The 56051-nt window shown below is 65.5% G+C and carries 53 protein-coding genes, 1 pseudogene and 1 riboswitch (1 of these 55 running past the window's edge); of the genes and pseudogenes, 22 read left to right on the top strand and 32 right to left on the bottom strand.

Translation table 11 applies throughout. From position 1 onward, the window contains the following. From B2P87_RS00920 to B2P87_RS00890, 7 genes are all read right to left on the bottom strand, one after another. On the bottom strand, positions 1-768 hold the beginning of the coding sequence (locus B2P87_RS00920) for a bifunctional salicylyl-CoA 5-hydroxylase/oxidoreductase (RefSeq protein WP_141890770.1). 1527 nt of this gene lie to the left of the window's left edge; only the first 768 of its 2295 coding nucleotides appear in the window; its start codon is at positions 766-768; the stop codon falls past the left edge of the window. Between the two features lie 206 nt (positions 769-974). Continuing rightward, positions 975-3215 (bottom strand): phosphoenolpyruvate--protein phosphotransferase, encoded by a 2241-nt coding sequence (gene ptsP / locus B2P87_RS00915; protein ID WP_058285862.1) that lies wholly within the window; start codon positions 3213-3215, stop codon positions 975-977. Positions 3216-3485: 270 nt separating this feature from the next. Then, positions 3486-4724: an aspartate kinase gene (locus B2P87_RS00910; RefSeq protein ID WP_141890771.1), complete on the bottom strand. Its 1239-nt coding sequence runs from the start codon at positions 4722-4724 to the stop codon at positions 3486-3488. Positions 4725-4902: 178 nt separating this feature from the next. Next, positions 4903-6351 (bottom strand): TrkH family potassium uptake protein, encoded by a 1449-nt coding sequence (locus B2P87_RS00905; protein ID WP_141890772.1) that lies wholly within the window; start codon positions 6349-6351, stop codon positions 4903-4905. A 47-nt stretch (positions 6352-6398) separates the two neighbouring features. Continuing rightward, the gene (locus B2P87_RS00900; RefSeq protein WP_141890773.1) at positions 6399-7352 is read right to left on the bottom strand and encodes a hypothetical protein; all 954 of its coding nucleotides are present in this window, start codon (positions 7350-7352) and stop codon (positions 6399-6401) included. A 303-nt stretch (positions 7353-7655) separates the two neighbouring features. After that, a complete protein-coding gene (folE2, locus tag B2P87_RS00895) occupies positions 7656-8759 on the bottom strand; it encodes a GTP cyclohydrolase FolE2 (RefSeq protein WP_141890774.1) in 1104 nt (367 codons plus the stop codon). Between the two features lie 111 nt (positions 8760-8870). Continuing rightward, the gene (locus tag B2P87_RS00890; RefSeq protein WP_141890775.1) at positions 8871-9725 is read right to left on the bottom strand and encodes a LysR substrate-binding domain-containing protein; all 855 of its coding nucleotides are present in this window, start codon (positions 9723-9725) and stop codon (positions 8871-8873) included. A 110-nt stretch (positions 9726-9835) separates the two neighbouring features. Here B2P87_RS00890 and B2P87_RS00885 point away from each other — a divergent pair, with 110 nt between their 5' ends. Beyond that, positions 9836-10624, top strand: coding sequence for a HalD/BesD family halogenase (locus B2P87_RS00885; RefSeq protein ID WP_141890776.1), 789 nt, complete (start codon positions 9836-9838; stop codon positions 10622-10624). A gap of 105 nt (positions 10625-10729) precedes the next feature. On the opposite strand, the gene metZ is transcribed toward B2P87_RS00885, so the two are convergent. Further along, positions 10730-11920 (bottom strand): O-succinylhomoserine sulfhydrylase, encoded by a 1191-nt coding sequence (metZ, locus tag B2P87_RS00880; RefSeq protein ID WP_141890777.1) that lies wholly within the window; start codon positions 11918-11920, stop codon positions 10730-10732. Positions 11921-11979: 59 nt separating this feature from the next. Continuing rightward, a riboswitch (SAM riboswitch) is annotated at positions 11980-12058 on the bottom strand. A 148-nt stretch (positions 12059-12206) separates the two neighbouring features. Here metZ and B2P87_RS00875 point away from each other — a divergent pair. Continuing rightward, complete coding sequence (locus B2P87_RS00875) at positions 12207-12896, top strand: glutathione S-transferase N-terminal domain-containing protein (RefSeq protein WP_141890778.1); 690 nt, start codon at positions 12207-12209, stop codon at positions 12894-12896. 105 nt (positions 12897-13001) lie between these two features. On the opposite strand, the gene B2P87_RS00870 is transcribed toward B2P87_RS00875, so the two are convergent. The 4 genes from B2P87_RS00870 to B2P87_RS00855 form a co-directional block, all read right to left on the bottom strand. Beyond that, entirely contained in the window at positions 13002-13613 is a 612-nt protein-coding gene (locus tag B2P87_RS00870; protein ID WP_141890779.1) for an inner membrane-spanning protein YciB, read from the bottom strand. Positions 13614-13642: 29 nt separating this feature from the next. Then, positions 13643-14545 carry a DMT family transporter gene (locus tag B2P87_RS00865; protein WP_141890780.1) on the bottom strand — a complete coding sequence of 301 codons (903 nt, stop codon included), beginning with the start codon at positions 14543-14545 and terminating at the stop codon, positions 13643-13645. An 83-nt stretch (positions 14546-14628) separates the two neighbouring features. Next, entirely contained in the window at positions 14629-15804 is a 1176-nt protein-coding gene (gene ftsY, locus B2P87_RS00860; protein WP_141890781.1) for a signal recognition particle-docking protein FtsY, read from the bottom strand. A gap of 77 nt (positions 15805-15881) precedes the next feature. After that, positions 15882-16523: a lysoplasmalogenase family protein gene (locus B2P87_RS00855; RefSeq protein ID WP_141890782.1), complete on the bottom strand. Its 642-nt coding sequence runs from the start codon at positions 16521-16523 to the stop codon at positions 15882-15884. A gap of 131 nt (positions 16524-16654) precedes the next feature. On the opposite strand from B2P87_RS00855, the gene B2P87_RS00850 reads away from it, so the two are divergent. Further along, entirely contained in the window at positions 16655-17050 is a 396-nt protein-coding gene (locus B2P87_RS00850) for a hypothetical protein (RefSeq protein WP_141890783.1), read from the top strand. A 19-nt stretch (positions 17051-17069) separates the two neighbouring features. Here B2P87_RS00850 and xseA read toward each other — a convergent pair whose 3' ends face one another. Continuing rightward, the gene (xseA, locus tag B2P87_RS00845; protein ID WP_141890784.1) at positions 17070-18566 is read right to left on the bottom strand and encodes an exodeoxyribonuclease VII large subunit; all 1497 of its coding nucleotides are present in this window, start codon (positions 18564-18566) and stop codon (positions 17070-17072) included. A gap of 136 nt (positions 18567-18702) precedes the next feature. On the opposite strand from xseA, the gene purD reads away from it, so the two are divergent. Next, complete coding sequence (purD, locus tag B2P87_RS00840; protein WP_141890785.1) at positions 18703-19968, top strand: phosphoribosylamine--glycine ligase; 1266 nt, start codon at positions 18703-18705, stop codon at positions 19966-19968. 721 nt (positions 19969-20689) lie between these two features. Here purD and B2P87_RS00835 read toward each other — a convergent pair. The 4 genes from B2P87_RS00835 to B2P87_RS00825 all read right to left on the bottom strand — a co-directional run bounded on the left by B2P87_RS00835 (position 20690) and on the right by B2P87_RS00825 (position 23716). After that, positions 20690-22414, bottom strand: coding sequence for a DUF1217 domain-containing protein (locus B2P87_RS00835; protein ID WP_141890786.1), 1725 nt, complete (start codon positions 22412-22414; stop codon positions 20690-20692). Between the two features lie 134 nt (positions 22415-22548). Next, entirely contained in the window at positions 22549-22674 is a 126-nt protein-coding gene (locus B2P87_RS20020) for a hypothetical protein (protein WP_333869275.1), read from the bottom strand. 95 nt (positions 22675-22769) lie between these two features. After that, positions 22770-23300: a VCBS repeat-containing protein gene (locus B2P87_RS20015; protein ID WP_333869273.1), complete on the bottom strand. Its 531-nt coding sequence runs from the start codon at positions 23298-23300 to the stop codon at positions 22770-22772. A gap of 92 nt (positions 23301-23392) precedes the next feature. Beyond that, positions 23393-23716 (bottom strand): 2Fe-2S iron-sulfur cluster-binding protein, encoded by a 324-nt coding sequence (locus tag B2P87_RS00825; protein ID WP_141890787.1) that lies wholly within the window; start codon positions 23714-23716, stop codon positions 23393-23395. A 166-nt stretch (positions 23717-23882) separates the two neighbouring features. Here B2P87_RS00825 and B2P87_RS00820 point away from each other — a divergent pair, with 166 nt between their 5' ends. From B2P87_RS00820 to B2P87_RS00805, 4 genes are all read left to right on the top strand, one after another. After that, positions 23883-24344 carry an OB-fold nucleic acid binding domain-containing protein gene (locus B2P87_RS00820; RefSeq protein ID WP_141890788.1) on the top strand — a complete coding sequence of 154 codons (462 nt, stop codon included), beginning with the start codon at positions 23883-23885 and terminating at the stop codon, positions 24342-24344. 74 nt (positions 24345-24418) lie between these two features. Further along, positions 24419-24949: a peptidoglycan-binding domain-containing protein gene (locus B2P87_RS00815; protein WP_058285882.1), complete on the top strand. Its 531-nt coding sequence runs from the start codon at positions 24419-24421 to the stop codon at positions 24947-24949. An 88-nt stretch (positions 24950-25037) separates the two neighbouring features. Beyond that, complete coding sequence (locus B2P87_RS00810) at positions 25038-25706, top strand: Crp/Fnr family transcriptional regulator (RefSeq protein WP_141890789.1); 669 nt, start codon at positions 25038-25040, stop codon at positions 25704-25706. Positions 25707-26054: 348 nt separating this feature from the next. Continuing rightward, entirely contained in the window at positions 26055-26567 is a 513-nt protein-coding gene (locus B2P87_RS00805; RefSeq protein WP_141890790.1) for a class I SAM-dependent methyltransferase, read from the top strand. A gap of 73 nt (positions 26568-26640) precedes the next feature. On the opposite strand, the gene B2P87_RS00800 is transcribed toward B2P87_RS00805, so the two are convergent. From B2P87_RS00800 to rpiA, 6 genes are all read right to left on the bottom strand, one after another. Next, the gene (locus tag B2P87_RS00800; RefSeq protein ID WP_244940722.1) at positions 26641-28080 is read right to left on the bottom strand and encodes a Do family serine endopeptidase; all 1440 of its coding nucleotides are present in this window, start codon (positions 28078-28080) and stop codon (positions 26641-26643) included. A gap of 291 nt (positions 28081-28371) precedes the next feature. Then, positions 28372-28566 carry a DUF2065 domain-containing protein gene (locus B2P87_RS00795; RefSeq protein WP_008553688.1) on the bottom strand — a complete coding sequence of 65 codons (195 nt, stop codon included), beginning with the start codon at positions 28564-28566 and terminating at the stop codon, positions 28372-28374. Further along, positions 28566-29447: a protease modulator HflC gene (hflC, locus tag B2P87_RS00790; RefSeq protein WP_141890792.1), complete on the bottom strand. Its 882-nt coding sequence runs from the start codon at positions 29445-29447 to the stop codon at positions 28566-28568. The genes B2P87_RS00795 and hflC overlap by 1 nt, the downstream gene beginning before the upstream one ends. Beyond that, a complete protein-coding gene (gene hflK, locus B2P87_RS00785; protein WP_058285888.1) occupies positions 29447-30595 on the bottom strand; it encodes an FtsH protease activity modulator HflK in 1149 nt (382 codons plus the stop codon). The genes hflC and hflK overlap by 1 nt, the downstream gene beginning before the upstream one ends. Positions 30596-30675: 80 nt before the next feature. Further along, a complete protein-coding gene (gene gor, locus B2P87_RS00780) occupies positions 30676-32031 on the bottom strand; it encodes a glutathione-disulfide reductase (protein ID WP_141890793.1) in 1356 nt (451 codons plus the stop codon). 281 nt (positions 32032-32312) lie between these two features. Further along, a complete protein-coding gene (gene rpiA, locus B2P87_RS00775) occupies positions 32313-33101 on the bottom strand; it encodes a ribose-5-phosphate isomerase RpiA (protein ID WP_141890794.1) in 789 nt (262 codons plus the stop codon). 139 nt (positions 33102-33240) lie between these two features. Here rpiA and B2P87_RS00770 point away from each other — a divergent pair, with 139 nt between their 5' ends. The 5 genes from B2P87_RS00770 to B2P87_RS00750 all read left to right on the top strand — a co-directional run bounded on the left by B2P87_RS00770 (position 33241) and on the right by B2P87_RS00750 (position 37273). Continuing rightward, entirely contained in the window at positions 33241-34017 is a 777-nt protein-coding gene (locus B2P87_RS00770; RefSeq protein WP_141890795.1) for a methyltransferase domain-containing protein, read from the top strand. A 511-nt stretch (positions 34018-34528) separates the two neighbouring features. Further along, positions 34529-35701 (top strand): IS5 family transposase, encoded by a 1173-nt coding sequence (locus tag B2P87_RS00765; protein WP_141890796.1) that lies wholly within the window; start codon positions 34529-34531, stop codon positions 35699-35701. Positions 35702-35830: 129 nt separating this feature from the next. Further along, on the top strand, positions 35831-36253 hold the full coding sequence (locus tag B2P87_RS00760) for a MoaF-related domain-containing protein (protein WP_141890797.1): 423 nt from the start codon (positions 35831-35833) through the stop codon (positions 36251-36253). Between the two features lie 18 nt (positions 36254-36271). Further along, positions 36272-36892 carry an alpha/beta hydrolase gene (locus B2P87_RS00755; RefSeq protein ID WP_141890798.1) on the top strand — a complete coding sequence of 207 codons (621 nt, stop codon included), beginning with the start codon at positions 36272-36274 and terminating at the stop codon, positions 36890-36892. 27 nt (positions 36893-36919) lie between these two features. Beyond that, positions 36920-37273 carry a hypothetical protein gene (locus B2P87_RS00750; protein ID WP_141890799.1) on the top strand — a complete coding sequence of 118 codons (354 nt, stop codon included), beginning with the start codon at positions 36920-36922 and terminating at the stop codon, positions 37271-37273. A gap of 557 nt (positions 37274-37830) precedes the next feature. Here B2P87_RS00750 and B2P87_RS00745 read toward each other — a convergent pair. Both B2P87_RS00745 and B2P87_RS00740 read right to left on the bottom strand, forming a co-directional pair. Next, positions 37831-38865 carry an IS110 family transposase gene (locus B2P87_RS00745; RefSeq protein WP_141890800.1) on the bottom strand — a complete coding sequence of 345 codons (1035 nt, stop codon included), beginning with the start codon at positions 38863-38865 and terminating at the stop codon, positions 37831-37833. A gap of 287 nt (positions 38866-39152) precedes the next feature. Beyond that, positions 39153-40337, bottom strand: a pseudogene (locus tag B2P87_RS00740) (transposase). A 233-nt stretch (positions 40338-40570) separates the two neighbouring features. Between B2P87_RS00740 and B2P87_RS00735 the strand changes: the two are divergent. From B2P87_RS00735 to B2P87_RS00725, 3 genes are all read left to right on the top strand, one after another. Beyond that, complete coding sequence (locus B2P87_RS00735) at positions 40571-41278, top strand: glutathione S-transferase family protein (protein ID WP_141890801.1); 708 nt, start codon at positions 40571-40573, stop codon at positions 41276-41278. After that, on the top strand, positions 41278-42651 hold the full coding sequence (locus B2P87_RS00730; protein ID WP_141890802.1) for an L-serine ammonia-lyase: 1374 nt from the start codon (positions 41278-41280) through the stop codon (positions 42649-42651). Before B2P87_RS00735 ends, B2P87_RS00730 begins: the two co-directional genes overlap by 1 nt. Positions 42652-42848: 197 nt before the next feature. Further along, entirely contained in the window at positions 42849-43763 is a 915-nt protein-coding gene (locus B2P87_RS00725; protein ID WP_141890803.1) for a DMT family transporter, read from the top strand. On the opposite strand, the gene B2P87_RS00720 is transcribed toward B2P87_RS00725, so the two are convergent. After that, positions 43750-44436, bottom strand: a complete 687-nt coding sequence (locus tag B2P87_RS00720; protein ID WP_141890804.1) for a thiamine diphosphokinase — start codon at positions 44434-44436, stop codon at positions 43750-43752. The two genes, B2P87_RS00725 and B2P87_RS00720, sit on opposite strands and share 14 nt — an antisense overlap. Before the next feature lie 140 nt (positions 44437-44576). Between B2P87_RS00720 and B2P87_RS00715 the strand changes: the two genes are divergently transcribed. Next, positions 44577-46628, top strand: coding sequence for a chemotaxis protein CheA (locus B2P87_RS00715; RefSeq protein WP_141890805.1), 2052 nt, complete (start codon positions 44577-44579; stop codon positions 46626-46628). 197 nt (positions 46629-46825) lie between these two features. On the opposite strand, the gene B2P87_RS00710 is transcribed toward B2P87_RS00715, so the two are convergent. From B2P87_RS00710 to nthA, 5 genes are all read right to left on the bottom strand, one after another. After that, complete coding sequence (locus tag B2P87_RS00710; protein ID WP_058285901.1) at positions 46826-47062, bottom strand: DUF2842 domain-containing protein; 237 nt, start codon at positions 47060-47062, stop codon at positions 46826-46828. Continuing rightward, positions 47062-48375 carry an adenylosuccinate synthase gene (locus B2P87_RS00705; RefSeq protein WP_058285902.1) on the bottom strand — a complete coding sequence of 438 codons (1314 nt, stop codon included), beginning with the start codon at positions 48373-48375 and terminating at the stop codon, positions 47062-47064. Before B2P87_RS00705 ends, B2P87_RS00710 begins: the two co-directional genes overlap by 1 nt. Before the next feature lie 728 nt (positions 48376-49103). Then, entirely contained in the window at positions 49104-49436 is a 333-nt protein-coding gene (locus tag B2P87_RS00700; RefSeq protein ID WP_141890806.1) for a nitrile hydratase accessory protein, read from the bottom strand. After that, positions 49433-50110, bottom strand: a complete 678-nt coding sequence (gene nthB, locus B2P87_RS00695; RefSeq protein WP_141890807.1) for a nitrile hydratase subunit beta — start codon at positions 50108-50110, stop codon at positions 49433-49435. Before nthB ends, B2P87_RS00700 begins: the two co-directional genes overlap by 4 nt. Continuing rightward, positions 50107-50736: a nitrile hydratase subunit alpha gene (nthA, locus tag B2P87_RS00690; protein WP_141890808.1), complete on the bottom strand. Its 630-nt coding sequence runs from the start codon at positions 50734-50736 to the stop codon at positions 50107-50109. The genes nthB and nthA overlap by 4 nt, the downstream gene beginning before the upstream one ends. A gap of 172 nt (positions 50737-50908) precedes the next feature. Here nthA and secG point away from each other — a divergent pair, with 172 nt between their 5' ends. Together secG and B2P87_RS00680 are read left to right on the top strand one after the other, a co-directional pair. After that, positions 50909-51274: a preprotein translocase subunit SecG gene (secG, locus tag B2P87_RS00685; RefSeq protein WP_141890809.1), complete on the top strand. Its 366-nt coding sequence runs from the start codon at positions 50909-50911 to the stop codon at positions 51272-51274. Positions 51275-51446: 172 nt separating this feature from the next. Beyond that, a complete protein-coding gene (locus B2P87_RS00680) occupies positions 51447-53090 on the top strand; it encodes a CTP synthase (RefSeq protein ID WP_141890810.1) in 1644 nt (547 codons plus the stop codon). Positions 53091-53252: 162 nt separating this feature from the next. Here the strand turns inward: B2P87_RS00680 and B2P87_RS00675 are convergent, their stop codons facing one another. Next, complete coding sequence (locus tag B2P87_RS00675) at positions 53253-53633, bottom strand: DUF983 domain-containing protein (RefSeq protein WP_008553423.1); 381 nt, start codon at positions 53631-53633, stop codon at positions 53253-53255. Between the two features lie 146 nt (positions 53634-53779). On the opposite strand from B2P87_RS00675, the gene B2P87_RS00670 reads away from it, so the two are divergent. The 3 genes from B2P87_RS00670 to B2P87_RS00660 all read left to right on the top strand — a co-directional run. Beyond that, positions 53780-55150: a PLP-dependent aminotransferase family protein gene (locus tag B2P87_RS00670; protein WP_141890811.1), complete on the top strand. Its 1371-nt coding sequence runs from the start codon at positions 53780-53782 to the stop codon at positions 55148-55150. A gap of 44 nt (positions 55151-55194) precedes the next feature. Further along, complete coding sequence (locus tag B2P87_RS00665) at positions 55195-55527, top strand: DUF1992 domain-containing protein (protein WP_141890812.1); 333 nt, start codon at positions 55195-55197, stop codon at positions 55525-55527. A gap of 82 nt (positions 55528-55609) precedes the next feature. Further along, a partial coding sequence (locus B2P87_RS00660) for a class I fructose-bisphosphate aldolase (RefSeq protein ID WP_286851395.1) occupies positions 55610-56051 on the top strand: 442 nt, incomplete at its 3' end.

Here is a 56051-nt window from a genome sequence, read left to right as displayed (position 1 = left end):
GAAGTTGATCCACACCGCCGCCCCGCGCAGATGCGCCGCGTTCGACATCAGCGCGTGACCGTCCAGATGATCGGCAAAGATCTCCTCGCAGGTGCGGACGATCTCCTCCTTGCTCATGCCCTCAAACCCCCAGGCTTCCCAGGTCTCGGCAGAGCATTCGACGATCACCGTGGCGGTATCGGCGTCGAACTGATAGGCGTGGATCCACATCCAGCCGTGCTTGGTCTTCTCGAAGATGAAGGTGAAGGCATCATCGAATTTCTGATGCGTGCCCAGCCAGATGAACTTGCAAGGCCGCACATCGATTTCCGGTTTAAAATGCTCCGCGAACTCATTGCGAACACTGGAATTCAAGCCGTCGCAGGCGACGACCAGATCGTATTCTTTCTGATATTCGGCCGCGGTCTTGGCAACGGTTTCAAACTGCAGGTTCACGCCCAGTTCCCGCGCCCGGTCCTGCAGCAGCAGAAGCATCTTCTTGCGCCCGATCCCGGCAAAGCCGTGGCCGCCCGACACCGTGCGGGTGCCGTCATGGACAACCGCAATGTCGTCCCAATAGGCAAAGCTCTCCCGGATTGCCGCTGCGCTTTTGGGGTCGTTTGCACTCAGGTTCTCCAGCGCGTCATCCGACAGCACCACGCCCCAGCCAAAGGTGTCATCCGCCTTGTTGCGCTCGACCACCGTGACCTCCGCCTCCGGCTGGCGCAGTTTCATCGAGATCGCAAAGTAGAGGCCGGCAGGCCCTCCCCCCAGACAGACGACTTTCATGACCATCCCCTCCCGCTCAGCGCTGTTTACGGCGATCAGGATAAGGGGGTCCGGAAAAACTTCAAGCCTAAAGTTTTAAGCTTGAAGCAAATCGCCGCAAGAAGCTCCTGCGCCCCGGATGCCAGGCCGCTCCAAGAAAGCTAAGCGCAATGGCACTTCGTCCGGGCGGTACGGCCAGACCGGCCCGCCACACAGCCCGGCGCGGATCACAGCCCCCGCAGGTACTCCATCACCGCCGGGCGCACCGCCTGGTCGCCGCGGTGGCGGGCGTCAGCGATGATCTTGCGCAACTCGCCCAGATCCACCCGCAGCAGCAGCGATTTCACGGGCCCGATCGAGGCCGGGCGCATCGACAGCGTGCGGATGCCCATCGCAGCCAGGCAGACCGCCTCCACCGGGCGCCCCGCATCCTCGCCGCAGAAGCTCAGCGGCGTGCCTGAGATGGCGCAGCGTTCGACAATCCGCTCAATGAAGCTCAGGAAGCTGACGTTCAGCGTGTCATAGCGGCGGCGCACCCGTTCATTCTCGCGGTCGGCCGCAAAGAAGAACTGCTTCAGATCGTTGCCGCCGATCGAGATAAACGCCACCTCGTCAAAGAACTTCTGCGGCGCATAGGCCAGCGACGGCGTCTCCAGCATCGCGCCCACTTCCAGATCGGAAGGCAGAACGTGGCCCAGAATACGCTCGCGCTCGATGGTCTTTTCGACCTCGGCCTTGGCGGCGCGGTATTCCTCGAATTGCGCCACAAAGGGGAACATGACCGACAGCGGCCGCCCTTCGGCGGCGCGCAGCAGCGCCTGCAGCTGCATCCGCATTACCCCGGGCTTGTCCAGCCCGACCCGGATCGCCCGCCAGCCCAGCGCCGGATTCGGCTCATCCGTGGGCTTCATGTAAGGCAGCACCTTGTCCGACCCGATATCCAGCGTGCGGAACACCACCGGCTTGCCGTGCGCCGCATCCAGCACCCGCTTGTACAAGGCTTTCAGCTCCGACCGCTTGGGCATCTGGTTGCGCACCAGGAACTGCAGCTCCGTGCGGAACAGCCCCACCCCCTCGGCGCCGGAGCCGTCCAGCGACGGCAGATCCGCCATCAGGCCCGCATTCATCATCATGTTGATGCGCTGCCCGTCGGTGGTAACCGCGGGCTTGTTGCGGATCGAGGCATAACGCTCCTGCGCCTGAGTGTGCATCGCGATCTTGTCGCGGAAGGCGCCGACGACGGTTTCATCTGGACGCAGATGCACAACGCCCTGGTCGCCGTCCACCATGATGTGGTCGCCATTCAGCGCCTCGGTGGTGATGCGCTTGGCATTCACCACCAGCGGAATCGCCAGCGCCCGCGCGACAATGGCCGCGTGAGAGCCGACGGAGCCCTCCTCCAGCACGATCCCGCGCAGGCCGCGGCCGTATTCCAGCAGGTCGCCCGGGCCGATGTTGCGGGCAATCAGGATCGGGTTCTCCGGCAGCTCCGCGCCCGTATCGGCCCCCTGGCCGGTCAGGATGCGCAGCAGCCGGTTCGACAGGTCGTCCAGATCGCTGAGCCGTTCGCGCAAATAGGCGTCCTGCACTTGGCTCATCCGGGCGCGGGCCTGGGACTGCTCCTTCTCCACCGCCGCCTCGGCGCTCAGGCCGCGGGCGATGTCCTCTTCCATCCGCCGCATCCAGCCCTTGGAATTGGCGAACATCCTATAGGCTTCAAGAACCTGCAGCTGCTCCTTGTCGCCGTTGCGCGACACCTCCAGCATCTTGTCGACACCGACCCGCAGCTCCTCCACCGCATCGTGCAGCCGCTCCAGCTCGCGCTGCGGATCATCGGCAATCGGATTGGTGACAATCACCCGCGGCTCGTGCAGCCAGACATTGCCTTCCGCCGCGCCCTCCTGGGCGGAGGTGCCGTGGATCAGCACCGCCTGCTGGTGCAGCGGCGACAGCGCCGCGCCCTCGCCGACAAAGGCGCCCAGTTCGGTCATCTCGGCGATCACCATCGCCACCACTTCCAGCGCATAAACCGCATCCGAGGAAAACTCGCGCGCTTCCTTGGACTGCACCACCAGCACACCCAGCATCTCGCCCAGCCGCTGAACCGGCACGCCCAGGAAGGAGGAATACCGCTCCTCCCCGGTTTCCGGCATGTAGCGGAAGCCTTTGGCATTGGGCGCGTCCGGCGTGTTCACCACCTTGCCAAAGCGCGCCACCCGGCCCACCAGGCCCTCGCCGATGCGCATCCGGGTCTGGTGCACCGATTCGATGTTCAGGCCCTGGGTCGCGCACAGCTCCAGCGTCTCGTCATCGCGGAACAGGTAGACCGAGCACACCTCGGTCCCCATGCTGTCGGCGATCAGATGGGTGATCTTGTCGAGCCGCGCCTGACCGGCATCATCACTCGCCATCGCCTCGCGCAATCGGCCCAGAAGCTTCCTGCTTTCGGATTCCGTACTATCGGCCATTCTCACCCTCTCCCGAGGTCGTTTCCCCGCACGCTGCCGTCCGACTGCTGTTCCGGAACGGATACCGCCCAGAGTAGTACGCCAGCGCTCTCTCCTCCACCTACTTGTCCCACCCTGAACTGAAAAGTCCAAGTGTTTTTACTGCATTGCCTGCAATCAGAGCAGCGCCTGCCGGGGCTGCGCAGAATACAGCGCGGTGCAGCCCAGACACAACAAAGGCGCCGGAAGGGCGCCCTTGCAGTGAGTCGGTTCTCAGGTCAGGATCAGCGCTCAGCCGGTTTTATGCAGCTCAAACGCATCATGCAGCGCCTGCACGGCCAGCTCCATGTACTTGCGGTCGATCAGCACCGAAATCTTGATTTCCGAGGTGGTGATCACCTTGATGTTGATGCCCTCGTCCGACAGCACCTTGAACATCTTCGCCGCCACGCCGGACTGCGAACGCATACCGATGCCGACCACCGACACCTTGGCCACATTCCGGTCGGCCAGCAGCTCGGCATAGTTCAGCTCGCCCTTTTCCTTGATCGCCAGCAGCGCCTGCTCGGCGCGGGCAACCTGATCGGTCGGGCAGGAGAAGGTCATGTCGGTGCGGCCCTCTTCGGAGATATCCTGCACGATCATGTCCACGTTCACGCCCGCGTCGCTCAGCGTGGTAAAGATGGTGGCCGCGATGCCGGGGCGGTCGGCCACCGACTGCACGGTCAGCTTGGCTTCGTCACGGGAATAGGCCACACCGGCCACAACATTGGATTCCATGATTTCCTCCTCGTCGCAGACCAGGGTTCCGGCCTCGTCGGACTGTTCCTCAAAGCTCGACAGAACGCGCAGCTTCACCTTGTAGCGCATTGCCAGTTCGACCGAGCGGGTTTGCAGCACCTTGGCCCCCAGCGAGGCCAGCTCCAGCATCTCTTCAAAGGCGATTTTATCCAGTTTGCGCGCCTTGTCGCAAATCCGCGGGTCGGTGGTATAGACCCCGTCCACGTCGGTGTAGATATCGCAGCGCTCAGCCTCGAACGCGGCGGCAAACGCCACTGCCGTGGTGTCCGAGCCGCCCCGGCCCAGGGTGGTGATCCGCCCCTCGGGGCTGATGCCCTGGAACCCGGCGACGACGGCCACCTTCATGCCTTCGGCAAACTTGGCGCGGATGTTTTCCGGCGGGATCTCCTCGATCCGGGCCTGGCTGTGCGCCGAATTGGTCTTGAGCGGCACCTGCCAGCCCTGCCAGCTGCGCGCCGGAACATCCATCTCTTGCAGCGTCAGCGCCATCAGGCCCGCGGTCACGTTCTCGCCCGAGGACACCACGGCGTCATATTCGCGCGCGTCATACAGCGGCGAGGTCTCGTCAACCCAGCCCACCAGCTCATTGGTCTTGCCGGACATGGCAGAGACGATGACGATCACGTCATAGCCCTTGGCCACTTCAACGCCGACGCGTTTGGCGGCGCGGCGGATGCGGTCCAGGTTGGCGACAGAAGTGCCGCCGAATTTCATCACAAGTACGGGCATATGGAACGGGTCTCCCTGCGCTTGCGGGTTTCGGTCCCGAGCCTCATATGCGAGCGGCCCTGCAAGGGCAAGAGCGCGCAGGCCCATCCGGCAAGGAAGCTGCGGCTGAACCGCCCCCTCCGGCGCGGCAAAGCGCCACAACCGCCGGTTTGCGCAATTTCTGCCAATCCGCAGGCCTTCAGCCGCGCCAGAACCGCACCGTCAGAATGGCATAGACCGCCATCAGCTCCAGCCGCCCGATCAGCATTGCCGCGCTCAGGATCCATTTCGCCGGGTCGTTGAGGGTCGAGAAGTTCCCGGCAGGCCCGATGGTATCGCCGAGACCCGGGCCGATGTTGGCCACCGCAGTGGCCGCCCCCGACACCGCGGTGACGAAGTCCAGCCCCGTCAGCGCCAGCGCCCAGGCCACCACGCCCAATGTGACCACGAAGAACATGAAGAAGGAGATCACCGAGCTCAGCACTTCAGCGTCCACCGGGCGCCCGTCATAGCGGGTGATGAACACCCCGTGCGGCGACCGGATGCGCTGGATCTGGTTGCGGATCGAGGCAAACAGCAGCTGATAGCGGAAGATCTTGACCGAACAGGCGGTGGACCCCGCGCAGCCGCCGATCAGCCCGGTGAAAAAGAAGATCATCACCAGAAAGCTGCCCCATTGCATGTAATCGGCACTGGCATAGCCGGTGCCGGACATGATCGAGGTGATGTTGAACAGGGCCGAGCGCAGCGCTTCCTCGCCGCCGTGCGGGCGCGCGTAATACAGCACCCCCGCGGCGATCGCGACCAGCAGCCCCAGCGTCATCATGAAGCCGCGGATCTGGCTATCGAGCAGCATCGGCGTGCCATGGCCGTTGATCAGCTGCACATAGCGCACGAACGGCAGCGCCGCGAGGATCATGAAGACGGACGCGGCATATTCCACCGGCCCGGCAAAGGCGCCGAAGGACGCATCGTAATTGGCAAAGCCGCCGGTGGCGATGGTGGTCATCGAATGCACCAGCGCATCGAACGGCCCCATGCCCATCACCATGTAGACCAGCATGCAGACCAGCGTCAGCGACACGTAGATCAGCGAGATCTGCTTGGCGATCGCCTGCGCGCGCGGCAGGATTTTGCCAAAGGTGTCAAAGCTTTCGGATTTAAAGATCTGCATCCCCCCGACCCGCAGCTCGGGCAAGAACACCATCGCAACCACAATGATGCCGATACCGCCCAGCCACTGCAGGATACCGCGCCACAAAAGCAGCCCGCGCGGCAGATCATCCAGCCCCGAAATCACCGTCGATCCGGTGGTGGTCAGCCCCGACATCGCCTCAAAAAAGGCATCGACAAACCGCAGCTCGGTGGCTCCCAGCATCAGCGGCACCGCCCCGAACAACGGCAGCGCCAGCCAGACCGTCGTGGTCAGAAGGAAGGTCTGGCGGATGCTCAGCCCCTCCTTCACCCCGTTGGCGCAGCTCAGCGCCAGCAGGCCGCCCACCAGGATGGTGAACACTGCGCTTTCGAGAAACACATGCCATTCGCCGCGGCCGTCCAGCAGGTCGACCAGCAGCGGGAACACCATCATGGCTCCCAAGATGACGACCAGCAGGCCGATGACATACCCTACCGGGCGGAGATCCAACATGCGGCGCAGCGTTGGCCCCCCGCGCGGTAAGTGTCAAGTGTGCGGCGCTATTCGCCGCGGCCGCTTTTGCCCGCGGCGTTGCGCTGCGGCATCTTCGGCGGTGAGGACGGCTGGCGCGGCCGCTTCGCAGAACCGGATTGGGCTGCCTCTGCCTTGGCAGGAGCTTGCGCCTCCGCGGCTGGGGCTTTTGCCTCGGGTGCTTTGGCCTCTGCTGCTTTCACCTCAGGCGCCTTTGCTGCCGGCGCCTTTGTTTCTGGCACCTTTGCTTCAGCCGCCTTTGCCTCCGGCGCCTTTGCCTCCGGCGCCTTTGCGTCAGGCGTTTTTGCTTCAGGCGCCGCGGCCTTTGCTTCAGCTGCCTTTACCTCCTGCGCCTTTGCCTCAGCGGCCTTTGCTTGCGGCGCTGCGGCAGGTGCTGCGGCGGGCTTGGCCGCGGGTGTATCTTCCGCCTTGGCGGCCTGTTCCGGCGCGCTCTTGCGGGCGGAGGAGGCGCGGAACACCGCAGGCGCCTCTTTCATTCCGGCTCCGGCAGCCGGTCCGTCTTGCTTGGCGGCCTGTTTGTCCTCTGCCGCTTTGGCGGGCTGCGCCGCGGCCGGTTTTGCCTGCTCCGGCTTCGCCGCCGTATTTGCCGCCGCTGCACGGACCGGGGCCTTTCGCGCGGCAGGCTTGCGGGTTGCGGTCTTGCGGGCCGCTTTCCGGGCCGTCTTGGCAGCCGGTGCCTTGCGGGGCGCCGCCTTGACTGCGGCTTCCGCCTCGGGCGCGGCTGCGGTGTCCGCCTTCACGTCCGCTTTGGCCGCCGGTGCGGTCTCCGCGGCTGCCGGGTTTGCCCCCATCAGCCGCCGTTGCGCCTCAAGCATTGAATGCGCCATCCGCATCTGCTCATAGGGGGCCTGCAGCGCGGCCTCTGCCGCCTGGCGCCACAGCTTCAGCTGCATACCGGCTGCAAAGCCGGCCCATTCATGCGCCCGGGCCGTGAAACCGGCAATATGGTGAAAGCTCGTCATCTGATACTCCTCAAGTCCTGCACTGGCCTCGCGCCGGGTCTGCGTTGCGATCTCCGGGCAAAGGTAACGGGGAGCGGCCGCCGGTTCAGCACCGGGCCGGGTACAGCAGAATCCGGGCCGTCAATTGCAGACACCTGCGCACAAGCTCCCCTGCCCCCGGCAGGATAACCGGGGGATTCGCAAGGCAGGCTAACATGCGTTTCTGCGCAGCGGCATAAATTTTGCGGCAATGCAGAAAATGCCGCGCCGCAGGGCCGATTCAGGCGGAAACCTGCCTGCACAACAGGCAGGCCCGCGTCCGGCTCAGCCGTGGTGGATCAGGGTCGCGAACAGTTTCGGGTCCAGGCTCATCGCCTTGAACAGCGGGCCCTGGGTCAGCACGCTGACGGCATCATGGCTGTGCAGGCTCTCCTGATGGCTGGCCACCACCCGGAAATCGCCGATCCGGGGATCGCCCTGCAGCGCCTCGCAAAACAGCCGCGCCGCATCCTCGACAAAGATCGGGTTGGCAGCGTTCAGCTCTGCAAAGGCCTGCTCGTCCTCGCGCTTCACCATCACCTGGGTCTCGGTCGGCACCGCCTTGCGGCACAGCTCGATCAGGTCCTCGAACCACAGGCACTGGCTGCCCGGCACCGACTGCACCGAAATCCGCGCGACAGAGCGCTGCGAATGCGGCGTCGCCAGCTGGCCGCGCGCCTGGCGGGCGTGCTCCGACAACTCCAGCGAGCATGGGCAGGTCGAGGAATAGACATAGTCCAGGTGCATGATCTTCTCGCGCACCCCGTCGTGGTCCACCAGCTCCAGCGCAAAGTCGTAATACTGGTAGCCGCTGAGGCCCGAGCGCAGGCTTTCCACCCTTGCAGGGAAGGAAAACCGCATCTGGATGCGCGCATCCGGGCTGTCCAGATCGCTCAGGTAGTCATCCAGCGCTCTGGCCATGACCTCGAAGCTGAACGTGCGCTCCGCATGTTTGTAGAAAGTGCGCATGATCCGGGACATATTGATGCCCTTCTTGCCCGCATCCAGGGACACGGTGCCGGTCACACTGGTTTCCAGCGTCAGATCGCCGTCGTCGCGGGTATGAAAGCGGATCGGCAGGCGGAAGTTGGAGATCCCCACGTGCTGGATCTGCTCCTTCGCACCGCGGATCAGGCTGGTCGGCCCGTTCTGCAAATCAGGCAGCGTCGCGCGGTAGGCGTCGTCGGATTTGAAATCCTCGGGGTAGGTCCGCGACAGATCCGGATAATTGCCCACCTCGCGGCCCGGCAGCAGCCGCGCCACAGCAGGATCCAGCTCGGCAATCTCGGTCTCGGTCACGGTGCCGGCCCAGGCCCGCAGCACATCCAGCGCGGCGGCAGCTGCCTCGCGGTCCGGCGCCTCAGCAGCGTCGCGGTTGTGAATGTTCATCGGCGTTTCCCCCAAGTGATACGGCCCATATAGGGTGCGGCAGGCCACCCTCATATACTGTTACGCGGCAATTATCAAAACGGATCCGCCATTTGCGGCAGAACCGGCGCCTTAACGGACCCCCAACGCCTCAGCAAGCGCGCTCAACCGCCGCGAACGCGACTTGTAATGGGCCGTGACCAGGACATAGGGCCGCGCCATCTCCAGCGCCGGGCCGGGCAGCCGGTGCAGCCTGCCCGCGCGGATTTCGCCGCCCGCCACCTGCTCCGGCAGCAGCGCAATGCCCAGTCCCGCCTGCACCAGCGACACCACAGAAGGCACCGATTGTCCTATGACCGCAGAAGAGAGGTCTTGGCGTTCAATCCCGTGCTGCGTAAAATACGCCCGCCAGCCCGGAACCGACGATATCGTCTCGCCCCAGGCAACCTCGACCAGCGGCGCGCTGCGCATATCGGCCTGCGGGTCCGCCCCGACGGGCACCAGCCGGTCCTTGAACAGCACCTGCGTGCGGTGCTCGGGATGCTCACCGCCATAGGTCAGCCGGGCATCAATGCCCTCAGCCTCCAGATCAATCCTGTCATCCTCGATTCTAAGCCGCACCGGCACATCGGGCCGCGCCTGCGCAAACAGCTTCAGCCGCTCCGGCAGCCACAGCTGCGCCAGCGCCGGCGTGGCCGAAATCACCAGCGGACGCCGGGTGCCGCCCTCGGTCAGCGCCTCGGTAAAGCTCGCTATCTCCGCCAGCGAGACCGCGGCCCGCTGATAGTAGTCCCGCCCCGCATCGGTCAGCCGCACCTGATTGGCGCGGCGGGTGAACAGCGTCAGCCCCAGCCACTCCTCCAGGTTCTTGACCTGCATCGACACCGCCGCCGAACTCACTCCCAGCTCCGCCCCCGCAGCCGAAAAGCTCCCGGTCCGGGCGGCGCACTCAAAGGCGCGCAGGGCATTGAGCGGCGGCAGTTTCATGGCCGCACAGTGCAAGTTTTTCTTATGCTCGCCAAGATATTTTACAGTGGTCAGCCCCCCGCCCCGCGCGCAGGCTTGGGAAAAGCCCAAAGCCCCCCAAGGAACACCCCATGCGCGGCATTCTTGATCTCGACCGTTACCCGCTCGACCGCCCCGCCAGCCCGGAATGGCAGGTGCTGGTGGACCGCTGCCGCGCCGAACTGGCCCGTGACGGCATGTTCAGCCTCGGCGGGCTGATGAAGCCGGAGGTGGCGCAAGCCGCCGCCGACGCGCTGAAAGGCAAGTTTGAGACCGAAAGCTTCCACCATAAGCGCGCCCACAACATCTATTTCAAGGACCGTGTCGAGGGGCTGGCGCCGGACCACCCGGCGCTGCAGAAGGTCGAGACCTCGAACTTCACCCTCTGCGCCGACCAGTTCCCCGGCTCGCCGGTTCTGCGGCTTTACGACTGGCCGCCCTTTGCGGAGTTCCTGGCAGCGACGATGGACAAGCCCGCGCTTTACACCATGGACGACCCGCTGGCGCGGCTGAACATCATGTCCTACGGGGCGGAGCAGGCGCTGAACTGGCACTTCGACCGTTCCGAATTCACCACCACTATGCTGCTGCAAGCGCCCGAGGCAGGCGGCGAATTCATCTACAGCCCTGAGCTGCGCAGTGACGGCGACCCGAATTACGCGGGCGTCGAGCGGCTGCTGCGGGGGGAGGACCCCAACATGCGTTCGATCACCCTGGCCCCCGGCACTCTGAACATTTTCCGCGGCAAGAACTCGCCCCACCGTGTGGGTACGGTCAAAGGCGGAAAGACGCGGGTGATCGCTGTCTTCACCTTCTACGAACGCCCCGGCGTGCGCTTCACCGACGCGGAAAACATCGGCTTCTACGGCCGCGCCTCCTGACCCGAATGCGCCGAAAAGAGAGAGGGGGCTGTCTGCCCCCTCTTGAGCCTTCCGGCTCAATTCACCCCCGAGAGTATTTCGAGAAAGATGAAAGTCTGCCGGATCTCAGGCCTGCGCGGCCTCCAGCGCGGCCTTGATGTCAGCGATCAGGTCGTCGGCATCCTCCAGCCCGACCGAGAAGCGCACCAGGCCGGGCGTGATGCCCAGCTCCGCCTTCAGTGCATCGCTCAGGCGCTGGTGGGTGGTGGTCGCCGGGTGGGTGGCGATCGACTTGGCATCGCCCAGATTGTTGGAAATCACCGGGATGGTCAGCGCGTTCAGGAACTTGAACGCCGCCGCCTTGCCGCCCTTCAGGTCCAGCGACAACACGGTGCCGCCCTTGCCGCCCAGCTGGCTCTGCACCAGCGCGTTCTGCGCATGGCCTTTCAGCCCCGGATAGATGGTGCGCTCCAGCGCCGGATGGCCGTCCAGCGCCTCGGCAATCTTCAGCGCGGTCTCAGCTTGCGCGTTGACCCGCAGCGACAGGGTCTCCAGCCCCTTCAGCATCACCCAGGCATTGAACGGGCTGAGCGACCCGCCGGTGTGCTTCATATAGGGTTCCAGCGTGCCGCGGATGTAGTCTTTGGTGCCCAGCACCACCCCGCCCAGCGCCCGGCCCTGGCCGTCGATATGCTTGGTCGCGGAATAGATCACCACATCGGCGCCCTGCTGGATCGCGTTGGAGAACACCGGGGTCGAGAACACGTTGTCCACCACCACCGTGGCGCCAGCGGAATGGGCGATCTCCGCCACTGCCTTGATGTCGATCACCTCCAGCGTCGGGTTCGACATGCTCTCGAAGAACACCGCCCTGGTGTCCGGGCGCACGGCGGCCTTCCAGGCGTCAAGGTCGGTGCCGTCAATGAACGTCACCTCCACTCCGAAGCGGCCAAGCACATCCGCCAGGATATAGTTGCAGGAGCCGAACAGCGCCTTGGCCGAGACGATGTGATCGCCCGCCTTCACCAGCGAGGTCAGCGCGCCGTTGACCGCCGCCATGCCGGAGGCGGTGGCAAAGGCGTCCTCGGCCCCTTCCAGCGCCGCGATGCGCTTTTCGAACATATCGACGGTCGGGTTGCCGTAGCGGGCATAGATGAACTCATCCGGGCCGGTCTCGATGAACCGCGCTTCTGCCTGCTCGGCAGTCTCGTAGACAAAGCCCTGGGTCAGAAAGATCGCTTCGCTGACCTCGTTGTACTGGCTGCGGCGGGTGCCTGCATGCACCAGCTTGGTGCGGCTGTTCCAGGTGTCGCTCATCTTCAGTCTCCTCGCGCCCATAGCGCACAAAAAACCCCCAATCGGCCAAGCGAAAGGGGGTCCTTCACGTCCTGACCTCTTTAGCGGGATTGTTTAACGTGGCCCGCAATCCGGTAACAAATCGCCACGATGTGATGCAGCGGCTTTACGCATCTTGCGGGATTCGGTCAAGCGGCTGGATCCCCGCACGCCACCCGCCAGGGTCACAGCGATGTGAGCGCTAATGCCCCTTGCCCGGCCCCGCGCCCCATGCTCCTGTGGCCGGGCATACAGACGGAGGCACGCGATGCAGGACCCCATCCGGCTCTTCTACTGGCCGACACCAAATGGCTGGAAAATCTCCATCGCGCTGGAGGAGATGGGCCTGCCTTATGACGTCACCCTGATCGACATCGGCAAGGGCGACCAGTTCGCGCCGGAGTTCCTGAAGATCTCCCCCAACAACCGGATGCCCGCGATCATTGACCCAGACGGGCCGGACGGCGCGCCGGTCTCGCTGTTCGAAAGCGGCGCCATCCTCCAGTACCTCGCCCGCAAGACCGGGCAGTTCTACGGCAGCGGCGAACGCGCAAGGCTCAAGGTGGATCAATGGCTGATGTGGCAGATGGGCGGCGTCGGCCCGATGGCGGGCCAGGCGCATCACTTCCTGAAATACGCGCCCGAAGATATCCCCTACGCCAAGGACCGCTACCGCAGCGAGGTCGCCCGCCTCTATGGCGTTTTGGACCGGCAGCTGGCGGAGAACGAATATGTGGCGGGAGCGGACTGTACGATTGCCGACATGGCCATCTGGCCCTGGGCGTCCTTATGGGAGGGCCAGCAGCAGACCCTGGAGGACAAGCCGCATCTGGCCCGCTGGCTGGATCTGATGTGGTCGCGCCCCGGCGTGGTGGCGGGCCGGGCGCTGCACGCGGACCTGCGGGCGGACAGGTCGGACAGCAAGGCGCAGCAGGTGATATTCGGGCAAGGCCGGTAGACCGCGCAACCGCAGCGCACCGCAGGTGCGCTGCCCGGCCCAAGGCTTTGCGCCGCATCTTTGATGCGGGGCAAAGGCGCGGGAGCCCGCCGCTGCCGCCGGGGGTTACTCCGCCGGGCCGGCCTCTTCCTCGTCGCTGTATTTCTGGAACAGCTGCCCCTGCAGCATGAAGAAGGCAAACATCGCCACCGGCAGGCCGAAGGTCTTGAAATAAACCCAGGTCTCGGTGCTCTGGCTGCGCCAGATCAGCTCATTCGCCACCGCCAGGCCAAAGAAGAACGCGCACAGCCGCCGGGTCAGGATCATCCAGCCCTCCTGCTTCAAGGGCATCAGCTCCTCCATCACCACCTTGAGCCAGCTTTGCCCGCGCATCAGCCCCAGCCCCAGCAATCCGCCGAACAGCAGATACAGCATAGTCGGCTTCATCTTGATGAACCGGTCGTCGTTGAACCACACCGACATGCCGCCAAACAGCACCACCAGAATGAGCGTGGCAAACTGCATCCGCGACAGATGCCCCGTCAGCTTCCACAGCGCGAGCGTGGACGCCACCATCAGCGGAATGAAGGCCGCGGTGATGACGATGAAGCCCTTGTATTCGCTGCCGCCGATCAGAAACACCTCATCCTTCAGCTTCAGATAGCCGATGAAGAACAGAACCACGGGTCCCAGTTCCAGCACCATCTTCAGGGTCGGGTTGATCTTCTTTGCGGCCATGGGGCCTCCTCAATGCTCTCGCGGCGGTCTCAGCCGCCCATTTCCACTATCACGGCGCCCAGGGCGATCAAAGCCATCAAGGCGATCCGCCGCGGCCCCACGGTTTCCTTCAGCACCAGCCAGCCGATAAGGGCGGCAAACACGGTGGAGGTCTCGCGCAGCACCGCCGCCTCCCCCACCTTGTCCAGCCGCGTCGCCAGCATGATGGCCCCAAAGGAGGCAAAGGCCACCAGCCCGCCAAAGACCCCCCGGACCATCAGCGGCCCCGGTGCGGGCGGTTCCGCCATGCTGCGCCAGCGGGTGAAGGCAATCACCGGAAACACCAGCCCGTCGATCATGAAAAACCACGCCAGGAAGGTGAACGGATCCGCCGTCGCCCGGATGCCATAGGCGTCATATGTGGTGTAGGCGGCCACAAACAACCCGGTCACAACCGCCAGCCCCAGCGCAATCCCCAGCGTGTCGCGGTTCACCGTCAGGTAGCGGTAGTTGTATCCCGCAAGGCCAAAGATCCCCGCCAACAGCACCGCCACCCCCAGCCACTGCACGAGGGTGAACACCTCGCCGAACAGAAAGAAGGAGCCGATCACCGTGAACAGCGGCCCGGTCCCGCGCACCACCGGGTAGACCACGGTATAGCTGCCCTTGGTATAGGCCAGCGCCTGAAACAGCTTGTAGAAGACGTGGATCACCCAGGCGACGGCAAAGATCAGCCACATATGCGGCTCCGGCCAGGGCACCACGAACAGCGCAAAGGGGGCTGCCATCACGCAATAGGAGAAGTCGATCGCCCCGCGCGACAGCCAGGGGTCATGCCGCCCCTTTTGCAGCGCCCCGAACACCGCATGCAGAAAAGCCGCCCAGATCGCCAGGAACAGCGCCGCCTGATGCCCGGCCTCAGTGCCTTCCAGGGAGATCAGCCAATCGCTCAAATCAAATGCCTTTGCGCGGGAGGAAAGCGCCGGGGGCTCTGCCCCCGGACCCCCGGGATATTTTCAGCCAGATGAATAAAGGATCAGGATTTTTCAAGGCCGGTGAGCGCCGCGGCAAACTCTTCCGGATCGAAAGGGGCCAGATCGTCGATTTGCTCGCCCACCCCGATGGCGTGGATCGGCAGGCCGAACTTGTCGGCCAGCGCCACCAGAACGCCGCCCTTGGCGGTGCCGTCCAGCTTGGTCATCACCAGGCCGGAGACATCGGCCAGCTGCTGGAAGGTGCCGACCTGGCTCAGCGCGTTCTGGCCGGTGGTGGCGTCCAGCACCAGCAGGGTATTGTGCGGCGCGGTCTCGTCCTTCTTGCGGATCACCCGGACGATCTTGGCCAGCTCCTCCATCAGGTCGGCGCGGTTCTGCAGCCGGCCTGCGGTGTCGATCATCAAAAGGTCTGCACCGTCCTCCTGTGCCTTGGTCATTGCATCAAACGCCAGCGACGCAGGATCGGAGCCTTCCGGCGCTGTCAGCACCGGCACGCCGGCCCGGTCGCCCCAGACCTGCAGCTGTTCTACGGCAGCCGCGCGGAAGGTGTCGCCCGCAGCAATCACCACCTTCTTGCCTGCGCCCTTGAACTGGCTGGCCAGCTTGCCGATGGTTGTGGTCTTGCCGGAGCCGTTGACCCCCACGACCAGCACCACCTGCGGGCGCTTGGCATAGATCGGCAAGGGCTTTGCGACCGGTTCCATGATGCGCGCGACTTCCTGCGCCAGCAGTTCCTTGATCTCGCGGCTGGAGACCTTCTTGCCCATCCGGCCCTCGGCCAGGTTGGCGGTCACCCGCAGCGCGGTATCCACGCCCATGTCAGCGGCGATCAGCAGCTCTTCCAGCTGCTCCAGCATGTCGTCATCCAGCGCCCGGCGCGGCTCGGCAGCGGCGGTGCCGCGGCCCATCAGACGGCCCAAAAGGCCCGGCGATTTTTTCTCAGGCTCCGCTCCCGCCTGCGGCGCAGGTTCGCGGGCCGCTGCCGGCTCCGGCGCGGGCGCAGGTTCGGGCGCAGGCTCCGGCTCGGCCACAGGGTCAGGCTGCAGAACCGGCGCCGGGGCGGGCTGCTCCGGCGTCACCGCCGGGGCCGCTGCCAGGGCCTCCGCCGCCTCATCCGCAGCGCTCTGCGCGCCCTCCTCGACAATCGCATCGAGCCCCTGCTCGAGCTTGGAGGAGGATTTGAACAGCCGCTCCTTGAGCTTTGAGAAAAACGCCATCTTGGTCTCCGCAAAAGGGTCTGCCCCCCACCTAATGCGGATTGGGCCGGAGTGCAAAGCGCAACGCGCCGCGGACCTCAGGAAAATGCCGCCAGAAAGCCCGCTTGCGCCCCCCAGTAAAGCGGCCAGACCGCATAGGGCGTGATCCGGCGCAGCGCATGATCCTCCGGCAAGACAAAGGTCTCCGCCGCCAGCACCATGTCCGACAGCATGAAGGCCGCGGCCGCGGCAATGACCCAGGTGCCGAACGGCAGCGTCAGCGCCGCCGCCCCCATGCCGAGGATGATCGGGATATAAGCCAGCACCGGTCCCTTCAGCGCACCCGCCCGCGGCGCCAGAACGCGCGCCATCGCCAGCCCCAGCAGCAGCAGAGCCGCCGCGATGATTGCCCCCGGCATCTGCAGCAGCCGCGCCGGATCGCTGTCACCGTGCGTCAGGAACAGCACCGCATAGGCCAGATGCCCGGCGGCAAAGGCGCCGACGCCCGCCATGAACGCGGCCTCGCCGTCGCGCGACAGGAACAGATCGCCCAGCGCGCAGAGCCCCAGCGCCAGGGCTAGCAGCCAGGGCGCCCCCGCCAGCACCGCCGCCAGCGCCAGCAAAGCGACCGATGCCGTTTTCAGCACACTGCGCAGCAAACCGGGCGGCTGCGCTGCCATGGCCAGATAAACCAAAGCGCATGCCGCAGCCCCTGCCCATAGCATCAGTTCCGCCGCCATGTCCTGCCCCCCTTCGATTTTCCGCCACTCTGTCCCCGCAGGGCGCGCGCCGTCAAAGGTGACCCGGCGGGAGCCTGCGCAGAAACACGCAACGCTTGGCGCCGGCGCCGGTCCTGAGGCACAGTGGCCTCATGCGCTCCTTGATGATTCTCCTGCTGGCAGCCCTGCCCGCCCCGCTGGCGGCAGGCGAGCCGCTTGGCGCCGCGGAATTCGACCGCTACACCCAGGGCCGCACGCTGTTCTATGGCTTTGGCGGCTCCCTCTACGGGGTCGAACGCTACCTGCCGGACCGCCGGGTGATCTGGTCTTTCCTGGACGGCAAATGCCAGGACGGCAGCTGGTACGAGGAAGCGGGCCAGATCTGTTTCATCTATGACAACCGCGATGATCCGCAGTGCTGGACCTTTGAGCTTACCCCCGGCGGGCTGACGGCCCGGTTCGAGGATGATCCAGCCGCGACCGAGCTGTACGAGGCCGAGGACATCGGCGAGGACATGCTGTGCTACGGCCCCGACGTGGGCACCTGAGGCCGCCGCAAATGCCCCGCTAGAGCAGTGAGCCCTGGCCGCCGCCCTTTGCCGGCGGGTTCGGTCCCTCCGTCTTCGGAGCGTCAGCGGCGCCGCCGTCCAGATCCAACGTGCCATCGGCAAATTCGATCTGCAGGGCACCGGCCTTGGCGGCAGCAGCCCGGGTGGTCAGGATCTCATCCCCTGAACGCACCACCGCATAGCCACGTTCCAGCGTCGCCTTGTAGCTCAGGATTTCCAGCTGCCGCCCCGTGGCGGTCAGGGCCTGCCGCTGGCGGTCGATGCGCGCGGCCTGCGCCGCATTCAGACGCTGCACGAGATGCGCAAGCCGGTCCTGCTGCTGCTTCACCTCTCTTTGGATCGGCCGCAGGCTGAGGCGCGAGGACAGGTTCTGCAACCGGTTTCGCCGCCCCTCGACCAGCTGGCGCAGGGTGGCCGGGCGCAAGCTGGCCGCGGTTTCGCTCAGATGCACCCGGCGCCGCTGCACGCCGCTGATCAGCGCGCCGGGCAGCCGGTCGGAAATCCGGTCCAGCCGCTGCCGCGGGGTTTCCAGAAGCGTGTCGGGTTTCGGCAAGGCCCGGGCCAGATCGTTCAGCCGCTGGCGCCTGAGCTGCACCGCCTGCCCCGCAGCCCGGGTCAGCCGCGCGCCCTGGGTCTCCGTCCAGGCCATCAGCTCCAGCCGCACCGGCACCGCCAGCTCCGCCGCCGCGGTTGGGGTCGGCGCCCGGCGGTCGGACACGAAGTCGATGAGCGTGGTGTCCGTCTCATGCCCCACGGCAGAGATCAGCGGGATCTGCGAGGCCGCCGCGGCGCGCGCCACGATCTCCTCGTTGAAGCCCCACAGGTCCTCAATCGAGCCGCCGCCGCGGGCCACGATGATCAGATCGGGCCGCGGCAGCGCGCCGCCCGGCGTCAGCCGGTTGAAGCCCTCGATGGCGCGGGCCACCTCCGGCGCGCAAGTTTTCCCCTGCACCGCCACCGGCCAGACCAGCACCTTGCGCGGAAACCGGTCGCGCAGCCGGTGCAGAATATCGCGGATCACCGCACCCGACGGCGAGGTCACCACCCCGATGATCTGCGGCAGGTAAGGCAGCGGCTTCTTGCGCTCGGGCGCAAACAGGCCCTCCGCCTCCAGCTGCTTCTTGCGCTTTTCCAAGAGCGCCATCAGCGCACCCTGCCCGGCAACCGCAACCTCATCCACGTTCATGTTGTACTTTGACTGCGCGCCAAAGGCCGTCAGGCGGCCGGTGACAACCACCTCAAGCCCTTCCTCCGGCACCACCGACAAGCCGCTGATCTGCCCCTTCCACGTCGTGCAAGCCAGCACCGAGCGGTCATCCTTGATGTCGTAGTACAAATGCCCGGAGCGCGCCTTGAACACCCGCCCCACTTCGCCGCGCACCCGGATGCGGCCGAATGTGCCCTCCAGCGTACGCTTCACCTCGCCGGAAATCTCGGAAACGGTGAACTCCGGGGCGTTCTGCCCAGGCTGAGGATCGTCAAACAGGTCGGACATCGGGGGCTGCTCTCCTGCGGCTTTAGGCCGGTCTTGTTTTGAAGTCGCGCGCAGCATAGAACGCGCCGCAAGCAAGGCAAGCCCCGGGAGGCCACCCGGGACGCCACAGGGCTCAGGCAGATCGGAGAATGCGCCAATGAACATCCTTATCCTCGGCAGCGGCGGGCGTGAACATGCACTGGCCTGGGCAGTGATGCAGAACCCCAAATGCGACAAGCTGATCGTGGCGCCGGGCAACGCGGGCATCGCCCAGATCGCCGATTGCGCCACTTTCGACATCGAGGATGGCGGCACCGTGGCCGCCTTTGCCGAGGAAAACGCCATCGACTTCGTGATCGTCGGCCCCGAGGCGCCGCTGGCCGCGGGCGTTGCCGACCGGCTGCGCGAGGCAGGCCTCCTGGTGTTCGGCCCCTCCGAGGCCGCCGCCCGGCTGGAAGCCTCCAAGAGCTTCACCAAGGAAATCTGCGACGCGGCAAACGCCCCCACCGCGGGCTACGGCCATTTCACCGATGCAGACGCCGCCAAGGCCCATGTGCGGGCCAACGGTGTTCCCACCGTGGTCAAGGCTGACGGTCTGGCCGCCGGCAAAGGCGTGATCATCGCGATGACCGAGGACGAGGCCATGGCGGCCATCGACGACATGTTCGGCGGTGTCTTTGGCGGCGCCGGCGCCGAGGTGGTGATCGAGGAGTTCATGGAAGGCGAGGAAGCCTCCCTGTTCGTGCTGGTGGACGGCGAGGACGTTCTGGCGATCGGCTCCGCCCAGGACCACAAGCGCGTCGGCGAAGGCGACACCGGCCTTAACACCGGCGGCATGGGCGCCTACTCCCCCGCGCCGGTGCTGTCGGCTGAGGTCGAGGCGAAAGCGATGGAAGAGATCGTGAAGCCCACCATGCGGGTGATGGCGGAACGCGGCATGCCCTATCAGGGCGTGCTCTATGCGGGTCTGATGATCAAGGACGGGCAGCCGCGGCTGGTGGAATACAACGTCCGCTTCGGCGATCCGGAATGCCAGGTGCTGATGATGCGCCTCGGCGCCCAGGCGCTGGACCTGATGCACGCCGCGGCTGAGGGCCGCCTGAGCGAGGCGCAGGTGAACTGGGCCGACGATCACGCAATCACCGTGGTGATGGCGGCAGAGGGCTATCCCGGCTCTTACGAGAAATTCTCCGAAATCAAGGGCCTGGACGCGCTGCCCGAGGACAGCAGCAATATGGTGTTCCATGCGGGCACCCAGGAACAGGACGGCAAGGTGCTGGCCGTCGGCGGCCGGGTGCTGAACGTGACCGCCCGCGGCGGCTCCCTGCAGGAGGCCCGCGACCGCGCCTATGCGATGGTGGACGGGGTGGAGTGGCCGCAGGGCTTCTTCCGCCGCGACATCGGCTGGCGCGCGCTGAAGTAACACGGCAGGCAGGCAGGGGCTCCCGCCTGCTCCCGGTCAATCACAGATTGCCCGTCTCAGTTGGGCGTGGCCGGGCGCTGCCGCGCCCGGCAGCGGCGTCCGGCGGCAAGTGCCGCACCCGATTACGCCCCTTGGCGCCGCAGCCTGGCAGACCGAGAGCCGCCGCACCGGCGCTTGCACCCTGGGTCCGCACCCGCCGCCCGGTACGCCGCGCCGGAACCGGGGTACTTTGCCAGCCGCGCCAAGCGGCTGCCTTCGGGCAACGGAACGGCGTCTGGCCCTGCCCGCTCTGGCACGTCGGCGCAGCTGCTGAACCGGCCCGCCCTGCCGGGAAGAGACGGTGAGCGCACGCTGCGAGCGCCGCTCAGGTTTTCCCCTCGTTTCAATAAGTTCTGAGAAAAAGCTCGCGCAGGTCCGCCTGCGCGGGCGGGTGCGGACCCGTCCGCGCCCGCCTGTGTTCCGTTTGCCCGTCTGTGTACTGTCCGCCCGCCAGTGTACCGTCTGAAGGCAGTGCCCCGCAGCCGCAATCCCGGACAGCCGGAGACCGCGCCAGCGGCGCGCCTCTGCCTGCCCTTGTGCTCCTGACTTCAAAACCAAAGCTCCGGCAGGCCTGTCAGCCCCCGACAGGCCCGCCCAGGCCGCTGCCGGATCAATACGGCACGCTGCTTTCAGTCTGCCCGCCGGGCAGCGCGGTCAAAAGCCTGCAGCCGGCACCGCGGCCCTAGAACGTGTTCAGATCGCTCAGCAACAGGAACCGCTTGCGGAACTGATCCAGCATCTCCGGCTCCAGGAAATCGGCCGGGTGGGTGGTGCCAAAGGCGGAAAAGGCGCGGTCCTTCATCTCCACCAACTGGCGTTCGATATCCAGCTGCGCAATACCGGACGGCAGGCCCAGCGCGGTTTCGAAAATACTCCGCAGCGGCGGCGACCCGATGATATTGTACCAGTGGGCGTTTTCGCTGCCGCCCGCATCTACAACATCTTGCAGCTCGCGCTCCAGCGCCAGCGCCAGCCGCATGTTCGGATCCGAGTTGCCGATCTCGATTTCAAACTGGCGGGTGGTGTAAAGCTCGGCAAGTTCCTCGGCAAAGCCTTCCGGATACTCCCGGCTGGTCTCCCCCGCATTGAAGGAGAAGGCCTGTGTCATGGCCTTCAATCCGGTATCATAGTGCGTGTTGGCGTAGGACGTGCTGGAGGACAGGTCGGACTCAAACGCCTTCAGTACGGTATCGAAATCAGTGCTCCGCTTGCTTTGGCCGAACAGGTCCAGCGTGGCCTCGAACAGGCTCAGGTCAAAAACCAGTTCCCGCGGGTTGGTGAAGGTGCCCAGCTTATCGGTAATCTCCTCCGCGAACACCTGCATCTTGCTGACGGGCTCGGGCCATTGATTCTGGAAGGCCTCGGCAAAGTCGTAAAAGGCCAGATTTTCCGGCTGGTTCACGTAGGAATTCGGGTCGGACAGGTCGGATTCCAGAACCTGTCTCAGATAGGTCTCCCCCCGGTCGCTGAGGTTGAAAGTGTCCAGCGCATGCGCCAGCAGCTGCGGGTTCGACAGCAGCTCCTCCGGATCGGTCATCGCGTTGATATCCGGCCAGCCGAAGCCAAAGGCCTCTGACACCGCAAGATAGCGCTTGTCCTCCAGCTGGTTGACGAAGGAGTCGGGATCGGTGGTATCCGAATTCAGCACCCGCCGCAGGAAATCGGGATAGGTTCTTTCCAGACCGAACGTGTCAATCACGGCCTGCAGCAGATCTTCATCCGCCAGCAGATCATCCGCGCTGGCCAGGCCCTCAGTGTGCTGGTTGAACTCGCTAACCAGCGCCTCGATGCTGTTTTCATACTCCGGCGCCTGGCCGAAATCGAACTGCCCGGCAAAGGCCGCATAGCGCGGATCAGACAGCTTGTTGGCAAAGGAGCTGGGGTCGTCGAGGTCGGATTCCAGGACTTTCTGCAGGAAGAACTGATTGTTTTCCAGCCCCTCCAGCCCGGCATTGCCAAGCGCCTTGCGCAGCAGGGTGCTGTTTGACAGCAGGTCATCCGGCGTGGCGATGCCGGCAAATTCGCTCCCCGCCCTGGCACTGGGCAGCTTGGGTCCGTCGGAGCTGCCAAAGCCAAAGGTTTCCGCCAGCGCCTGGTACCGGCTGTCGTTCAGCCGGTTCACGATCGACTTGGGATCGCTCATGTCGGATTCCAGCACCTGCTTGATGAAGGCCCTGTTGTTGATATCCTCATCCAGGCCAAAGGCGCCCAGGGTCACGGTCAGCAGGTTGTAGTCATCCAGCAGCTGGTCCGCCGACTGTATACTGGTGATGCGCTGCGTGAAATCCTGCACCGTCCGGTCAAGGACGGGCGATTTCTCGTAAACCTCCTGCTGCTGGTCCCGGGTCCGCTGCAGGAAGCTCCATCCCGCAATGCCGGTGCCGAACACATATGGCGTAAAGCTCACCCTGCTGTCTCCTGTAAAACCGTTCCGGGCCGGCGCGCCCGGATCTGCCCATCCGGCACAAAGAGTACCCCAAGGTGGTGAATAAACCGGAAACGGGCGCGGAGATTTTCGGACCGCAGGCGCGCGGGCGGCGCTTAGCGGCAGGCCAGCGCGTGCCGCAGGCCCGTGTCCGGCCGGAACGGGCCGATGTCCCGGCTGGCGATGCGGCCCTCCTGCAGCCGTGAGGCCATGATCCGGCGCCAGCCGCTGCTGACCGTCACCAGCTCCGGCCCCTCGCCGCAATCGCGGATCCCGGAGGTAATGAAATCGTCTCCGATCCGGTGATTGGTCAGGCCGGGCGCACTGGCAACCTCGCTCAGCGCACCGTCCGGAACCGCCAGATGCGCAGGGTCTTTGCCAGATGCGGCCGGTCGATATAGGCGATCTCCGCATGCCCGTCGCCATCCAGATCCGCAGCACCAATGGGGGCGAGCCAGCGGTGGCTCTGGCCGATGTAGGGCGTCTGTGCAATCAGCTCCAGGCGGCCCGCCCGCAGGCCGTAAACGGCAATCTGCGCCCCCTTGCTGCGGTGGCTGCGCACTGTGATGATTTCCGGATGCGCGCCACCGTCGAGATCGGCCAGCCGCGGCGCCAGATCCTCGAACACATGGGCCTCGTCCAAAGTCACGCTGGCACCGCAGCGGCCGGGCAGCGCCGGCGACCAGTACCGCAGCGTCTCCGGCTCCAGCGCATCGCCCAGAACCCCGTGCCCGTAGCGGCCTGTCAGATCCTCATAAGCGGCGGCCGCTTCGCCCAGCCGGACCAGCGACCCCTCCACCGTGCGCGGGCTGGAAAACGGGCCGGGGCCGCAGCCTTCATCAGCCTGCGCCGCAGACGGCCCGGCCAACGCCAGCCCCAAACACACCGCCCGCCACGCGCGGCGGGCAGAACCGGGCCGGGCGCGCATCCGCAGACGCCGCGCTGCCGGCCCGTTGATCATCAGATCTGCTTTTCGGGCATCTGCACCACCAGACCGTCCAGATCGTCGGTCACCTTGATCTGGCAGGTCAGGCGCGAGCGGGCCGGATCGGGCTCATAGGCGAAATCCAGCATGTCCTCTTCCATGTCGTCCTTGGCGGGCAGCTTCTCGACCCAGTCCGGCGCGATGTACACATGGCAGGTCGAGCACGCGCAGGCGCCGCCGCAATCGGCCTCGATACCCGGAATGTTGTTGTCGCGCGCGCCTTCCATCACGGTCAGCCCGCTGGCCACATCCACAACATGTTCGGTGCCGTTGTGCTCGATGTAAGTGATCTTTGCCATTGTCAGCTCTCTTCCCTTTTCCGGTACTTGCGCGACTGTGTAGCCAAGCGCCCGCGCCGGTGCCAGCCCCAATTGCGACCCCGCCCTGCCGCAGCTGGACTTTCCGGCACAATGTTCTATATTTGTTCACTCTGGAAATTTCTCAACCGCGGAGCCCGTTTGCCTCATGCCAGCCCCCTCTGCAGCCGCTTCTGCAGCCCCACCCGCAGGGCCCGCCGCCGCAGCGCCCCCGGCATCGCCCGGCCGCGCCCGGCCCTGGCCGCGCCCGCCCCACTGCCTGCCCGCCGCCCGGCTGCAGGAGCCGCCGGAAAACGCCCGTGTCACCGTCGCGGGGCTGGTGATCCTGCGCCAGCGCCCGGGCACCGCCAAGGGGGTCATCTTCGTCACCCTCGAGGATGAGACCGGCGTCGTCAACGTGATCGTCTGGCGCAAGATTTACGAGGCGTTCCGCCGCGCGGTGATCTCCGGACGGCTGCTGCGCGTCACCGGGCGGCTGCAGCGGGCGCATTCGGTCACCCATGTGATTGCCGAAACGGTCGAGGACATCTCCCCCATGCTCGACCTCCTGCTGGCGGAGCAAGGCCGCCAGGGCGATCCGGCCTTTGCGGACGGCAGCGAACTGAGCTAGGCTGCCGCCAAAGCAAAAGCGCCCGGCACCGGCAGGGGCGCCGGCCACAGGCACCCTGACAAAGGCATCCGGGCATGACGCCACCCCTCCTCACGACCTGCCGGCGTCTCGCGCCCGCGCTGCTGCTGGCCGCCCTGGCAGCCCTGCCCGCCTGCGTCCAGCCGCCGCCCGGCGGCGATGTCTCGCGCGCGGGGCGCTATGCCCCGCCCGGCGCGCCGCCCGATACCTGCTGGAGCAAACACACCTCCCCCGCCGTGATCGAGACCGTCACCAGCCAGGTGCTCGCCCGGCCCGCAGAAACCGACAGCAGCGGCCGGATCGTCCGCCCCGCGCTGTTCCGCACCGACACCCGCCAGCAGATCGTGCAGCCGCGGCAGGAACACTGGTTCGAAATCCCCTGCCCCGCCAGCATGACGCCTGAGCTCATCCGCACCCTGCAGCGCGCCCTGACCGCCCGCGGCCTCTACCGCGGCCCCGTCCACGGGCAGATGGACGCCGCCACCCGCGCGGCGGTGCAGCGCTACCAGGCGCCGCTGGGGCTGGACAGCGGCACCCTGTCGCTGGACACCGCCCGCAAGCTGGGGCTGGTCGCGGTTGCGGGCTGAACCACCCGGTTCAGTTCCCCGGTTCCCCGGGGGCCACGCCTCTGCTAAGCTCCGCCGGACTGGGCTCCAGACGCAAAGAGACTTGGCCATGCTGACAACCCGCCTGCCGGATTCCGGCTTCCTTTCCGGCGCCTCGGGCCCGCTGCGCCGGATGCTGGAAAGCCAGGCCACAGAGGTGCGCCTGCGCCAGGGCGAGGTGCTGTTCGAACAGGGCGATGCGGGCGATGCGCTCTATGCGATTGCCGAAGGCGCGCTGGAGTTTTCGGTGCTGTCGGCCTCGGGCCGCAAGCTGTCGCTCGACATGATGCGCCCCGGCGCGGTGTTCGGCGAGATCACCCTGTTCGATCCGGGCGAGCGCACCGCCACCGCCATCGCCGCCGAGCCCAGCCGGGTGCTGCGCCTGCGCAGCGGCGACGTGGTGGACCAGATCCGCCAGCACCCGGACCTGGCCGCCGACCTGTTGCGGCTGGCCGGGCAGCGGATGCGCTGGATGAACACTCAGCTGAACGAACAGGTGTTCCTGCCGATGCCAGTGCGGCTGGCGCGCAAGCTGCTGTACCTCGCGCCCGAAGGCCGCGACGGCCGCGTGGCGCTGTCCCAGGCGGAGCTGGCGGAGTTTGTCGGCGCCACCCGCGAGGCGGTGTCCAAGACCCTGGCCGCCTGGAAGCGCAGCGGGCTGGTCGGCATCAGCCGCGGCGGCGTGCAGATCCTCGACCGCAGCGAACTCGCCGTGCTGGCGGAACCCGATTCCATCTGACCGCGCCGCAGGATGCAGATTTCTGCAAGATAATCCGCGCTCTGTAATCCCGGTCACAGATCCCGCCGCCGCCGCGCGCCATAACGGCCTTACAGAAAGCCATTAACCGTTCCATCCCGATGGCGGCCTGTCCAACAAGAGCCATGTGCCCGCCAGCACATGGCTCTTCCCTATTGCCGCCCCCACCCTGACAGCCGCCGGAATTCGACGCGAATTCCGGCCCGGAAAACACGTGTTTTCCGGGCCGTTTCCCGCGCCGGGAAACGGTTCCCTCTCCCGCCCGCCATCCCTCTTGTTCAAGAAATATTCACTTAGCCATTCCCCAATCCGGCCGCTACGGTGCCGCGCATGGCTTATGACTACGACAAACTCTACCGCGAAACCCCGGATGCCCTTGGGGCGCCATCCGCCGCCTTCACGGCCTTTTTCGACCGGCTGGACGCGCGCGGGCTGGACGTTCTGGATGCCGGCTGCGGCCAGGGCCGGGATGCGCTGTTCATCGCCCGCATGGGCCACCGGGTGACCGGCGTCGACATCTCGCCGCACGGCATCCGGCACCTTCTGGCGGCGGCTCAACGGGAAAACCTCGCCATAACCGGCATCGCCGCAGACCTTACCGTCTGGGCGCCGGACAAGGACTACGACATCCTGATGTTCGACCGGACCTTGCATATGCTGGCAGCGCCTCAGCGGCGGGCGCTGCTGACCCGCTGCCTGCCGCACCTGCGCCCTGGCGGCTGGGTCCTGATCTCGGATGAACAACGCAATCTCAAAGAGTTCCGCCAGATCGTCGCCGGCCAGAACGGTGACTGGCACACGGACCAGAACAGCCGCGGCCTCTTGTTCGTAAGGCGCGGCTGAAGTCCCGGCGGCAAGCAAAATGGCCGGGCTGATGCCCGGCCATTCCTTGTTCCATCGGTTCCGCCTCCGGCGGTTACTCCGGCAGGTTCAGCGCCACAAAGCGCGGCTCGCCGCCGCGGCGCACCAAGAGCAGCAGCGACTTGCGGCCTGCCTCCTTGGCTTCCTCGACCCGGGCTTCCAGGTCACTGATCGAGATGACCTTCTGCTGGCCCGCCTCGGTGATCACATCGCCGGCGCGCAGGCCCTTCTCCCAGGCTTCCGAGGTCTCGTCCACCGACAGGATCGCCAGGCCCTCGACCTCTTCCCCGACATTCAGCTCGCTGCGCATCTGCTCGGTCAGCGCACCGACCGACAGCCCCAGCAGCTCCTTCTCGGAGGAATCCGGCTGCCCGTCGCCGGTCTGCGGGGCGGAGGGACCGCGCTCCGCATCCTCGCGGCGGCCCAGGGTCACCCGCAGGGTTTCGGTCTTGCCTTCGCGGTAGACCACGACACGCACGGTCTTGCCCACCTCGGCATTGCCGACCTGTCGCACCAGGCCGCGGGTGTCGCGCACGTCCACGCCGTCAAAGCTGACGATCACATCGCCGGCCAGCACGCCCGCATCCTTGGCCGGGCCGTCCGGCACATCGGTGACCAGCGCGCCGCGCGCCTTCTCCAGCCCGATCGCCTCGGCCAGGTCCGCATCCACATCCTGGATCTTCACGCCCAGCCAGCCGCGGCGGGTCTCGCCGTATTCCTTCAGCTGCTCGACCACCTTGACCACCACGTTGGAGGCCATCGAGAAGCCGATGCCGATGGAGCCGCCGTTGGGCGACAGGATTGCGGTGTTCACGCCGACCACATCGCCGTCCATGTTGAACAGCGGCCCGCCGGAGTTGCCCCGGTTGATCGCCGCATCGGTCTGGATGTAGTCGTCATAAGAGCCCGACAGCTCTCGGTTGCGGGCCGACACGATGCCCGCCGACAGCGAGAACCCCTGCCCCAGCGGGTTGCCCATCGCCACCACCCAGTCGCCGACGCGGGCGGTGTCGCTGTCGCCGAACTTGACGAACTTCAGCGGTGCCGGGGCCTTGACCTTCAACAGTGCGATATCGGTGTTGGGATCGGTGCCGATCACCTCGGCCGGCAGCAAGTCCCTGGGCTGGCCTTCGCCCGGATAGAACTCGATCTCGATCTCGTCGGCGCCCTCGATCACGTGGTTGTTGGTGACGATATAGCCGTCCTCGGAGATCACAAAGCCGGAGCCCAGCGCCGAAGAGCGGCGCGGCCGGCTGCCATTGCCGTTGCGGTCCTGGAACTCGCGGAAGAAATCCTCGAACGGCGAGCCTTCCGGCACGATGCCCTGCGGCCCGGTGCGCCCCTCGACAACGGTGGTGGTGGTGATGTTGACCACCGCCGGGCTCACCCGCTCGGCCAGCGGCGCCAGGCTTTCGGGCCGGGCCATCGCGGATACCGCCTGCATCAGCAGGACCGCCATGCTCAGCACCGCAAGCCAGATCAGGCGCATCGTCATGCCCCTGCTGCCTGCCTGGCCGGAAATTGCAATTGCCTGTGGCTGCACGGAACTACTCCTTGTCCTGTCTAATTCTTCTTTTCCCCCGGCCCGGCGCAAACGCCAGACACGCCCGGGGGAGTCTTATGCACCCAATGTAAGAACTTCCGCCCGGCCCGCAACAAATGTTGCAAGGAATAAAGCGGCTGTGAGCCGGAAATCCGGCCGCAGCCGCAGGCGCAGGCCCTGTTGGCGCCATCCTAACAGGGCAGACCTGAATTTTCGCTGAAATTCTGCGTGTGCCGCGGCGCGTCAGAACCCGATCCGGTAGGCCAGCCAGACCAGGATCAGCCCCAGCGCCAGCGCCGCCAGCCCGGCATTGCGGCGCTGCTCCTCGGTCAGCGCCCGCAGCATTTCCAGCAGGCGCTCGACAAGCGAAGGGGCCAGTGCGTACACCAGCCCCTCTGCAATCAGAACCAGCCCGAGGGCCAGCAGGACGAAGCCCATCACTGCACCGCGGGCTTGCCGTCAGACGATTTCAGGTAGTTGAAGAAATCGGAATCCGGCGACAGCACCATGGAGGAGTTGCTCCCCTGCAGCGCGCCCACGTAGGCGTTGAGGCTGCGGTAGAACTCAAAGAACTCCGGATCGGCGCCATAGGCAGTGGCAAAGATGCCGTTGCGCTCGGCGTCCGCCTCACCGCGGATCACCTCGGCCTCGCGCTCGGCTTCGGACACCAGCTCGACCTCGGTCCGGTCGGCCTGGGCGCGCACCCGCTGCGCCGCCTCTTCACCGCGGGCGATCTCGTCCGCCGCTTCCCGCTCGCGCTCGGCGCGCATCCGGGCAAAGGTGGCTTCCAGGTTGGCCTGCGGCAGGTCGGTGCGCTTCAGCCGCACGTCGATCACTTCCAGACCCAGCTGGCGGGCCTGGGTGATCGCGCCGTTGCGGATCCGCAGCATCAGCGCCGCCCGGTCCGACGACAGGATGTCGTTGGAGCTGACCGAACCCAGCACCTCACGGGTCTGGGCGCGCATGATCTTGTCCAGGCGCTGCTCGCCGGCGCCGATGCCGCCGCCGCCAACCGCCTGGCGGAAGGTTTCCACATTGGCGATCCGGTAGCGCGCGAAGGCGTCCACGATCAGGCGGCGGTCGTCCAGCGGAGTGACCTCCAGCGGGCCGACTTCGAGGCTCAGGATACGGTCATCGTAACGCACGACATTGTCGATAACCGGCAGTTTGAACGCCAGACCCGGGGTTTCCTTGATGTCCACAACCCGGCCAAAGCGCAGCACCAGCGCCTTTTGCCGTTCGTCCACGATGAAGACCGCCGACAGCACAGCAATCGCCGCAACCACCAGAACCGGCAGAAGAAGAGTAGATTTCCGCATCAGTTTTCCTCCGTCCGGCGCAGTTCATTGAGCGGCAGATACGGCACGACAGCCTGCCCGCCTTCGCCGGTGGTGTCATCCAGGATGATCTTGTCGACACCGCTCAGCACTTGCTCCATGGTCTCCAGGTACAGGCGCTTGCGGGTCACTTCCGGCGCTTTCTGGTATTCCTCCAGAACCGCGCTGAAGCGGCTCGCCTCACCCTGGGCTTCGTTCACCACCTGGGCACGGTAGGCCTCGGCCTCTTCCAGCGTCTGCGCGGCCTGGCCGCGGGCACCTGCCAGCTTGCGGTTGGCATAGGCATCAGCCTGCTTTTCCAGCCGGTCGCGTTCCTGGCCTGCCGACTGCACCTCGCGGAAGGCGTCCTTCACCGGCTCTGGCGGATCGGCACCGTCAAAGTTCACCCGCACGATGTTCACGCCGCTGTTGTAGCTGTCCAGCGTGGTCTGGATCAGCTCTTCCAGACGGGCGGTGATCGCGCCGCGGTCACGGTTCAGGATCGGTGCCAGTTCGGACTGGGCGATGATCTCGCGCATGGCCGATTCCGACACCGCGTTGATGGTGGTGCGCGGGTTGGCCAGGTTGAACAGGTATTTCGCCGGATCGGAGATGTTCCAGACCACCTGGAAATCCACGTCGATGATGTTTTCATCGCCGGTCAGCATCAGACCCGCCTCGCCGCCGCGCGAGCCGGCGCCGATGTTCTCGGTCTGCTCGACCCGCACCGGGATCACCTCATAGGTAACCACCGGCCAGGGGGCAAAGTTCAGACCCGGCTGGCCGGTGTCCGAATACTTGCCCAGGAACAGTTCCACCGACTGCTCTTCCGGCTTGACGGTATAGATGCTGGCAAAGCCCCACAGGACCACAGCGGCAACAGCCGCCAGGCCCAGCGTGCCCTTGGTGAACAGCGGCGCGCCGCCGCCCGGTCCGCCGCGCCCGCCACGGCCGCCGCCGCCGCCGCGTCCGCCCATCAGCACGCGCAGCTGCTCCTGGCCTTTCTTCACCAGCTCGTCGATTTCGGGAATCTGGGGATCTTCCGGCTTGCGGCCGCCGCCGCCATTCTTACCGCCGTTGTTGCCCCGGTTGCCTCCTCCGCCGCCGGAGGAGCCGCCGCCCCCCCATGGGCCACCGCTATTGCCCGCCATTTGTCTCCTATCCGTTTGCTGCCGCCCGTGATCTTTCACGACAGGCGGCATGTGGTGTCAGTTATTGCCGGCGCCGCGTCTTATCTTGAGCGCACCGGAGTCTTCAGCGTTACCAACTCTTCCGACATTGTCGGATGCACCGCAACCGTGCGGTCGAAATCTTCCTTGGTTGCACCCATCTTTACGGCGATTCCGGCCAGCTGGATCATCTCTCCCGCACCGGGTGCGACGATATGGCAGCCCAGCACCTTGCGGGTTTCCTTGCTGACGATCAGCTTCATCAGCACCCGTTGCGCCCGGCCGGCAAAGGCCTGCTGCATCGGTTTGAAGGACGTCGCGTAGACCTCGATCGGCTCCCGCTCGCCTGCCTCTTCCTCGCTCAGCCCGATGGTGCCCATCTCCGGCTGGGTGAAGATCGCAGTCGGGATCAGCTCGTGATCGGGGCTGGTCGGGTTGCCCTTGAAGACCGTCTCGACAAAGGCCATCGCCTCGCGGATCGCCACCGGCGTCAGGGCCACCCGGTCGGTCACATCGCCGATCGCGTAGACCGAGGGAACCGAAGTCTGGCTGTATTCATCCACGACGATCTCGCCCTTGCGGCCGCGCTCCACGCCGATCTCTTCCAGGCCCAGATTGCCCGCATTCGGGTTGCGGCCGGTGGCATACATCACCTTGTCGAACAGCCGTTCCTGCCCGTTGGTCGACTTGACCCGGATCTTGTCCCCGTCCTGGCGCATCTCCAGCACGTTGGTGCCCAGATGCACATCAATACCCGCCTGGCACATTTCCTCGGAGATCAGCCCGCGCGCCTCGTCGTCAAAGCCGCGCAGGATCTGCGCGCCGCGGTAGTACTGGGTGGTCTCGACGCCCAGCCCGTTCATGATGCCCGCGAACTCGCAGGCGATATAGCCGCCGCCGACGATCAGCAGGCTTTCGGGCAGCTTGTCCAGGGTGAACATCTCGTTCGAGGTGACCGCCAGCTCCGAGCCCGGAAACTCCGGCACCGACGGCCAGCCGCCGGTGGCGATCAGGATATGCTTGGCGGTCTTGCGGGTGCCGTCGGCCAGCTCCACCGTGTGGGCATCGGCCAGCTTGGCGCGCTGATCGAAGCTTTCGACGCCGTTGTTCTTCAGGATATTGCGGTAAACGCCTTCCAGCCGGTCCAGCTCCGCGTGCAGCTTGCCCCTGAAGGTCTCCCAGTTGAAGGCACCTGGCTGAATGTCCCAGCCATAGGCCCGGGCGTCCTCCACCATGCCGGCGTATTCGGAGGCAAACACCATCAGCTTTTTCGGCACGCAGCCGCGGATCACGCAAGTGCCGCCATAGCGGTCTTCCTCTGCCAGCGCCACCTTGGCGCCTTCCTGCGCCGCGACGCGGGCCGCCCGCACCCCGCCGGAACCGCCGCCGATGACAAACAGATCGTAATCAAAGCTCATGAATATCCGCCCTTTGCATGTCCTGTGCTGGTATCCCACAACGGAGCACCAAACGCCATATGCCCAAGTGGGCGTTATTGCGCCGCTTTCAACCTTTTGGCGCGGAATCACGCGGGGTTGTGAAGCCGGCAGGCCCGGTTTGCCCGCGAGCCGGCAGCCAGCCCGCGCCCGCCCGGCAGCGCCGCGCCGCCGGGACAAACGCAAAACGCCCGCCCCGGCAGCTGCGGGACGGGCGCGGCCCGGCCTGACGGCCGGGTGCCAAGCTCACACTGAGCCGCAGCTTAATCGTGCAGGTCGGTGAACAGGTTGTCGGTGTCGACGAACTCCAGCTTGTCCTTCTCGACAGTGCCTTCGTTGATGTCGCGCACCTCGACCCGGCCGTCGCCATAGCCGATCACCACGGTATCGCAGATGTCGATGAACAGCCCGTTCTCGATCACGCCGGGGATCTGGTTCAGCACCAGCGCCAGCTGGCGGGCGTTGCCGATGCGGTGCAGATGCAGGTCCAGGATATAATTGCCCTCGTCGGTCACAAACGGCGCATCGCCGTTCATCCGCAGCGTGGTGCTGCGGCCCATCACGTCCATCGACACCAGGGTTTCCTCGATCAGCGCCTGGCTGCTCTGCCAGCCGAAGCGCAGCACCTCCACCGGCAGCGGGAAGGCGCCCAGGGTCTCAACCGATTTGCTGGCGTCCGCAATCACCACCATTTGGTCCGAGGCTGTGGCGACAATCTTCTCCTGCAGATGCGCGCCGCCGCCGCCCTTGATCAAGTTCAGGTCGGCATCGAACTCATCGGCGCCGTCGATGGTCATGTCCAGCCATTTGGCCTCATCCAGCGACACCACGTTGATGCCCACATCGCGGGCCAGCGCGGCGGTGCGCGAGGAGGTCGGCACGGCGGTGATCTTCAGCCCGTCCTTCTGCACCATCTCGCCCAGGCAGCGCACCAGCCAGGCCGCGGTGGAGCCGGTGCCCAGGCCGACCCGCATCCCGTCCTCCACCATTTCGGCCGCCCGCTTGGCAGCTACGAATTTCGCCTTGTCGATGGGCGACAGTTCTCCGGTCATGTGTTCGGCTCCGTGAAACGCGTTTGCCGCGGTTATAGGCAGTTTGCCGCCCGGGTGCGAGAGGGCTTTTGCAACGCCCCAAAAGTGGAAACCGCGCCATTCCGGCCTATAGGTTAACTATTTAAGGGGGACCGAAGTCATGCTGCAATTCGACGAGGAAACCACCCGCGTGCTGGAAGACGCCTATCAGGGCGCCGACATCTCCCGGCGGCGGCGCGCCAGTTTCGACGCGCTGGCGCCGCAGCCGGGCGACCGGATCCTGGACCTGGGCTGCGGCAACGGCCTGCTGACAGCGGAACTCGCCCGCGCCACCGGCCCCGCAGGCCATGTCACCGGACTGGACGCCAGCCCCGACATGCTGGCCGCCGCGCGCCAGCGGCTGCAGGGGCGCAGCAACACCACCCTGACCGAAAGCGATGCCGCCAGCCTGCCGTTTGAGCCGGAAAGCTTCGACAAGGCAGTGTCGGTGCAGGTGTTAGAATACATCACCAGCCGCCGTCCGGTGCTGCGCGCCCTGCATCACGTGCTGAAGCCGGACGGCCGCCTGGTGATCGGGGATATTCACTTCGACACCTTCGCCTGGCACAGCGACAACCGCGCCCGGATGCAGCGGTTCATGGATATCTGGGACAGCCACCTGGCCGAACGCGCGGTGCCTGCCCGCTTGCCGGAGGAACTGCGCGACTGCGGTTTTGCCCTCGAATCGATGCGGCCCGTCACCCTCTGCGATACCAGCCTGCGCCCCGACGGCCTCGCCGCGGTGCTGATCCGCCTGATCCGCGCCTATGCGGTGCAGACAGGGGCCACCGACGAAGACGACGCCGCCGCCTGGGCGCAGGAGCAGGAGGAGCTGGCGCAAGAGGGCCGGTTCTTCTTCTCCCTCACCCATTTCGTCTGCACCGCCCGGCGGATCTGACCCGGTATGCGCCGCCCCGGGGCAACGGCCAGCCCCCTGCGTCAAGCACCCCTGTCCCGATCCGGCCGCGCCCCGCGGCATTTCTGAACGCCTGCGTTGCGGGACGGAGCCGCCTTTCGCTGCGGCCGCAGCCTCGACAGCACTCTGTGGCCGCAGTGCGCGACAAGCAGGCTTTGCCAGTTAGATTGTAAGGCACATGCTGGACATCACGTACTCAGTTCGTCAGTTTAGCTCTGCATTCAAAAAATCATAAAAAATCATACTGTTGCGGACAGTTTGAGGAAGCAATCAACTTTTGCGTGTCTTTGAGGTTTTACCTTGAGTGCGCCTAGGCAATGAAGTGGTTCTATTGATGACAAAAAGACGGGCTGTTGGGCGGTTGCAAAAGATGCTTGACGAAGAACACACAAGTGAGAGCCGTTTACCTTTAGCAGGCTGCTGAAGAAGTCGGCTCTCGACGCGGTCTGAGGAACATGATTCACCCTCAGCATAACTTCAGCGGGGTTTGATGATGCGCGGGACGGACGAAGCGAGCGGATCGCTTTTCAGCTATGTCGATCTGGAAGAGCGCATCCCCGCGCGGCACCCGCTCCGCAAGATCAGGCAGGTCGTGAATGACGCGCTGGCCAGCCTGGATGCCGATTTCGAGGCGCTCTACACCGATTTCGGCCGCCCCTCGATCCCGCCGGAACGGCTGATCCGAGCCTGCCTACTGCAAATCCTGTTTTCGGTCCGCTCCGAGCGGCAACTGATGGAACAGATGCAGTATAATCTGCTGTTCCGCTGGTTTACCGGCCTCGGGATCGATGACCCTGTTTGGGTTCCCACGGTGTTCACCAAGAACCGCGACCGGCTGCTGACAGCCGATATGTCGCGCAAGGTGATGGCGGCCATTCTGGCGCATCAAGTAGTCGCGCCACTCCTGTCGGACGACCACTTCTCGGTCGATGACACGCTCATCAAGGCCTGGGCATCGATGAAGAGTTTCCAGCCGAAGGCCGCAGGCACACCGCCCGGCGATGACGGGTCGGATGACCCGCCTTCGACATGCATCACCCCTACCGCACAGCCCATCCTACCCGAAACCGAGACCGATCAAATGCCCCGCTCCAACCGCCGCAGCCGAAATCCCGAGGTCAACTTCAAGGGCGAGAAGCGTTCGAATGCGACTCATGCTTCGGTCAGTGACCCGGACGCACGGCTCTACAAGAAATCCCCCGGCACGGGTGCGGTGCTGTGCTTCATGGGGCATGCGCTGATGGAGAACCGGCACGGGCTGGTTGTTCAAGGCGACCTGACCCATGCTGACGGCCGCGCCGAACGCAAGGCCGCATTGGACATGCTGCACCGCCACTCCCCCGGATCGCCCCGGCAGCTGACCTTGGGTGCCGACAAGGGATACGATGCGGCCCAATTCGTCGCGGATCTCCGCCAGACCTGTGTCACCCCGCACGTCGCCAGGAAGGCGCGGCATTCAGCAATCGACGGGCGAACAACCCGGCACAAAGGCTATGCCCTGTCCCAGAAGCACCGCAAACGGAATGAGGAGGCGTTTGGTTGGGCCAAGACCGTTGGCAGCATGTCCCAGACCGTCTATCGCGGCGTCGAACGGGTGCGGTCGCGCTTCATCCTGACGCTCGCCGCTGGAAATCTCGCCCGGCTGCCCCGGTTGCTGGCAGAATGAGGCTGTATGAGGTAGCCACAAGCCTGCTTCCAGCCCCCCGATCCGGAAGGGAGACAAGGGAGACCACCCCCTCAGAGAGAACAGCGTCCCGCTGGCCTGACTAATTCAGCGCCCTGCTAATGACCGACCATGTTCAAACCCCCACTCGTTTCCGCCGCGCTGCTTGCTGCCGCGGTGGCAGCCTCAGATCCTGCTAATGCCGCAGACCGGGACACAAGCTGGACCGCAGAACTCAGCGCAATCAACGATGTAACCGGAAAAAGCTATGAATACGCGGTGTCCGGGTATCGCATCCGCATGGACTTTATCGCCCCGGACCGCATTCGATGGACCCGCGTCGAGGCTCCGGATGGCACTGCCGGCACCTCGGGTGAGGAAGAGATCGTGCATACCGATCTGCGCCCAGGCGTCTTTGTGATTGCCTTCACCGAGGCTGATGGAAACGTGGTGGATGTCTTCGACATTCAGCGCAACCGGCTCTTCGTCAATTACATCACCAATGGTGGAACGCGCTTTCACAGTGAGACTGTGATCGAAGACGTGTCTCAATGACCCAAAGGAAGACTGAAGATGGATGTAACCCGCAGAATGTTTGCCGGGCTGATTACGGGCTCGGCAGTTGCCGCGAGCCTTCCTGCTGCGGCGCAAACGACCGCTTCACCGATGTATGAGGTCCGTGATGTAACCTTTCCCAGCGGTGCCGAGACGCTGGCCGGGAAACTTTTCATGCCTCCCGGCGAGGGACCTTTTCCAGCTGTGGCGGTGGTTGGCCCGGTGGCCTTTGTGAAAGAGCAGTCTCCGGTGCAATACGCCACGCGCTTGGCCCGCCAGGGGCTGACCGTGCTGATTTTTGTTCCGCGCTATCACGGGGCCAGCTCGGGTGAGCCGCGCCGTTTTGAATCCGGCGAGGCAAAGTTAGAAGATATCGGCGCCGCCCTGACATTTCTGTCCGTGCAGGACGGTGTGGCACAGGACAAGCTTGGTGTTTTGGGCATCTGCCAGGGGGTGAACTGGGCGATAGAAGCCGCGGTTCGTGACCGCCGCGTGTCAGCGCTTGGCATCGTGGCCTGCCACTATCTGACCCCCGCCACGGCAACACTCTACTTGGAGAACGACCAAGCGATTGCTGCACGTAAAGAGCGTGCCGCCGAAGCGCGGGCTGTCTACGAAAAAAGCGGCGAGGTCCACTAAATTCCGATTATTGGATCGGACGAGGCCTTGCTGACAGCTGAACTCATAGCGCAGTGGTACGCGCCTTGGGACAACCGCGCCCCTTGGTTTGCCTATCGGGGCGGGTGGGAAAACCGCATCACCGCGATGAGCGAAGAAGTTATCTGGGGCTGGAAAATCAATGAAACGGTCACCAGGCTTCAAACGCCTGTACTGATGGTGCATGGCGACAAGGCTGCATCAGGTCCAATGATCCCCCGTCAGCTGTTCGATACGATTCCTGCAGCAGACAAGGCACTTTATTGGATCAAAGGTGCCAACCAGCTGCAATTCTATGAAGACCCGCTGGTCATAGATGCCGCCCTGGCCCCGCTTGCTGCGCACTTCAAGAAAGGGCAATGAACCGGCACTATTGAGAAAGGCGAACAAAACCGGGCTTTGATGCGCTTCACACGAAGAAACGCGTTCCGCCCGGCACAATCTAGCCACCGCGAATTGGCGCTTTGTGCGGCACTGTGTGAGTTAACCGGCTCCAGAACCTCGCAGTCGCAGCGAACGGCTGAAACGGCGGGCTGCGCCGCAGCACAAAACCTCGGCTGGTTGCGCCAAACGGCCGAATTTGCAAAGGGCGCTTCCTGCAGCTCCGCTGCCCCTGGTGCGAGCCGCAGCATCACCTGAGAAAGCTCAACCCTGCCGAGAGGCAGCTTCTCTAATTGGGCGTTTGGGTCAAGCTCGTTTTCCTTCCTTGTACGGGATCATTGTCGCTCATCCGGGTCACGCTTCTCTTCGCAGTCTGGGTGATGCCGGGTGAAGGCATCGCTGCACGCATGTGTCGGATTGGTTGTGGAGAGCCTCGCTTTCGGACGCGCTTGTCGTTGCGCAGCAGACATTTTCGGCTTCTTCCACGAACCCCGTCCGGTGAGGACGATCCCGTTCAGTTCTGGTATTGGGCTATTAGGTCATGCCATGCCCTCCACCGTCCCTGATCGGAACTCGGTGCCATCTACCCACATGCGATGGAGCAGAACGGCCAGTTTGCGGGCGACAGCCACGACAGCGCGGCGACGCCCCTTGGTGCGCATCAACCGCATCCCCCATGATTTGATCTGAGAGCCCGCCTTGGTTCGTACCAGCAAGGAGTTGGCGGCGGCGTAAAGTGTCGCCCTCACGTCTCGATCCCCGGCCTTGGATATTCGACCGGGATTATCTTGTTCACCGGACTGGTATCTTAGGGGCGTCAAACCAAAGTGAGCGGCCACGGTGCGAGATCGTTTGAAACGCGCGGGGCCATCAACCGCAGCCTTGAAGGTCAATGCTGTAACCGGGCCCACGCCGGGGGCCGTCATCAGGCGCAGGCAGACCTCATCCTGGCGGGCCGCGCGTTTGACCCTCCGGTCCAGTTCCAGGAAGTGTTGGTGCAGCGCCAACCGGGCATCAAGCAGCGGCAGCAAGGCATGGGCCAACACCTCATCCATCTCGACAATTGGCCGGACCATACCGTCAAAGCTGCCATGCTGCACTGTTTTGGGCAGGCGGATACCGAAGATCTTCAAAAGACCGCGGACTTCGTTGGCCAGATCAATGGTCTTGCTCAGCGGAGCTTTCCGTGTGCTCAGAAGCGCCCGAATGCCGTGCGCCTCCCGGCTCTTCATATAAACGGGGTTGAACCACCCCATGCGCAGGACTTGAGCAATTCCCCGAGCATCGTTCCGATCCGTCTTGTTGCGCATCGCCGATAGTGCGGCGCTGACCTGACGCGCTTCCATACAGACAACTTCAAACCCTTCAGACTTCAAGCCGTAGTACAGATGCTGACACATCGCACCGGCTTCAAAGCCAACACGCTCAATTGGAAAGCGAAGCGCAGTCAGATAGCCTGCGATCTCCTCAATATCACAAGGCAGTTCTCGCTCGTGCAGAACCGTGCCTTTGCCATCGACAACACAGACCGCGCAGGACCGCAGCGAAACGTCCAAGCCCGCGAAATACTCCATTCGAAATCTCCCATGTTCACAGATCTATCGTGATCCTATCGGGAGCTCGACCTCAGTTCCGGGTCTGCCCAATTACGTATGCTTTCGGGAAAGTGGCCATGGAAATTTGCACCGACAGCATCATTGCCCCCCGTCGCCATGTCTATGTCCGCTCTGGGCTGTGACTGGCGTGCTGCCCCAGCGAAGGGCCGCCCCCAGGGCAATGACGGCTGAGGGCTTTTTCCGTTGAAAAACTCGGCATTGCCGCCGCCCTGAGGCCTTCTACAACAAAGCGCGTTCTCCGCTCTTCATGCCGGACGCGGCGTTTGCGGTAGGGGTAGCAGCTTTGCGAGCTTTCTGAGGTTCTGAGCGGTGGCTGCGAGGTGGAATTCGTCGCGCGCGCCGCATCTCGACCTTCTTTCTGAGCTTGCAGGAGAGCGCAGGGTGCCGTCCTTATTGGCGCCCGATCGGGGTGTCGTGAACGCGCGCCGTTATTGCTTGAGCTCCTTGCCGCAAGGGCAGATGTAGGCGTCGTTCTCGGCATCGTAGGTGAAGTCGGCCCTTTCAAAGGTGCCGTCCTTGCGACCGGACTTGTCGATCACCGGGATATGCGGGGCGATCCCGCGCTGCCGGTCAAGCCAATCGAGCATTTCGCCCGTGCCGTAAGCGGTATCGGCGATCAGGCGTTCAGGTTTCAGGTCGAAGGTATCGCTCACCCGATCCACCATCGTCCGCACGGCACCGACCTCGGCTTGCCGGATCGAGCGGGTCGCCTCGACATCGAGGATCACGCCATTGTCGGTGTCAATCAGGTAGTTCGTGGAATAGGCAAAATAGGCGGGTCCACCCCGTGCGCCGGTCCATTGCGAGGCCGGATCGGAATGCGAGGTGAACTTCGGCTTTACCGGGCTGGCCACGCAGAAGGCCGCATCGTCGAGCGTCGCCAGATACTCCCTGACAGCGCGCGGCGCGTTCTCGTGGGCGATCTTCTCGGGGGCCCAGTCCGCTTGCGGCGACGAGTTCTGCCGGTTGGCATCGGCCTGAATCAGGCTGGCATCCGCCGCAAAGCGCTGACCACTCGCCAACCCTTCCTCGATGCAGCGCGCGACCACCGTCTCGAACAGATGCCGCAAGAGATCGCTATCGCGGAACCGACCGTGCCGGTTCTTTGAGAAGGTCGAATGGTCGGGCACTGGGTCGGTCAGATCGAGGCGGCAGAACCAGCGATAGGCGAGGTTGAGATGCACCTCCTCGCAGAGCCGTCGCTCCGAGCGGATGCCCATCTTGTAACCGACCAGGAGCATCCGGATCATCAGTTCCGGATCAACCGACGGCCTGCCTGTCGAACTGTAGAAAGGAGCCAGGTGCCGCCGGATGCCAGACAGGTCGACGAACCGATCTATCGCCCGAAGCATGTGATCCTGCGGGACATGATCCTCGATCGAGAACTCATAGAACAGCGCGCCCTGCGCTTCCTGCCGTGGTCCCATCATTGCCACGCACCTCCGCTTGCCTCGCGGAAAGTGAATCAGCACTCAATACCCAAAACAACCCGAGTTTTTCAACAGAATAGGCTCTGAACACCCTTTCACCGCGTTGGGCCTGAACGGCTTCTTTCCGCCGCTTCAGGCCCTGCCTGCCAAACATGCATCACAAAGGCGGGTTTCCTATTGGAAACGCCGGAAACGGACACATATCCCGCGCGTCTGCGTCATAATACTGTGTCATGAAACCCGAGTACCGCCTGCACTACGCCCCCGACAATGCCTCGCTGGTCATCCGGCTGGTGCTGGAGGAGCTTGGCCAGCCCTATGAAACCCTGCTGGTCGACCGCAGGGCCGAGGCGCAGAACAGCCCCGCCTACCGGGCGCTGAACCCGAACGGGCTGATCCCGGTGCTGGAAACCCCGGACGGGCCGCTGTTTGAAACCGCCGCCATCCTCCTGTGGCTGTCCGAACGCCACGGCGCGATGGCGCCGCAGCCCGGCAGCGCGGACCGCGCCGCCTTCCTGAAATGGCTGGTCTTTGCCTCCAACACCCTGCACGCCGACCTGCGGATGCTGTTCTACCCGGAGAAATACATCGGCCCGAAGCAGGCGCATAAGGCGCAGCTGCAAACCGTGCTGCGCCAGCGGCTGCACCAGCATCTGACCAACCTCGATCAGGCCGCCGCCGCCCGCCCCGCCTGGCTTGGTGCGCCGCAGCCCTCGGTGCTGGACTATTACCTGGCTTGCCAGATACGCTGGATGGCGCTCTACCCTGCGCAGGCCGACAAATCCTGGTTCACCCTGGCCCATTACCCCAGCCTGCAGCGCCTCTGCGCCGCACTGGAAAGCCGTCCCGCCGTTGCCGTGTCGCGCGAGGCCGAGGGCCTCGGCGCCACCCCGTTCACATCTCCGGCCTACGCCAATCCCCCAGAAGGATCAGCCACCTAATGTTCCTCTCCGTTTTCGACATGTTCAAAGTGGGCATCGGCCCGTCGTCCTCCCACACCATGGGGCCGATGGTTGCCGCCGCACGCTTCCTCGGCATGATGCGCGCCTCGCCGTTTGAATTTCACGGGCTGCGCGCCTCGCTGCACGGCTCGCTTGCCTTCACCGGCGTCGGCCACGCCACCGACCGCGCCACCATCCTCGGCCTCGGCGGCTTTGTCGCCCATGACTATGATGACGAAAAGGCAGAGGCCTTCCTGGCGGAGCTGAACAAGACCCATAAGATGCACCCCGAGGGGCTGGGCGAACTGCATTTTGACCCCAAGGCCGACATGATCTTCGACTATGATCACGCGCTGCCGGGCCATGCCAACGGCATGATCCTGATGGCCACCGATGCCCAGGGCGACGTGATCCTGAAACAGGTGTTCTACTCGATCGGCGGCGGCTTTGTCGTCACCGAGGAGGAACTGGCCGCAGGCAAGGCGACCGACGAGGGCGACCCGGTGCCCTACCCGTTCAAATCCGCCGCCGAAATGCTGGAGATGGCCAAGGCCAGCGGCAAGTCGATTGCCGAGATGAAGCGCGCCAACGAGATTTCCCGCGGCTGCTCCGAGAGCCTCGCCAAGGGCACCGCCCGGATCTGGCAGGTGATGAACGACTGCATCAACCGCGGGCTGGAGCGCGACGGCATCCTGCCCGGCGGCCTCAAGGTGCGCCGCCGCGCCAAGGGCATCTATGACGCGCTGATGGCGGAACGCGGCCTGAACCAGACCGCGCCGCACACCATCAACGACTGGATGAGCGTCTACGCGATGGCGGTGAACGAGGAGAACGCGGCCGGCGGCCAGGTCGTGACCGCCCCCACCAACGGCGCCGCGGGCACCCTGCCGGCCGTGATCCGCTACTACCTCGACCATGTTCCGGGCGCGTCTGAAGCCCATGTCGAGGACTTCCTGCTGACCGCCGCGGCGATTGCCGGGCTGGTCAAGTACAACGCGTCTATCTCTGGCGCCGAAGCCGGCTGCCAGGCAGAGGTCGGCTCTGCCGCCGCGATGTCCGCCGCGGGCCTCTGCGCGGTGATGGGCGGCACGCCCGAACAGGTGGAAAACGCCGCCGAGATCGCATTGGAGCATCACCTGGGCATGACCTGCGATCCCGTAAAGGGGCTGGTGCAGGTCCCCTGCATCGAACGCAACGGTCTGGCGGCGATCAAGGCGGTCTCCGCCGCGTCTCTTGCCCTGCGCGGCGACGGCCAGCACTTCGTGCCGCTGGACGCCTGCATCGAAACCATGCGCCAGACCGGCGCCGACATGCACGACAAGTACAAGGAAACCTCGCTCGGCGGCCTCGCGGTGAACGTGCCGAACTGCTGAGAAACCCAGCTTTCCTGCAAGGCTAGCGTGACATAAGGCCCGTGGCTGACTTTGGTGAGGCGCGTATGCGCCTGACCGGGGTGAAGGTCAGGCGCGGGCCGTGCCGCTGCGCGTCACATCCCAACGAGGGCGCAGCGCTCCTTTTTTTCCCGCAACTCCAGCTTGCGCCGCAACCCCTGCGGGCCTAGCGTGGCGCCATGACACAGGACCGGCCCCTTCTCGGCATCGCCTTGATGCTGGGCTTCTGCATGGTGATCCCGCTGGGCGACGCCATTGCCAAACTGCTGACCAACCGGGTGCCTGTTGCCCAGATCGTCTTTATCCGCTTTGCCGCCCAGGCCGCGATCCTGCTGCCGCTCGCCCTGGCCCTGCGCCTGCCGCTCAGCCTGTCGCGCCGGGTGGCGCCGCTCCTGTTCCTGCGCACGCTTCTGCAGATGGGCGGCATCGCCGCCATGTTCACCGCCTTCCGCTACCTGCCCCTGGCCGATGCGGTGGCAATTGCCTTCGTGATGCCCTTCCTGATGCTCCTGCTCGGGAAATATGTCCTGCACGAGAACGTCGGCCTGCACCGCCTCGGCGCCTGCGTCGTCGGCTTCACCGGCACTCTGCTGGTCATTCAGCCCAGCTTTGCCGCGGTCGGCTGGAACGCGCTCTGGCCGCTCCTGGTGGCGGTGATCTTTGCCCTCTTCATGCTGATCACCCGCAAGATCGCCAAGGAGACCGACCCGATTTCCGTTCAGGCGGTGGCCGGCGTCATGGGCACCGTGCTGCTGGCCCCGGTGCTGCTGATCGGCGATGCCGCCGGTGTCGCCGCCCTCTCCACCGCCCTGCCGCCGCAGGACACCTGGGGCCTGCTGGCCGCCGCCGGCGCGCTCGGCACCATCGCGCATCTGCTGATGACCTGGAGCCTGCGGTTCGCCCCCACCTCCACCCTCGCCTCGATGCAATACCTGGAGATCCCGGTGGCCGTGTTCTTCGGCTGGCTGGTCTTTGCGGAACTCCCCAACACGCTCGCCGCCTTCGGCATCCTGCTGACCATCGGCGCAGGCCTTTATGCGGTGATGCGCGAGCGCAAACCTGACGAAATCGAAGAGCGCATCAACCCCGCCTAAGGTCCCGCCTGAGGTCCAGCCGGACCGCGCCCAGCACATCCGCCAGCAGCCGCCGCGGCACAATCGCCAACAGGCCCGGCCCGTCCGGCAGCAGCCGCACCGGACCCAGCGCCCGGTTCGAGGTGCCGATCCGCCCCATCGGCGACATCACCAGACCCTCGATCGGCCACTCCAGCCCCTCCGAACGCCCCGTCGCCTCCTGCATCGGGAACAGCGAAATCACCTCGCCCGCCCGCGCCGGCAGCGCCACCTCATGCGCCAGGTGAAAGATCACCTCGGTTTCGCCAATCAGCACGCACGGCGTGTCATGCCCCTGCACCAGCGTGCTGAACGCCGCCAGCTGGTGATCCACCCGCGCCCCCAGGAACCCCACCGCCAGCACCGCCGGCGCCGCAATCGCGCGCAGCGCCTTGTCGAAATCGGTGCTGTCCTGCTCCGCCACCGGGTGCAGCGCCTCCGGCGGCAGCTGCGCCCGCACCGCTTCGCTCAGCGAGTCGAAATCCCCGATCACCGCCTGCGGCCGGTATCCCGCCGCCAGCGCCGCCGCCGCGCCGCCGTCCGCCGCCACCAGCTTGGGCGCCAGCACCAGCGCCTCCTCCAGCGCGCCGGTGGCGATTTCGCCGCCGCCAATCAGGGTGATTGGTTCCGGAGCTTCAACAATCAGTCTGTCCATTCGGCATATTCCCGCCTGTTTTGGAAACAGGTCACAATCTGAACACAAAATGATACGATCAATTGCACGGATTCGAGCAAAATTGGTCCTTCCAGCCAATAAGGTGAACGGCAACAGATGTGGCGAAGACGAGCGAGCTGATGGTACACAATAACAAAGTCTTGACGGTATCCTATGGAACCTTTTCCTGCACATTGGAAGGGTTCGAGGACTCCTTCGGCACGATGAAGGCCATCGCCGAGTATTTCCGCGACCTGGCCGCCGACGACCGGTACTTCGGCGCTGAGCCGCCGCAGCCCGATGCCGACATGCTGGCCCGCATCGCCCAGCGCGAGATCGCCCGCCAGGTCGAGGCCCGCACCAGCGAAAGCGGCATCCACCTGCGCGCCGCCACCCCGGCGCTTGGCGCCGCCCCGGCGCCCGCGGCGGCTCCGGCTCCGGAACCGGTCGCGGAACAGCCCGCCCCTGCCCCGGCAGAAGACCCGGCCGCCGAAGTTGAAACTGAAACTCCCGTAAGCGCCACCGCAGAAGCAGCGGCCACCCCGGCCTCCGCAGCGGAAACCGCGGAACCGGAGGCTGAGACCGAAGCGGCGCACTCCGCCGAAGCCGAAGCCGAAGCCGAAGCCGAAGCCGAAGCCGAAGAAACCATCGCCGCGGCACTCGAAGACGCAAGCGCCGCCCCGCAGCTGGAGCAGCCTGCTGACACTCCCTCGGTCGAGCTGCTGGAAATCAGCGAATCCGCCCCTGAGGACGTCTCTGAAGCCGAAGCAGAGGATACCGCCCCGGCGCCGCACCAGCCCTTGGAACCGGCCGCCGACAGCATCGCGGCCAAGCTGCAGCGCATCCGCGCCGTGGTGGCCCAGGCGCCCGAAGAGGACTTCAGCGAAGACGAGCATGCCGACGACGTGCTGGAAAACGCCGCAGAGGAAATCACCAGCGCACTGATGGAGGACGACGACAGCGGCGCCCCCGATTTCGATGACGAGGGCGACGACGAAATCGCCCGCACCCTGGACCGCCTGGACCTGGGCCGCGCAGCGGCACAGCAGCCGGACACCGCCGCGCAGACCCGCGCCGAAGAGGCTGAAGAGGCCGCTGAAGATACCCCTGACGGCAGCCTGTTCGCGGACCTCGGCGGCGACGCTGCAGCAGATCAGGACGACCAAGATGCAGCTGCCAGCCTGCCGGCAGAGGATGACGCCGGTGAGGCGCCCGCCCCGGCCCCTGCGCCGCGCGTGCGCATCACCAAGGTCAAGCGCAGCGATTTCGACAAGGCCCTCGCCTCCGGCCGCCTGCAGGACACCGGCAGCCGCCCGCAGCCGGACCCCGCTCCGCCGGCGCTGTCAGAGGAGGACGAAGCCGACCTGATGCGCGAACTGGCCGAGGTGGAGGCGGAAATCCTGGCCGCATCGGACCGGCCCGATGACTCCGGTGCCACCGCCGCCAGCGATGACAGCGATGACAGCAGCACCGCGGCGCCTGCCGCCGCGCAGGCCGCAGCCTCCCGCCTGGCAGACAGCGATGTCAGCCGCCTGATGGCCGCCGCGGATGAAAAGCTCGAAGACCCCGAATCGGCGTCCTCGCGCGAGGCCTACAGCCATCTGCGCGCCGCCGTAGCCGCGACCAAGGCCGGCCCGGCAGGCGGCACCGGCGACAGCGACGACGCGCAAGCCTACCGCGAGGATCTGGCCAGCGTGGTGCGCCCGCGCCGCCCGGGCAGCCGCCAGGCAAGCTCCGAGCGTCCGCCCGCCCCGGCATCCCGCCCGGCGCCGCTGAAACTGGTTGCGGCCCAGCGCATCGACCAGGGCGCGGCCGCGGGCCAGTCTGCGGGTCAGGCCGCGGGTCAGCCGGTGCGCCCGCGCCGGGTCTCGGCCGCGGTTCTGGGCGAGCAGCCCGAAACCGGCGGCAGCGGCTTTGCCGCCTACGCCGAAGAACGCGGCGCCGCCGAACTGCATGAGCTGCTGGAGGCCGCCGCCGCCTATATGAGCTTCGTCGAGGGCCGCGACCACTTCTCGCGCCCGCAGCTGATGAACAAGGTGCGCAGCGCCGGCAGCAGCGACTTCAACCGCGAAGACGGGCTGCGCTCCTTCGGCCAGCTGCTGCGCGACGGCAAGATCGAACGCTCCGGCAACGGCCAGTTCACCGCCTCCGGCGACATCGGCTTCAAACCCGGAAAACGCGCCGCGGGCTGACCCCTGGCCAGACAAACAAAAAGGCGGCCCTGCAAAGCCGCCTTTTTTCGTTTCCAAAGCCCCGCGGGCTTCATCTTTCCAGAAATACTCCGGGGTGAATTGGCCGCGAGGCCAAGAGGGGCAGCGCCCCTCCTGATATCAAACCTGCGGGGCAGCGCCCCTCCTAGCATCAAACCTGCGGGGCAGCGCCCCTCCCGTTACTGGTCCTCAGCGTCCGGGTCTGCCTGACCCACGCCGCGGAACACGAACTTGAACGGCAGCACCCAGACGATGCCGAGGCCCACATAGACAATCAGCTCCAGCCACAGCGGCGGACGGTCCAGCCAGTTCATCACCGTGACCGCGGCCACGATATAAACCGGCATCCCGACCAGCAGGATGATCAAAGCCCAGCGCCGCCGGGCCTTGTAGCTCAGGCCTTGCTTCTCAGCCATCAGTCAGCGAACGGGTCGGTCACCAGGATGGTGTCGTCCCGCTCCGGGCTGGTGGAAAGCAGCGCGACCGGGCATTCGATCAGCTCTTCCACGCGCTTCACGTATTTGATCGCATTGGCGGGCAGGTCGTTCCAGCTGCGCGCGCCTTCGGTCGACTCGCTCCAGCCCGGCATCTCTTCATAGATGGGGGTGCAGCGGGCCTGCTGGTCGGCGGCAGTCGGCAGGTAGTCCAGACGTTCGCCGTCCAGCTCATAGCCCACACAGATCTTCAGCGTCTCGAACCCGTCCAGCACATCCAGCTTGGTCAGCGAAATGCCGTTGATGCCGGAGGTGGCGCAGGTCTGGCGCACCAGGCAGGCATCAAACCAGCCGCAGCGGCGCTGGCGGCCGGTGGTGGTGCCGAACTCATGGCCGCGGGTGCCCAGACGCTCGCCATCCGCATCCGGGGTGCCGTCTTCTTTCAGCAGCTCGGTCGGGAACGGCCCTTCACCGACGCGGGTGGTATAGGCCTTTACGATGCCCAGCACATAGTCGATCGAACCCGGACCGATGCCGACACCGGTCGCCGCCTGGCCCGCAATCACGTTGGAGGAGGTCACAAACGGGTAAGTGCCGAAATCAATGTCCAGGAGCGCGCCTTGCGCGCCTTCGAACAGGATCCGCTTGCCCGCCTTGCGCTTCTCGTTCAGCACCTTCCAGACCGGCGCCGCAAAGGGCAGGATCTGCGGCGCGATCTCTTTCAGCTGGGCGATCAGCGCGTCGCGGTCCACCGGGTCGACGCCCAGGCCCTTGCGCAGCGGATCGTGATGCTGCAGCGCCCGGTCGACGCGGGCAATCAGGGTCGCCTCATCCGCCAGGTCGGCAACCCGGATCGCGCGGCGGCCCACCTTGTCCTCATAGGCCGGGCCGATGCCGCGGCCGGTGGTGCCGATCTTGGTGCCTTTCGACGCGGCCTCTTCGCGCGCCCGGTCCAGCTCGCCGTGCAGCGGCAGGATCAGCGGCGTGTTCTCGGCGATCATCAGGGTCTCCGGGGTGATCTCCACGCCCTGCGCCTGAACGGTCGCGATTTCCTTGATCAGATGCCAGGGGTCCAGCACCACGCCATTGCCGATGACGCTCAGCTTGCCGCCGCGCACCACGCCCGAGGGCAGCGCGTGCAGCTTGTAGACCTTGCCGTCAATGACCAGCGTGTGGCCGGCGTTATGGCCGCCCTGGAAGCGGGCGATCACGTCAGCGCGCTCGCTCAGCCAGTCCACGATCTTGCCTTTCCCTTCGTCGCCCCACTGGGCGCCGACTACGACGACATTGGCCATATCCGGTCCTTTACAGTCTGGTTCAAACCCACGCTCATATAGCGATGCTGCGCAGGCAGTGGAACCGGAAATTCGCCGCAGGAGATGGCTTGGCCAAGGTTTTCGCCCCGATCACCAAGGGCTGCGCCTGCCTGGGCGGGCGCGACTGCCCCTGCCTGTTACTGATTCCCAAAGAACACAACGCCAACCTCAGGGCGCGTGCCTGCCCGCGGGGTGGCGCTGCAACGGCTGTGCATGGCAGTTTATCCCGGCACCGTCCGTACAAGCTAACGCGAGAGCACTGCCCCCTCCAAAGCGCCCGCCCGGTGGGGCGGGCAGGCGCTCGCCCGGCGGCGCTGCGCGCCTTGTTCCGGGCGGGATGGCGCTCATTCGCAGGGTGTTGCGCACCCGCCGTACGCTCCCTTCACGCAAACCTCACCCGGCTCTGCCACACTCCCAGACGATCGCGATCCCCCGCCATGGCTCCGCGCATGGGCCATGATACGAGGCGCAGGCATCTGTGCGGCTGCCTGCGCAACACCCGGAGACCGGCCCTGATAAAAAGGGGGTCGTCCAAGCGAGCTTGTCCGAGCAGGCCCCCGGCGGGGTCTGTCCACCTCCACCCGGCGGCGCCGCCCCCTTAACTGGGTCACAGGCACACCCGAACGGAACGGAACGCGGAACGAAACAAGAGAAACCGCCCAGGCCGCCCAGGCCGCCCAGGCCCCGGCGGCCAAAGCCGCGCGCGCTCAGCCCCGCAGCTGCACCGGCGCGCCATGCGGCGTCGACAGATAGGCCTCCTCCCAGCGGCTGCGCATCACCTCGGCCTCAGCGCGCGACGCGGCCCCCTGCTCCGCCAGGAACATCTCCAGCGTCTCCAGCCAGGCGCGGAAGTAATCCTCGCCGCCATCCAGCTCGCGGCTCAGGCCGTGGCGCTTCAGCGTCGCGGAAAACCGCTCCACCCAGTCGGCCCAGCTGAACCGCCCGGCCTCATTCAGATGCACGGTCAGCGCAAAGACCTGCGCGTGCCAGGGTTCGGCAAAGACAGGCTCCGGCGCGGAAACCTCGGGACAGATACTCATAACGGCTCCAGATAGCTCTGCCACAGGTCCAGCACCACCTCGTCCTCCGGGTGCTCGGGATGCGCCCACAAAGCGCTGGCATGAAACCGCACCGCATACAGCGGCTCCGGCGCCTCGCCCAACCCGTGGGCGCTGCTGTCGGGGAAGACATGCGTGCCATGCAGCCGCAGGATATAACCCTGCGCCCCGGCGGCATAGGCAGGCAGCCGGGTGTGGCCGCCATCCACCAGCGCGTTATCCGCCGGTATCCGCGCCCGCACCGCCTGCCCGGGCGAGAACCGCGGCGGCGGCCCGCCCTCCCGGTCCGCCGGGCCGCCCTTGGCCAGCACCCCGGCAACAGTCTCCGCCTTCAAGGCCCGCTCCGCCAGCTTATGCAGACCGGCGGCGCCCTTCCCCTCCAGATCCGCGCGCGTCAGCACGCCCTTCTCCACCAGCAGATCGGCCAGCGCCGCGATCCATTTCTCGTAATAGGAAAAGCGCGCGTAATCCTTCGGCGACAGCTTCTCCCGCGCATGGCGCGAAGTGTCGATGTTCCACTGCCCCAGCGCGCCGCAGGCCAGCGTCACCGCCAGCGCGCGGGCGTGCCAGTCCTCGGCAAAGACCGGCGCGTCCGCCGCCTCGGGCGCCACCGGACCGTCGCCGAATCGCCCGCCCATGTCATGCACCCGGGTCATGCCGGCACCTCCCCCGGCGCCTTGGCCAGTCCGGTGCCGATCATGCTGTCGCGGGTGACCAGCGCCGCCAGCTCCTCCTCGCCCAGGCCCTCCGAGCCTTCGGGCCGCGCCGGCAGCACCAGATAGCGGACCTCAGCCGTCGAATCCCAGACCCGCACCGCGGTCTCGTCCGGCAAGGTCACACCAAACTCCGCCAGCACCTTGCGCGGCTCGCGCACCGCGCGGGCGCGGTAGGCGTCAGACTTGTACCAGCCCGGCGGAATGCCCAGCAAAGGCCACGGGTAGCAGCTGCACAAGGTGCACACGACCATATTGTGCTGCTGGGCTGTGTTCTCCACCACCACCATATGCTCACCCTGGCGGCCGTAAAGCCCAAGCTCCGCCAGCACCGGATCGGCATCCGCCAAAAGCGCCGCCTTGAAATCCGGATCGCTCCAGGCGCGGGCCACCACCCGGGCGCCGTTCTGCGGGCCGATGCGGTTCTGGTAGGTGTCGATGATCTCCTCCAGCGCGGCGGGGTCGATCAGGCCTTTCTCGGTGAGAATCGTCTCCAGCGCCTTGACCCGCAAGGCAGGGTCTGGCGGCAGGAGGGCGTGCGGATGGTCGTCGTGATGATCATGAGGCATGAAAAAACTCTGCCCCGCGCCAAGGGCCTGCGTCCAGCCGCAAAACAGTGGCGCGGCCGCCTCTGACTGCACGTCACAGCTGCTGCCCGGCATCAGGCAAACTCCGCCCTTGCCCCCCCGGGCAATCTTGCCTATTTACCGCCCGATACTCAGCCAACCGCCGCAGGGACCCATGGAAAACGTTGTTCTCATCATCCATCTTCTTCTGGCTCTCGGCCTTATTGCCGTGGTGCTGCTGCAGCGCTCCGAAGGCGGCGGTCTGGGCATGGGCGGCGGCGGCGGCGGCGCCATCTCGGGCCGTGCGGCGGCCACGGCGCTTGGCAAGGTGACCTGGCTGCTGGCGATTGCCTTCATCTGCACCTCGATCACCCTGACCATCATGGCGGCGCAGAAATCCGCAGGCTCCTCGGTCACCGACCGGCTGGCGGCGCCGCAGTCCGAAGACAGCGGCGCACCGGCAGTGCCGGCACCGCTGGGCAGCGACCTGCTGCCGCCCAGCGAAGGCGACAACGCGCCGCTGGTTCCCAGCGCCGACTAACCTACTACACCTTGAGAGGGTTATAGGAACCGCAACAGCATCTTGCGGTTCCCTTGCGCATTTCGTGCGAATCCTTTATATATGAAGTCCCGTGATGCTGCGGTTTTTGGAATGATTCCGATCACCGCCGGGCAGCTGAAATCTGACTTCTCACGGGGGCAGCCGAACACATATGGCGCGTTTCATCTTTATCACTGGCGGTGTTGTTTCATCCCTGGGCAAAGGCCTGGCTTCGGCAGCACTGGGGGCACTTCTGCAGGCCCGCGGATACTCCGTCCGCCTGCGCAAGCTGGACCCCTATCTGAACGTCGATCCGGGCACCATGAGCCCGTTTGAGCACGGCGAGGTCTTCGTCACCGACGACGGTGCCGAGACCGACCTCGACCTCGGCCATTACGAGCGCTTCACCGGCGTGCCCGCCCGCAAGACCGACTCGATCTCCTCGGGCCGGATCTACACCAACGTGCTGGAGAAGGAGCGCCGCGGCGACTACCTCGGCAAGACCATCCAGGTCATTCCGCACGTCACCAACGAAATCAAGGACTTCATCTCCATCGGCGAGGATGAGGTCGATTTCATGCTCTGCGAGATCGGCGGCACCGTCGGCGACATCGAGGGCCTGCCCTTCTTCGAGGCGATCCGCCAGTTCGCCCAAGACAAGCCGCGCGGCGAGTGCATTTTCATGCACCTCACCCTGCTGCCCTACATCAAGGCCTCCGGCGAGCTGAAAACCAAGCCGACCCAGCACTCCGTGAAGGAGCTGCGCTCCATCGGCCTGGCGCCGGATATCCTGGTCTGCCGCTCCGAAGGCCCGATCCCGAAGAAAGAGCGCGAGAAGCTGGCGCTGTTCTGCAACGTGCGCCCGGATTCGGTGATCGCCGCGCAGGACCTGAAATCCATCTACGAGGCGCCGCTGGCCTACCACCGCGAAGGCCTGGACCAGGCGGTGCTGGACGCCTTCGGCATCTCCCCTGCCCCCAAGCCGAACCTGGAGCGCTGGGAAGATGTGGCCGACCGCATCTACAACCCCGAGGGCGAAGTGCGGGTGGCCATCGTCGGCAAATACACCCAGCTGGAAGACGCCTACAAATCGATCGCCGAGGCGCTGACCCACGGCGGCATGGCGAACCGCGTCAAGGTCAAGATCGAATGGGTCGATGCGGAGCTGTTTGACAAGGAAGACGCCGCCCCGCACCTGCAGGGCTTCCACGCGATCCTGGTGCCCGGCGGCTTTGGCGAGCGCGGCACCGAGGGCAAGATCAAGGCAGCCCAGTACGCGCGCGAGAACAAGGTGCCGTACCTCGGCATCTGCCTCGGCATGCAGATGGCGGTGATCGAGGCCGCGCGCAACGTCGCGGGCATTGCCGAGGCGGGCTCGGAAGAGTTCGACCACGAGGCCGGCAAGAAGCGCTTTGAACCCGTTGTCTACCACCTCAAGGAATGGGTGCAGGGCAATATGACGGTCGAGCGCAAAGTGGGCGACGACAAAGGCGGCACCATGCGCCTGGGCGCCTATGACGCGACGCTGGCCGAAGGCTCCAAGGTGGCCGAGGTCTATGGCAGCACCCATATCGAGGAGCGCCACCGCCATCGTTACGAGGTCGACACCAAATACCGCGAGCAGCTGGAAAAATGCGGCCTCACCTTCTCCGGCATGTCGCCGGACGGCCGCCTGCCGGAAATCGTGGAGTGGACAGACCACCCGTGGTTCATCGGCGTGCAGTTCCACCCGGAGCTGAAATCCAAGCCGTTCGCGCCGCACCCGCTGTTCGACGGTTTCGTGCGCGCCGCCAAGGACGCGTCGCGGCTGGTCTGAGGGATCGCGCGGCAGGCGGAATTCTCCCGCCCGTCGCCTGCGCATGGCACATGCGCGGCTCCCGTTGGGCCCGGCGCCGCCAAGGCGGCGCCGGGAGAAAACAGAAAAAGGCGGGCCTTGGGCCCGCCTTTTGCATTTTGATTGAATGCGTTTCTGGCGCGCTCAGAAGCCGTGCATCCGCTTGGCCCATTGATAGGCCACCACCAGCCCCTTCATCCGCGGCAGCATGATCAGCGAGGCCCCCACCGTGATCACCGACATGATGATCGCCAGCGTCCACGGGTCCGGGCGCAGCTGGGTGTAGACGATGTGCAGCGCGAAGCCGAGGATGTGGCCGACCACCAGAATGGTCAGATAGGCCGGACCGTCATCGGCGCGCTGGTGGTGCAGCTCCTGGCCGCACTCGGTGCAGCTGTCGTTCACCTTCAGGTAGCTGTGCAGCAGCTTGCCGCCGCCGCAGTTCGGGCAGCGCAGTTGCAGCCCCTTCAGCAAGGCGGGCTTCAGCTCCCGCGGCTCCTGTTCGGCTAGATCAATCCCGGTCATCGCGGCGTCTCCTTGGGTTTGCGGCCTGATACCGCGATTCCACAATTGAATGCAAACAATATGCAATCATTGATATTGCATTTAATGCCACACTGATGCATTGAACCAATCATTCACGACACAAAAAGACCCCCGGAGGCAGCGCGATGAAACAATGGACTCCTGCCCGGCTGGACAGCGGCAAGCCCCGCTATCTGGAAATCGCCGAGGCGATCGGGGCCGACATCGAGGCAGGCGTGCTGGAACCCGGCGACCGGCTGCCGCCGCAGCGCCGGGTGGCGCAGGAGACGGGGCTGGATTTCTCCACTGTCTCAAGGGGATACGCCGAAGCGGTGCGGCGCGGCTATATCGAGAGCTTTGTCGGCCGCGGCACTTTTGTGCGCGCCGCCGAGGCCCTGGCCAGGCGCCCCGATCCGCGCCGGGCGCTGGAAGAAGACCCGATGATGAACATGCCGCCGGAGCCGGACGATCCGGCCCTGCTCGCCCGGATGCAGGAGGGGCTGCAGCATGTTTCGGCCAGCCTCCTGCCGTTGTTGCGCTATCAGTCGGTGACCGGCAGCCCGCAGGACCGCGCCATCGCGGCGGCGTGGATGCAGGCCAACGGCCTGCCCTGCGCGCCGGAGCGGCTGGTGATCACACCGGGCGCCCATGCCAGCATCTATGCGATTCTGACGGTGCTGTGCGAACCGGGCTCCACCGTGCTGTGCGAAGATGTGACCTATCCCGGGCTGCGCTCGATTGCGGCGCGGCTGGGCCTCCGGCTGGTCGGGCTGGCGGGCGACAAGGACGGCATCCGGCCGGAGGCCCTGGCCAAGGCGGTCCAGGACCACTGGCCCGCGGCGCTGTACCTCAATCCGACGCTGCAGAACCCGACCACCCGGACCATGCCCGCCAAGCGGCGGCAGGAGGTCGCGGCGGTGCTGCAAACCCATGACCTGCCGCTGATCGAGGATGATGCCTACTGCTTTGTCGACAATGGCGCGCCGCAGCCGGTCAGCAGCCTGATTCCCGGCCTTGGCTGGCATATCGCGGGGATTTCCAAGTGCTTTGGCGCCGGGCTGCGGCTGGCCTACACCACGGTGCCGGAACGCGCCGCGCCGGGGCAGTTCAGCCAGGCGCTGCGCGCGATGCATGTGATGGTCTCGCCGCTGAACCTGGCGCTGCTGGGCCGCTGGATCGAGGACGGCACCGCGGCGGCGATTCAGAAATCGCTCCGCAAGGCGGCCGCGGAACGGCAGGCGCTGGCGGGGGAGGTGCTGAAGGACTGCTTTACGCAAAGCGATCCGCTGGCCTTCAACCTGTGGCTGACCCTGCCCCGCGGCACCAGCCGGGCCGAGCTGATGGGCCGCATGGCGGGCCGCCAGATCGGCATCATGCCCAGCGATGCCTTCACCGTTTCGGGCGTGCCGGAGGAAGCCGTGCGGGTGTGTCTGGGCGGCCCGATCGGCCTGGAGCAGCTGCGCGCGGACCTGATGGCGCTGAATGATGCGGTCACCCGTAAGGACTGGCTGGGATGAGCCGCGGCTGGTAAGCTTGCGCCGCACCCGCAACGAGGTCCCGCATGATCCGCGCCTTCCGCAACCTGATCGAACGGCAGCTGGCCAAAGCCCAGGCCGAAGGGCAGTTGCAGGGCCTGGAAGGCGAAGGCAAGCCGCTGCCCGACCGCAGCGGCGAGGCGCATCTGGATGCGGGTTTGGCGGCGGGGTTGCGGATCATGGCGGAGGCCGGCGTGGTGCCGGAGGAGTTCCGGCTGCAGGCGGAACTGGACGCGGCGCGCAAGGATTATACCGCGCTGACGGACCCGCAGGCGCGCCGGGCGGCGATGGCGCGGATCTCGGATCTGGAAATGCGCTGCAACATGGCGCGGGATGCGCGGAAATCCTTCTTCCGTTAGCGCAACACCCCGTTGTTTCCGGCGCAATTCACGCTATAGACAGCGCCAAGACATCACACCATCCGCAAGAGAGTGAGGCATTATGGCCAAAGACGCTTCCGTACAGCAGGAACAACTCGACCGCATCGCCAACGGCAAGGGCTTTATCGCCGCGCTGGACCAGTCGGGCGGCTCCACCCCGAAGGCGCTGAAGCTTTATGGCGTGAACGAGGACGCCTATTCGAACGACGACGAGATGTTCGCCGAGATCCACAAGATGCGCACCCGCATCATCACCTCGCCGAGCTTCACCAAGGACCGCATCCTGGGCGCGATCCTGTTTGAAAAGACCATGGACGGCGAGATTGAGGGCAAACCGACGGCCGAGTACCTGTGGGACAATTGCGGCGTGGTGCCGTTCCTGAAGGTCGACAAGGGCCTGGCGGACGAGGAAAACGGCGTGCAGATGATGAAGCCGATGCCGGAACTGGACGCGCTGCTGGCGCGCGCCAGCGACAAGGGCATCTTCGGCACCAAGATGCGCT

Source organism: Leisingera sp. UBA4491 (genome assembly GCF_002388965.1).
Taxonomy (GTDB): Bacteria; Pseudomonadota; Alphaproteobacteria; order Rhodobacterales; family Rhodobacteraceae; genus Leisingera; species Leisingera aquaemixtae.
The sequence above is the reverse complement of the archived record's forward strand: the minus strand, read 5'-3'. Positions and strand labels throughout refer to the sequence as shown.

Coding starts and splice junctions, on each gene's coding strand:
- ptsP (WP_058285862.1), bottom strand. CDS start 3,215: ATGGCCGATAGTACGGAATCCGAAAGCAGGAAGCTTCTGGGCCGATTG.
- B2P87_RS00910 (WP_141890771.1), bottom strand. CDS start 4,724: ATGCCCGTACTTGTGATGAAATTCGGCGGCACTTCTGTCGCCAACCTG.
- B2P87_RS00905 (WP_141890772.1), bottom strand. CDS start 6,351: ATGTTGGATCTCCGCCCGGTAGGGTATGTCATCGGCCTGCTGGTCGTC.
- B2P87_RS00900 (WP_141890773.1), bottom strand. CDS start 7,352: ATGACGAGCTTTCACCATATTGCCGGTTTCACGGCCCGGGCGCATGAA.
- folE2 (WP_141890774.1), bottom strand. CDS start 8,759: ATGAACATTCACAACCGCGACGCTGCTGAGGCGCCGGACCGCGAGGCA.
- B2P87_RS00890 (WP_141890775.1), bottom strand. CDS start 9,725: ATGAAACTGCCGCCGCTCAATGCCCTGCGCGCCTTTGAGTGCGCCGCC.
- B2P87_RS00885 (WP_141890776.1), top strand. CDS start 9,836: ATGCGCGGCATTCTTGATCTCGACCGTTACCCGCTCGACCGCCCCGCC.
- metZ (WP_141890777.1), bottom strand. CDS start 11,920: ATGAGCGACACCTGGAACAGCCGCACCAAGCTGGTGCATGCAGGCACC.
- B2P87_RS00875 (WP_141890778.1), top strand. CDS start 12,207: ATGCAGGACCCCATCCGGCTCTTCTACTGGCCGACACCAAATGGCTGG.
- B2P87_RS00870 (WP_141890779.1), bottom strand. CDS start 13,613: ATGGCCGCAAAGAAGATCAACCCGACCCTGAAGATGGTGCTGGAACTG.
- ftsY (WP_141890781.1), bottom strand. CDS start 15,804: ATGGCGTTTTTCTCAAAGCTCAAGGAGCGGCTGTTCAAATCCTCCTCC.
- B2P87_RS00855 (WP_141890782.1), bottom strand. CDS start 16,523: ATGGCGGCGGAACTGATGCTATGGGCAGGGGCTGCGGCATGCGCTTTG.
- B2P87_RS00850 (WP_141890783.1), top strand. CDS start 16,655: ATGCGCTCCTTGATGATTCTCCTGCTGGCAGCCCTGCCCGCCCCGCTG.
- xseA (WP_141890784.1), bottom strand. CDS start 18,566: ATGTCCGACCTGTTTGACGATCCTCAGCCTGGGCAGAACGCCCCGGAG.
- purD (WP_141890785.1), top strand. CDS start 18,703: ATGAACATCCTTATCCTCGGCAGCGGCGGGCGTGAACATGCACTGGCC.
- B2P87_RS00825 (WP_141890787.1), bottom strand. CDS start 23,716: ATGGCAAAGATCACTTACATCGAGCACAACGGCACCGAACATGTTGTG.
- B2P87_RS00820 (WP_141890788.1), top strand. CDS start 23,883: ATGCCAGCCCCCTCTGCAGCCGCTTCTGCAGCCCCACCCGCAGGGCCC.
- B2P87_RS00815 (WP_058285882.1), top strand. CDS start 24,419: ATGACGCCACCCCTCCTCACGACCTGCCGGCGTCTCGCGCCCGCGCTG.
- B2P87_RS00810 (WP_141890789.1), top strand. CDS start 25,038: ATGCTGACAACCCGCCTGCCGGATTCCGGCTTCCTTTCCGGCGCCTCG.
- B2P87_RS00805 (WP_141890790.1), top strand. CDS start 26,055: ATGGCTTATGACTACGACAAACTCTACCGCGAAACCCCGGATGCCCTT.
- B2P87_RS00800 (WP_244940722.1), bottom strand. CDS start 28,080: ATGACGATGCGCCTGATCTGGCTTGCGGTGCTGAGCATGGCGGTCCTG.
- B2P87_RS00795 (WP_008553688.1), bottom strand. CDS start 28,566: ATGGGCTTCGTCCTGCTGGCCCTCGGGCTGGTTCTGATTGCAGAGGGG.
- hflC (WP_141890792.1), bottom strand. CDS start 29,447: ATGCGGAAATCTACTCTTCTTCTGCCGGTTCTGGTGGTTGCGGCGATT.
- hflK (WP_058285888.1), bottom strand. CDS start 30,595: ATGGCGGGCAATAGCGGTGGCCCATGGGGGGGCGGCGGCTCCTCCGGC.
- gor (WP_141890793.1), bottom strand. CDS start 32,031: ATGAGCTTTGATTACGATCTGTTTGTCATCGGCGGCGGTTCCGGCGGG.
- rpiA (WP_141890794.1), bottom strand. CDS start 33,101: ATGACCGGAGAACTGTCGCCCATCGACAAGGCGAAATTCGTAGCTGCC.
- B2P87_RS00770 (WP_141890795.1), top strand. CDS start 33,241: ATGCTGCAATTCGACGAGGAAACCACCCGCGTGCTGGAAGACGCCTAT.
- B2P87_RS00765 (WP_141890796.1), top strand. CDS start 34,529: ATGCGCGGGACGGACGAAGCGAGCGGATCGCTTTTCAGCTATGTCGAT.
- B2P87_RS00760 (WP_141890797.1), top strand. CDS start 35,831: ATGTTCAAACCCCCACTCGTTTCCGCCGCGCTGCTTGCTGCCGCGGTG.
- B2P87_RS00755 (WP_141890798.1), top strand. CDS start 36,272: ATGGATGTAACCCGCAGAATGTTTGCCGGGCTGATTACGGGCTCGGCA.
- B2P87_RS00745 (WP_141890800.1), bottom strand. CDS start 38,865: ATGGAGTATTTCGCGGGCTTGGACGTTTCGCTGCGGTCCTGCGCGGTC.
- B2P87_RS00735 (WP_141890801.1), top strand. CDS start 40,571: ATGAAACCCGAGTACCGCCTGCACTACGCCCCCGACAATGCCTCGCTG.
- B2P87_RS00730 (WP_141890802.1), top strand. CDS start 41,278: ATGTTCCTCTCCGTTTTCGACATGTTCAAAGTGGGCATCGGCCCGTCG.
- B2P87_RS00725 (WP_141890803.1), top strand. CDS start 42,849: ATGACACAGGACCGGCCCCTTCTCGGCATCGCCTTGATGCTGGGCTTC.
- B2P87_RS00720 (WP_141890804.1), bottom strand. CDS start 44,436: ATGGACAGACTGATTGTTGAAGCTCCGGAACCAATCACCCTGATTGGC.
- B2P87_RS00715 (WP_141890805.1), top strand. CDS start 44,577: ATGGTACACAATAACAAAGTCTTGACGGTATCCTATGGAACCTTTTCC.
- B2P87_RS00710 (WP_058285901.1), bottom strand. CDS start 47,062: ATGGCTGAGAAGCAAGGCCTGAGCTACAAGGCCCGGCGGCGCTGGGCT.
- B2P87_RS00705 (WP_058285902.1), bottom strand. CDS start 48,375: ATGGCCAATGTCGTCGTAGTCGGCGCCCAGTGGGGCGACGAAGGGAAA.
- B2P87_RS00700 (WP_141890806.1), bottom strand. CDS start 49,436: ATGAGTATCTGTCCCGAGGTTTCCGCGCCGGAGCCTGTCTTTGCCGAA.
- nthB (WP_141890807.1), bottom strand. CDS start 50,110: ATGACCCGGGTGCATGACATGGGCGGGCGATTCGGCGACGGTCCGGTG.
- nthA (WP_141890808.1), bottom strand. CDS start 50,736: ATGCCTCATGATCATCACGACGACCATCCGCACGCCCTCCTGCCGCCA.
- secG (WP_141890809.1), top strand. CDS start 50,909: ATGGAAAACGTTGTTCTCATCATCCATCTTCTTCTGGCTCTCGGCCTT.
- B2P87_RS00680 (WP_141890810.1), top strand. CDS start 51,447: ATGGCGCGTTTCATCTTTATCACTGGCGGTGTTGTTTCATCCCTGGGC.
- B2P87_RS00675 (WP_008553423.1), bottom strand. CDS start 53,633: ATGACCGGGATTGATCTAGCCGAACAGGAGCCGCGGGAGCTGAAGCCC.
- B2P87_RS00670 (WP_141890811.1), top strand. CDS start 53,780: ATGAAACAATGGACTCCTGCCCGGCTGGACAGCGGCAAGCCCCGCTAT.
- B2P87_RS00665 (WP_141890812.1), top strand. CDS start 55,195: ATGATCCGCGCCTTCCGCAACCTGATCGAACGGCAGCTGGCCAAAGCC.